We start from the raw sequence: 46,156 nt of genomic DNA on the forward strand, positions 1-46,156 counted from the left end.
AGAGCTGCCTCCTTGCCCATTCGAATCAGCGCCGTCGCAGAGCTATAGGCTTCCCAACAGCCCTTTCGCCCACAGGTACACGGCTCACCGTCCACGACAATCACCTGATGCCCTAACTCCGCGCCTCCGTAGAAAGCTCCTGAAAATATTTTGCCATCGATGATAACGCCGCCTCCCAGACCTGTCCCCAGGGTAAGGGCCACACAATTCCGGCACCCCTCGCCAGCGCCAAACATGCTCTCCCCCAGAGCCGCCACGTTGGCATCGTTGTCCACATAAACCGGCATCTCTAAAATCTCTTCCATGATGCTGCGCATGGGAACATTTCGGAAGTCTGCAAAATTCGCGGCAAAGATCACTTCGCCCTTCTCTGGGTCTATGGCGCCCGGTGAGCCGACCCCCACCGACGCCACCTCCTCCGGCGTCAAGCCTTCCTCCGTCATAAGGTCCAAGATCAGATTCGCCATGTCAGTCACAACCTCCCGATGACTCCGCTCCGCGCCAGCCGGAATGCTTTTCTTTCTGAGAATCTCTCCCTTGTCCGTTACCAGGGCGCCTTTAATGGATGTTCCGCCCAGATCAATCCCTGCATAAATCATTTTCCATACCCTCCAGTGATCGTTAAACTGTAACCGCACCCGATTTCGCCTCCCACGGCGAATCTCCTACATAAGTCCCTCTCGCTTTCTCTCCTGACGCCGGCGATTGATATTCCGAATCACACGGTTGTTTAATTCCTCTGCCGCATTGTACCCCATCTTCTTTTGACGGTGGTTGATGGCCGCCGTCTCCGCGATGATGGCCAAATTCCGTCCAGGGCGTATGGGAATGGAATAGCAAATCACCTTGTTTCCCAGGATGGTCATGGTCTCCTGTTGAAGCCCCAGCCTGTCATACTGTTTATTGGGATCCCATACCTCCAATTTAATCACCATGTCAATGTTTTGGGAAGATTTAATGGATTCCACGCCAAAGAGCTCCTTGACGTCCAAAATTCCAATTCCCCGAAGCTCAATAAAATATTGAATGACCTCAGGCCCAGAACCGACAAGCTCGGAATCCGATATCTTTTTGATCTCCACCACATCGTCCGCCACCAGGCGATGCCCCCGCTTGATCAATTCCAAGGCCGTTTCACTTTTCCCAATACCGCTCTCCCCTATGATCAGGACGCCTTCCCCAAAGATATCCACTAAAACCCCGTGGAGCGAAATCCGTGGAGCCAGCTCTGCGTTCAAATACCGCATGACTTCCGCCATAAAGGAGGTCGTGCTCATATCGGTGCTAAAAACCGGCACCCCATTTTCCACCGCGCTTTCCAGCAAGCCATCCTCCTCAAAATACGCCAGTCCACGACAGATAACCAGGGCTGGAATATTGGTCGAAAATAATTTTTTAAACACCTGGCGCCTCTGCTCTGGGTTCAGCGTCAGCATATAGGAGTACTCGACCTGGCCGATGATCTGCAGCCGGTCCGAATCAAAATACTCGTAAAAGCCTGTCAGCTGAAGGGCTGGACGGTTGACCTCGGCGTGGCTGACTCGCTTCCCATCCAGTTCAACCTCCGGCGTCAGATTCTTCAAATCAAATCGGTCCACCAGCTGCGATAACTCAACGGAATACATGGTCCTCTTCCTTTCTTCCGATTATTGTGCCTTTATATGGACATCCAACTGTGGATACGGGATCTCAATGTTCTCCCGGTCAAATGCCTTTTTGACCTTCTCTTTTATATCGTACGAAGCAGTCAGGAAGTCCTTAGACAAGACCCAGGCCCAAGCCATAAGCTCCACGCTGGAATCTCCGTATGCCTTGACGCCCACAAAGATGTCCTTATCTTGTAGAACAAAATCCTCCTGCTTCAGCACCTCCGTAATAACAGACCGAACATGGTCGAGATCCGCGCTGTAGGAGATGGTAAAAACAAGATCCACCCGTCTCTCAGGAAATGCAGAATAATTCATGACGCAGGAGCTGGACATGTTCCCGTTGGGTATGATAATTCTTTTGTTGTCAGGGGTCCGAAGAGAGGTGTTAAAGATTCCGATCTCTTCCACCGTCCCCTCCTGGTTCACCGTACTGACCTGAATGTAATCCCCCACCTTAAACGGCTTTACAAATAAAATCATGATACCCCCGGCAAAATTTGAAAGCCCTCCCTGCATGGCAAGCCCCACAGCCACCCCCGCGGCGCCTAGCAGCGCCACCAGTGAGGAGACGGGCAGCCCCAGCATGGAAATCACGATGATGGCCAGGAGAATCCGCAGGGTATAGGTGATAAGGGGAAGAAGGAAACGCTGTAACGTCAAATCCATATTGCGTTTCTGAAACCCCTTATCCACTGCCTTCGTAACGATACGGATCAGCTTCAATCCTACAAAGAACACCACAAGGGCCAACAACAGCCCCAAGGCGAAATCCAAAAATTTGGTCACAACGGTATTCTGGATGTTCAAAAGCTGAGATAAACTTTTGGAAACGCCATCTGACACCATATTTGTGGCTTCCTTGATCTCTTCACTGTAGACTTCCAGATCGCCGGACTCCTCAGCTGCGGTCAAAAGTCTTTCTATCTTCATCCTAACCCACGTCTCCAATTCTTATACGCCTTTATACGTATGCACATGTAAGCGGGTCAGCGCCCTCTGCATTGCGAGCTGGGCGCGTTTGATATCCAGCCCGTCCCCACTGTTGTCCAGACGCTTCTGTGCGCGCTCTTTCGCCCGCTCCGCCCGCTCCACATCGATTTCCTCAGGCCACTCCGCCGCCTCCGTCAGCAGCGTCACTTGATCCGGCAGGATCTCCACAAACCCTTCATGCACGGCAACCACAGCCGTCTTATTCTTATCCTCTGTCAGGATATGAAACGACGATGAGGAGATCAGCGTCGTCAGCGGGATATGCCCGGGCAACACCCCGAGTTCGCCTTCCACTCCCTGAAAGATGACCATATCCGCCATTCCCTCATAAAATACCCGTTCGGGCGTGAGAATCCGTAATCGAAACTGTTTGTCCGCCATCCTTACCTCCACGATCCGCCTTCGCGGCATAAATTGAGCAAAGATTGGGCCTCAGCACAAGACATTTATCCCTCTTGTTGTCTGTCCGCCGCTTTCTTCACCACGTCATCGATGGTTCCCGCCATCAGGAATGCACTCTCCGGCACTTCGTCGTACTTGCCATCCAAAATTTCCCGGAAGCCTCGAATCGTTTCTGTTAGCGGTACGTACGCTCCCTGTAAGCCTGTAAAGTTTTCCGCCACATGGAAAGGCTGAGACAAAAACCGCTGAACCTTTCGCGCGCGGTTCACCGTAATCTTATCCGCCTCGGACAGCTCATCCATACCCAAAATCGCGATGATATCCTGCAACTCATTGTATCGCTGCAAAATCGCCTGAACATTCCGGGCCACGGTATAATGTTCCTCGCCGATCACGCGGGGATCCAGAATCCTGGAGGATGACGCCAGTGGGTCCACCGCCGGGTAAATACCCAGTTCCGATATGGAACGGGAGAGAACCGTCGTGGCGTCCAGATGGGCAAAGGTCGTGGCCGGCGCTGGGTCCGTCAGGTCATCAGCCGGAACATACACGGCCTGGACCGATGTGATAGATCCCTTCTGCGTAGACGTGATCCGTTCCTGCAGCGAGCCGATCTCATTGGCCAGCGTGGGCTGATACCCCACCGCTGACGGCATACGGCCCAGCAGCGCTGAAACTTCCGATCCCGCCTGGATAAATCGAAAGATATTGTCGATGAACAGAAGGACATCCTGTCCACTCTCATCCCGGAAATATTCCGCCATGGTCAGACCTGTCAAACCAACCCTCATTCTGGCTCCAGGTGGCTCGTTCATCTGACCGAAGACGAGCGTCGTCTTATCAATGACGCCGGACTCCGTCATCTCATGGTACAGGTCATTGCCCTCCCGGGTCCGCTCGCCCACACCGGTAAATACCGAAAAACCGCCGTGCTCCGTGGCAATATTGCGGATGAGTTCCATGATCAGCACGGTCTTGCCTACGCCGGCGCCTCCAAAAAGGCCAATCTTACCGCCTTTCGAGTAGGGGCACAGCAGATCCACCACTTTGATTCCCGTCTCCAGTATTTCAAGGTCCGTGGACTGCTCCACAAAGGCTGGCGGTTTTCGGTGAATGGACCATTTCGGCGTATCCGCCGGGACCTCCTCGCCGTCGATGGGATCACCGGTGACATTGAAGAGCCGTCCCAGGGTATTGACGCCTACAGGGACCGTGATGGGGCCGCCGGTATCGTATGCGTCCATTCCCCGCGTCAGCCCGTCGGTGGACCCCATGGAAATGCACCGGACAACATCATCCCCCGGATGCTGGGCAACCTCCACCACAAGAGTCTCTCCATTTTCTCTCGGAATTTCAATGGCGTTATTTAAAGCAGGCAGATCGTCTGAACTAAATTTAATATCCAGTACAGCCCCGATAACCTGCTGAATGATGCCATGCTTTTTTTCTCTAGCTTCTGAATCGGCCATCTTAACCTCCGTTCTGGCGCTTCAGCGCCGTTTGATTGGTTTTTAGCCTTCCAACGCGGAAGCGCCATTGACGATCTCCGTTATCTCCTGCGTAATGTGGCCCTGCCGGGCTCGATTATACTGCAGTGTGAGTTTATCGCAGATATCCTGTGCGTTTTCCGTTGCAGAATCCATCGCCGTCATCCTGGCGCCCTGCTCGCTGGCGGACGACTCCACCAAAACTCCATACAGTATGCCGCCCATATACCGCGGTATGATATTGGCCAAAACCGCTTCCGGTCCAGGCTCAAAATTCATGAGAACATGGGGCATGGTTCCATGCTTGCTCTCCTGCTCATCCTCTCCGCCCATGAAATCTTCCCTTTGCAGCGGAAATAATTTCATGAGCGTTGCCGTCTGACTCAGGGTATTCTGAAAGGACGTATAGGCAACATAGATCTCCTTGACGGTTCCGCTTCTATACAGGTCCATCACCGCGTCCTGAATCTGTCTCACGCCGGAGTACTCCGGCACCTCCGCCGGCGTCTCAAAATGCTGGCCCAACGTAAATCCCCGCCTGGAAAAATACTCGCGTCCCCGCCGTCCCACGGTCAAGATCAGCGCATCCTCCTTGGAACCCATAGACCTCTCCAGGAGCTTACACACATTGGCGTTGTATCCGCCCGCCAGCCCGCGGTCCGACGTGATCACCAGATAGGCACTTTTTCCCGACTGGAGCATAGGGCCATTCAAAACGTCGTCCCCTGTCAGAGCCAGAATGGAACACATTGTCTGGTAAACCGCCTGAAAATATGGCGTATTGGACTGGGCAATGGCTCTGATCTTTTGCAGTTTTGCAGTTGATACCAGCTTCATGGCTCTTGTGATCTGCTGCGTTCCCTTAATACTTCGAATCCGAAGCTGGATTTCCCGCGTCGTTGCCATCTATTCCACCACCCCGGTAAAATCCTGCTTAAAACGCTTGATCGCTTCCTTCAGCCGGGTCTCCATCTCCGGAGTCAAAACCTGATCCTGATCAATGGAGGCAGGAACTTCTGGGTGATGCTCTTCCATATACTGCAGGAAGGCATCCTCAAATTCCAGGATTCGTTCAAGGGGAATATCCATCAGATACCGGTTGGTCACCACATACAGAATGAGAACCTGATGTGCTACCGGCATGGGCTTGTACTGCGGCTGCTTGAGAATCTCCACGATTCGCTTTCCGTGCTCCAGCCTGGCCAGCGTATCCTTATCCAATTCTGAACCAAACTGGGAAAAGGATTCCAACTCCCGATACTGGGCCAATTCCACCCGCAGAGGGCCTGCTGTCTTTTTCATCGCCTTGATCTGGGCAGCCCCGCCGACGCGGGAAACCGACAGCCCTGGATTGATGGCCGGACGGACGCCCTGATTGAACAGCTGTGTTTCCAGATAGATCTGTCCATCGGTAATGGAAATCACGTTGGTGGGAATATAGGCGGAAACATCGCCGGCTTGGGTCTCGATGATCGGCAGAGCCGTCAAGGAACCACCACCCAATTCATCCGACAGCTTGGATGCCCGCTCCAGCAGTCGAGAGTGCAGATAAAATACATCCCCAGGATACGCTTCACGGCCCGGTGGACGGCGAAGAAGCAGGGACATGGCGCGGTATGCCACCGCGTGCTTCGACAGATCATCGTACACGATGAGTACGTCCTTGCCGTTCTCCATCCACTCCTCTCCCATGGCGCAGCCAGCGTAGGGTGCGATATACTGCAAGGGCGCCAGTTCGCTGGCCGTGGCGGAAACCACCGTCGTATAATCCATGGCCCCATGTTCATCCAGGTTCTTCACCAGCTGCGCGACGGTAGAAGCCTTCTGCCCGATGGCCACATAGATGCACAGTACATCCTTGCCCCGCTGGTTGATGATCGTGTCCACGGCGATCGCTGTCTTTCCCGTCTGCCGGTCTCCAATGATCAATTCCCGCTGTCCTCTTCCGATGGGCACCATGGAGTCAATGGCCTTTAGCCCCGTCTGCAGTGGCGTGTCCACCGATTTTCTTTCCAATACTCCGTGGGCGACCCGCTCCACAGGCCGTGTCCGATCTGTCCGAATCGGTCCCTTCCCGTCGATGGGCTGCCCTAGCGCGTTGACTACACGGCCAATCATGGCGTCACCCACGGGGACTTCCGCCACGCGGCCCGTGCGCTTCACCGTGTCCCCCTCTTTAATATGGCTATCATCGCCTAAGAGCACGGCTCCCACATTGTCTTCCTCTAAATTTAAAACCATTCCCATAACGGATCCGGGAAATTCCAAAAGTTCACCGGCCATGGCATGTTCCAGCCCATAAATGCGGGCAATTCCATCACCGACCTCCAGAATCGTACCGACCTCATCCATGGAAACGGCGTTCTCGTACCCTTCGATCTCCTGCCGAATGATGGCGCTGATCTCTTCCGGTCGCAAACTCATACGTTGATTACACCGCCTTCTCTTCACCGCGAAGCTGCAAGTCCATAAGCTCACGAGTAAGCCTATCGAGCCTCGTGCGGATAGAATTGTCAAATACTGTATCCCCAACCCGAATGACCAACCCGCCGATCAAGGCGCCGTCAACCTCCACGCTGAGAGATACCTTTTTATGAAGCGATTGGCAAAGGGCCTCCTGAATTCTTTGCTCCTCGTCCTCCGAGAGCGCCGCCGCTGTACGGACATGCGCCTGCACTTCCCTGCGGAACTCCATCACCAGCCGGCCATACTCCTCCAAGACTGGCATTAAAGCGCTGATCCGCCCTTTTCGAATCAAGATGGCCAGCAGTCCCCGCATTCCCACGGAGAGGCTGGCCTCCCTCTGATCTCTGGGGCCGAAGATGGTCTCGATGCTCTCCACCTTTGCCTCAGCCGTGATCTCAGGGAGCTCCAGATACCTTGCAAACCCGGGATTTTGCTGAAATACATCCCGCAGATACGCCGCATCCACCTGTATTTCATCTATCACACCGTGGGAGGAGGCATACTCGAACAGCGCCTTGCCATATCGCTTTGCAACTAATTCTGCCAATTTGCATCCTCCATTTCCGCAATGGCGTCCTCTACCAACTGTTTTTGATCGGAATCGCTGATGCTTTCGCGGACAAATTTCTCCGCAATGGCTGCCGCCAGGCTGACCGTCTCCCTCTTTAAAAGATCCCTTGCCTTATCCTGCTCCAGCGCCACTTCCCGCGAAGCCCGCTCCCGGATCCTCGCAGCCTCCTGCCTGGCATCCTCTAAGATGGCCCGTTCTTTTTCCTGCGCTGTCTTATATGCGTCTTGTATAATCTGATCCCTCTCCGTCATGGCGGCGGCTAGCTTTTGATCATACTCAGCCTTAAGCTCCTGCGCCTGCTGCTGCTTCTGCTGCGCGTCGTCAATGGAGGACTGAACCATCTCCTTGCGCTTGTCAAGAATCTTCTGCACCGGTTTGAACAGAAGCTTCCCCAGAATAAAAAACAGCACCAAAACCAAAAGCGCGTGAAAGACCAACTGTAGCGGCATGCTTGAAAAATCAATGACATAGCTCTCTTCTGAAAGGAGCATCATATGGAACATAGAGATATCCTCCCTGTGACCTACAAAGAGGCCTTATTGTCCAATAATCCGCAGATACCGGCTGATAAGCGGGTTTGCGAAGATCAACATGATGGCGATAAACAGACCGTAGATACCCGTGGTCTCCGCAACGGCACAGCCCATCAACATCGTTCTCACAATGTCGGACTGCGCTCCTGGCTGGCGTCCAACGGCCTCTGCTCCCTTGCCAGCTGCAAATCCCTGTCCAATACCAGGCCCAATACCAGCGATCATGGCCAAACCGGCACCGATGGCCGAACATGCTAAGATTAACGCGCTTCCCTGTTCCATACTATAATTTGACATTGCAATATCCTCCTTTAGGTTTGTCTTTTGATCCTTATTCCATCGCGCCGCTCACATAGATCATACTGAGCATGACGAAGATGAAGCTCTGTAAAACTCCGGCAAACACATCGAAATAGAAGTGCAGGGCCGGTGATATAATATAGGCCAGCATGGGAAGCATCCCATAGTAGAGCGCCATAATTATGGTTCCCGCCAGGACGTTCCCCATAAGCCGGAAACTCAGCGAGATGGGATTGGCAACCTCCCCGATAAGGTTGATGGGCGTCAAAAGAGTGACCGGCTCAGTAAAGCCCTTCAGCCACCCCTTCAACCCCTTGGCCTTCAGCCCGAAGCCCTGTGTCATAAAGAACGTAATTAAAGCTAGGCTCAATGTAACCGCTAGATCCGCTGTTGGCGGGCGCATAAATTCGATCCAGACCTTCGATTCCGCCGGGCTGATCCGAAACCAGACGAACAGGCCGGATAAGTTGCACAGCAGAATGTAGAGAAACATACTTCCGTAGAAAGCAGAAAATTTATGTCCCACGGGCCCCATGGTTCCCACGGCAAAATTGTCCAACGCACTGACCGCATACTCCAAAAGATTTTGTATCCCCTTCGGTTTTGCCATAGGGTCAACTCTGCGGAGCTTTCGATTGAGGATCACCGCTGCGATGATGAGAAAGGCGGCAATCCAGCAGGCATACCACAGAGAGTCTGTAAATCGAAACTCCAGGCCGAAGATCCGCATCGTCTTTATGACATGAATATTAAAATCCACCTCTTCCGAAGACAATAGCAAGTAATTCATCGTGATCTCACCTCCTCATCCTCCTGGGGCTTATCTTTCTCCGCTCCAGACAGTATCTCTTGATACTCTTCATCAAAAAAAGAAAGTTGTTGTCCCTCATCCTGGCGCTGGTCCTGTGCGCTTGCCTCAACCGGCAAAGGCGTCCTGTCCAGCTTCTTGCGCTTTTTCTCTCTCTTGCGCGCCTTTAAATTGTACGTCTGCCAGCGATCCCACTGTTCAACGGTTTCATCCTCTTCATCCACCCACTCGTTAAACTCCACGCTTCCATCCCTCGGCGTTCGCTTATCCAACAGCGTTTGCGCATAGGTCGCCACCTTCAGGGAAAGCATGGCCAGCGCCGTGGCAAGGACATCGATGGACGGTTCCAGCGCCGCCACAATCAGTACGGCTGCACTCATAAGATATCGGATGAAATATTGGGCTGACATATATCCCGACGCCCTTCCCGACGGTTTGCTCACCGCCTTTTTCACCGCGATCTCCATCATCTTAAGGCGGAGGATTGTAAAGAGGCCGCCAAAAAGCACCCCTTTCCCCCATGCCAACGGATCCGCAAAGATGCAACCCACGCCAAACAGGAGCAAACAGAAGGCCGCGATTTTCCAGCTGAGCTGTAAAAAAAGTGATGGTGTTTTTGTGTCATTCATTGTGACCTGAGTCCTTTCCGGTCTCCTTCTTCGGCCCCCCATCCGACACTCGACGCTTCGATGATGAGGCCGCCTGCTTCATGGCCCAAACGTATAGATTTCGAAATGCCGCCGCAACTCCCACCACTGCACCAACAATGATCCAAAGCGGCTGCGTTTGAAACCGCTGGTCCAGCCATGCGCCTCCCAGCATTCCAATCAGAATCGGAATCAGCATGACAAGGCCCAGATGTCCGATCTGTGATAATCCCTTCAGCACCCGATGATCCAGCTCGAATCCCTCCCGACAGTCTCCATGATTCCGAGTCAAATGCCATATCTTTTATTAAACCATAAAAGGAGTCGTTTGACAAGCTATTGCTCATCATTTTTATCAAAAATCTTCCAGTACCGTATGCTGTAAGGCGCTAGCTCACTGCCTCCGCCGAAGTCATGTACCGCATCGGTCAAAATATCCACCGCCCTTCCCGCCCTCGCGTCAAAATGGGCCTGGTAGGCTGTCGGCGCAGCGTTGACGGCGACTATGATTCGTTCTCGGTCGAACTCGCGCTGAAAGATCAGCTGCTCATTGGTCAGAAGCAACTTGGTGAAATCCCCGTAGCACAAGGCCCGACTGCCCCGGTGCGCTTTGGCATAGGCGCCAATGCGCTCCGTGAGATCCGTTTCAAGTGCCTCCTCAAAAGATGGCCGAAGCGCTGCGTCGGAGTGGCCTTGCTTCTCCCCTACCGCTCCCCACTCACTGCCATAATACACGCAAGGGATTCCCGGCATGGAGAAAAGAAGCCCATAAATCAGCGGAAGATGCTCTTTTTGCCTTAATATGGACGCAATCCTCGACACATCATGATTGTCCACAAAATTGAAAAGATGCTTTCCTTTATATAGTGTCCAATTCTCAGGGCCGAACTGTCGAAGCAATGAATGTGCAATCTCAAACAGATTCATACTGTTAAAGCTGGAATATAGGCCTTTATAGCACTCATAGTTGGTTACACTGTGGAGCATCTCATCATTGACCAGCTGATTATAGTCCCCGTGCAGCATCTCCCCGACGAGAAAGAAGTCCCCTTTTTGCTCATCACAAAACTTCCGAAGCCGCTTGATAAAGTCTCGATCCAGACTGTATGCCACGTCCAGCCGAAGGCCGTCAATGTGGAATTCCTGAATCCACCGCCCCACTGCCTCCAGGATGTGATGGATGACCGCCTCATTGCGCAGGTTCAACTTAACCAGCTCAAAATGGCCTTCCCAGCCCTCATACCAGAGTCCATCATTGTATCCGTTGTTGCCATGAAAATCGATACAAAACCAGTCTCTATACGCGGACTTCTCTCGGTTGCGCAGGACATCCTGAAATGCCCAAAATCCACGGCCCACATGGTTGAACACACCGTCCAGCACAATCCGAATGCCGCTCTCGTGAAGCTTCTGACAAACGACTGCAAAATCTTCATTGGTCCCCAGCCTGACATCAAGCCGGCCATAATCCCTTGTATCGTACCCATGGGAATCCGATTCCCATACCGGCGAAAAATAAATGGCGTTGGCCCCTAGCCGCTGGATATGAGGAATCCAATCCAGCACCTTGAGAATCCTTGGCGAGAGAGTCGAATCGTTTACAGGCGGTGCGCCGCAAAATCCCAGGGGATAGATCTGATAAAAAACACTTTCAAAAGCCCACAATCTTGATGCCCTCCATTTCGTAAAACCAAATCGCTAACACGACACGATCAGTATACCACAATTGCGTTCCCATGTCTCTAGACAAATACTGGTCTGTGTTGAAAACCATGCTAGTAGTATGGCAGTCCATACCTCTCTATATGCCTATTTGCGCAAAAAACCGCAAGCCTTTGCCTGTGGCCGCGGTTTTGTACCATTGGTCTGCCCTAAAATTGTACCGGTGCGTATCACGCCCCTTGCTGTTGACCTTGCTTCAAGCGGATCTTCACATCAGAACCCTCGCCACGAAAAAGACCAAAACAGCGACTCCGTAGGCGGCGGCCGTTTGATACAGCGCCGTCAAGAGCGCTTCCTTCCACGAGCCCATCTCTCGCTTTGTAGCTGCAAACGCCGCTACGCAGGGCATATACAGAATCGTAAAAGTCAAAAAAGCCAGGGCGCTGGCGGGAGTCGGAAAGATCGCGCCAAGTGCGGTTGAAAGCTGTAGGTCGTTGGCCGCACCGGTCAAGACCGTTAAGGTGCTGACAACCGTTTCCTTCGCTGTAAGTCCTGTGATTAAAGCGGTGGACGCTCTCCAGTCTGAAAATCCCAGAGGGGTAAAAATTGGTGCGATCAGCGAGCCGATGGATGCAAGAATGCTATCTGCGCTGTCTGTCACCATGTTTAGAGACCAATCCATGCTCTGTAAAAACCAGATCGCGATAGACGCAATAAATATGATGGTAAAGGCCCGGTGAATAAAGTCTTTCGCCTTTTCCCACATATGCAGGAGAACGCTTTTGACCGTTGGCAGGCGATAGGCCGGCAATTCCATAACGAATGGCACCGGGTTGCCTTTGAACGCCGTACTCTTGAGAAGGAAGCCGGACCCGATGGCGACTAAGATTCCCAGGACATAGAGCCCAATCATGACAAGGGCGCCATGTCTGGGGAAGAAAGCCGCTGTGATCATCCCATAGATGGGAAGCTTAGCGCTGCAAGACATAAAGGGTGTCAAAATAATCGTCATCTTCCGGTCCCGCTCGCTGGAGAGAGTGCGCGTAGCCATGATTGCTGGCACGCTGCACCCAAAGCCTATGAGCATCGGGACAAAGGAGCGCCCCGACAAACCGATCTTTCGCAGCAGCTTATCCATGACGAAGGCGACACGCGCCATATACCCGCTGTCCTCCAGCAAAGACAGAAAGAAAAACAAAAGGACGATAATGGGCAAAAAGGACAGCACACTGCCTACGCCGGCGCAAACGCCGTTAATCAACAGCGATTGTAGCCACTCACTGACATGGGCCTGAGACAGCGAAGACGATAGCCAGCCAGAAAACCAGCTAATTCCGCTCTCCAACAATTTCTGGAGGGGAGCGCCCAAGACACTGAATGTCAGCCAAAAGATGAGAAGCATAACCAGCAAAAAGATGGGAATGCCAGCATATTTATGGGTCAAAACACGGTCAATCTGTTCCGAGCGGATCTGTTCCTTTGTCTCCTGGTGCTTAACGACACAGTCCTGACACACCGCCTCGATGTACGTATATCGCATATCCGCCAAAGCGGCCTCCCGGTCTGTCTGGAGATTCGCCTCCATCTCCTGGACTACATGTTCGATGATATGGCATTGATTGTCCGTCAGCCTCAGAGCCTTTTCCATGGGTTCATCCCCTTCAACCAGCTTGGTTGCGGCAAACCGCGTAGGATATCCGGCTTCTTTCGCCTGGTCTTCAATTATATGGGCGATGGAGTGGATCGCCTTATGTACCTCGCCGGAGCAAAAGTCCATTTTGGCTGGCATCTTCCCCCCCTGTGCTGTCTTCATGAGCTGATCTATCAGATCCGCGATTCCTTCGTTTTTCCCCGCGGAAATGGGAATAACCGGAATTCCCAGATGCTCCGATAGCACATCCACATGGATCACATTGCCGCTTGCTCGCACTTCGTCCATCATATTGAGGGCCATCACCATGGGAATGCCCAGTTCCATCAGCTGCAGCGATAGGTATAGATTGCGCTCGATGTTGGTGGCATCCACGATATTGAGAATCACATCGGGATGCTCCTTCAGCACAAAATCTCTCGTCACCACCTCTTCTGAGGTATAGGGCGATAAGGAATAAATGCCAGGCAGATCCACGACCACCGCGTCTTTATGTGCTCGGATGCGCCCTTCCTTTTTCTCCACTGTAACTCCTGGAAAATTTCCAACGTGCTGATTGCTCCCCGTCAAACAATTGAACAAAGTGGTCTTTCCACTATTTTGGTTGCCTGCAAGGGCAATCAAATACCCCTCTCTCATTTCCCAAGCTCCTCTCGAATTTCAATCTTCGCCGCATCCTCCCGGCGGATTGTCAGAACGTAGCTTCTGAGGTATAGTTCGATGGGATCGCCCATGGGCGCTACTTTTCGGACAAACACTCTGGTCTTCGGTGTGAGCCCCATATCCAAGAGCCTGCGGCGAAGAGCGCCTTCTCCCCCCACGGAGACAATAATGCCGCCCTGTCCAGGCTTAAGAGAGTCTAGTGTCATGCTGCTTCCCCCCGCTGTGTTAATTAGCACTCTCATCTTACGACACTCTCGATTCTTTGTCAAGAAGGTTCATGAAAAGTCCTGCCTACCTTCCGCTTACTGCTACATATTCAATCGAGCAGGGGACCGTAAGCATGTGATTTGACGACGCAAGGCAAAAGGGAGCATATGATCGATTTTGCATATTTCTTGCTCTTTTTTAGCTTGAACTAGGCAAGATTATGCTATATACTGGAGGTAATTCAAATCTAAAGGAGGAATTGACATGGCAGGTTGGACATCTTTAGAAAAATTATTGCGTTTTGAGATCACGCAAAGGACAGAAGAAGGCTGCAAGACAGAAGGATACAAAGAAATGCTGGAGGCTTCCCCGAAGGACGAGGCTTCTCTGAATCAGCTGTATGACTCCCTCATGGCGCTCCCCATCGACGAATCTTTTCCGTATCAGGAGCCTTCCGATCTAGATGGAATCCGGCGCGAGCGGCCTGAACAGCAGCCTGCACCGGCAAGCGCATCCCCGTCCTATGACTTCTTCTTGGGCGCGTGGTTAGGGCGAAGCGCCGGCTGCGCCCTAGGAAAACCTGTGGAGGCGGGACCCTTTATGGGTGGTCAGAATGGCATTCCCGGCTGGAAAATGGTCTACGAGTGGTTTGCCGGCGCTGGAGCGTATCCCATCCACACCTATACCCCCGGCTCCTCCTCAGCGGAGCAGGTATATGGACTACGCGTCAATCCGAATCACAGCCTGCGGGAGACGATTCAGTACATGGAGACGGATGACGATATCCGCTATACCGTTTTAGGTCTGATTTTGATGGAACAAAAGGGACTGCAATGGGATACCTGGGATGTAGGGAATCTGTGGCTTACCCATCTCCCATACCACCTGGTCTGCACTGCGGAGCGCCAGGCCTATTTGAACCTCCCCTTTGCACATGACCGGTTGGCTACCTCAACCACCCCACAGGAACGGCAGGCTGTCTTGGACTGGGTTCGCACTTACCGCAATCCCTACCGCGAGTGGATCGGCGCCCAGATCCGCGTTGACGGATATGCCTATGCCGCCGCCGGAAACCCAGAATTAGCGGCAGAACTTGCCTGGCGGGACGCTTCCCTGTCCCACGTCAAAAACGGAATCTACGGCGCTATGTATTGCTCTGCCATGATTGCCGCCGCCTTTGTCGAAAAGGACACAGAATCCATCATTCAGGCCGGTCTCCGGCAGATTCCCCGCAATTGCCGTCTGGCTCACGATATTCAAAAGGCTATGGAGATCACGGCCTCCGCTAAGGACGAGCTGGATCTCGTCTCCAAAATCTGGGATGCCTTCTGTCACTATGATCCTGTGCATACAAACAATAACGCGGCTCTCTGCACCGCCGCTCTTCTGTATGCCGGTGACGACTTTGAAAAAGCCATCACAACCGCAGTGCTGGGCGGCTGGGACACGGACTGTAACGGTGCGACGGTGGGATCCATCATGGGAGCCAAATTAGGCGCCTCCAATCTGCCCAAGAACTGGACAGAGCCTCTCCACGATACGCTCTATTCCGCCATCCCCGGTTTCCACCCTATCGCCATCAGCGAATGCGCGAAGCGCAGCTATGAGACATACCAAAAGATCAAGGGATAGCGCATCGCCGTGACCTAAATGACTGACAGCATGCCGTGGACATAAACGAAAGATACATATCGTTTATATCAGCGGCATGCTGCATTTTATTCTTCCAAAGTCCACCTGAGGGCAGCCATTTCCAATAAATGCAAAAGAGCTTCCTGGTACAGGAAGCTCTCAAGAGGCGCCACCCAGATTTGAACTGGGGGTGAAGGTGTTGCAGACCTCTGCCTTACCACTTGGCTATGGCGCCATATGACCCGTGAGAGAATCGAACTCTCGTTACCGCCGTGAAAGGGCGATGTCTTGACCGCTTGACCAACGGGCCTTCCTTATGTTGTGCTCAAAACTGGATTACAGTATACCATAGTGGACAAATCTCTGTCAATACCTAATTTTATATTTTTTGCCGCAAAATATTTGGCTGTAAATTGAACAGTATCCCCCCTGTCTACCTCTTATTTTGCAATCTGACTGGAGCGGGCAGCCTCTTCCGCTGTTATCATGGCTGAAGCACACCTCGCCACAGACCTTTGCTCAAATGCAAACGATTTTGTTTTGTAAGGACCTTCTCAGATGGTTTATGTCCGGAGTTGCCGTCACGGAGGAGACAGACGCGTCTGCCGCGGGACTGCTGAACTGGCAGACAGGGAGATCCGACCACGACTTGCTCCGAATATACGATCTGGAGGATGCCTCGCCTAAATTACCCAAAATCGTAAAGAGCGACCAGATAGCCGGATATGTTACCGAATCCTTTGCAAGAAAGACAGGGCTGCCCGCCGGGATTCCTATTTTGGGCGGCTTATTTGACGTTAACAGTTGTATGCTTGGCTCAGGTATAACAAAGGAAGGACAATACTGAACGGAATCTCGTATTCCGAAGCCGATCAGTTGGTTTCCGCACAATCCATGGATGAAGACCTGCTCTATCTACCCTATCTATATACGCCAATGGACTTACCATCTGCTCAGGGTGGTTTTGCCGGACTCCGCTCCTATCACGATTCCGCCGCCATGTTGCGCGCCGTGTTTGAGGGTATCGTCTTTGAACATCGCTATCGCTTAGAGAAATTACAACAGTCCGGTATTCAAGCAAATTGTGCCGTGCTATCGGGCGGAGCCGCCAACAGCGCAGTGTTTGGACAAATGTTTGCCGATGCCTGCGGACTGAAGATATTCATCCCCGCTCAGTCGCAGTCCGGCGCTTTGGGTGGTGCAATCCTTGGAATGGTAGCCGCTGGGATTTATCCTGACATTCACACCGCCATCGATGCTGTGGTTCAGTATACGCGCTGTTTCTCCCCGGATCCTGCTGCCCATACTTACTATGAACGAAAATATAGTCGCTTTCGCGGTGTGCAGCAAAATCTTAGAAATGTGATGTGAGACTTTGCAGATCCGGTCATATTACATGCCGAAATCCTTTTCCCGACTCCTTGCTCGCCTGGGTCACAACCACCAGTGCATTGCTGTCAATCTCTTTGATCTGCTCTTGCAGCAGCTCACAATCCTTTTTGAACACAGCGCTCATAATAACCTGCCGCGCCTCTTTGCTGTAACCGCCCTCGCCTCTTAGCAGCGTAACGCCGTTTCGCTTTGAGACCAATATCTCTCTGATCTGCCTGGAATACTCGGAAATCACAATCATCAGACGCTTCTCCCCCAGGCCGCCAATCCCATTGTTCATAACAATTCCCGAAATGTATACGCAGATCACAGCATACAGAAGGCTGTTGATGTCCCGGTATCCAAATGCTGATGTGATCACCACTCCTATGTTCAGAACTGTCAGCAGGCCTCCCATTTGAAAGTTAGGAAATACCTTCTGCAAAATCAGACCTAAAAGGGGCATCCCGCCTGTGCTGACCCCGCCCGCATACATCACTGCCAATCCGATCCCCATGAGAGCCCCACCAAACATGGACGCCAACAGCGGATCCCCTTCATAGACGGGAATCCAGACGACCACATAATCCATCACTACAAACAGCAGGACCGCAGAGAACAGCGTCTTTAACACCAAGCTCTTCCCTAAATAGCGCCCACCTATGAGCAGCAGAGGCACCGTAAAAAGAAATAGGAACAATCCAATTGGAAAACCCGTAAAATAATGTACCAGCGCAGCGATTCCACCGGCTCCTCCTGGAGCAATGTGGTGCGGTGTCGTAAAACATAGAATTCCCACTCCATATAAAACGCTTCCCACAAGGTTGGCGCCTAGATAAAATCCGACTTCTTTCCACTTCCGAGGCTTCATGTCTACACCTTCCACTACTCTTTGAATTTTGCAGTTGCCTTACAGTATATTATACCATGCCCCCGCTAGATTACAACCATATTTTAACAGTTGTATTTCCATGGGACGGACTTTTCCATTGGAAAATAAGCCGCCGTTGTTTAAAAATTCAACGGCGGCATTTTCTCATCCTTTCCCGTAGCGCTTGCTCGGATCCGCTCAAACGTAGCCGATCATTCCATTGCCGTTGGCCAATTCCTCCCAACCCTATGGGAAGGCTATCATCATTGAGTAAGCTTTCCATGACCTTACCTCCATCTTCGTGATGGAAGTAGTATGTCCCCTTGGCCTATGCTTCATTCACCCTTACAACCCCATCCGCAACGGTCACGGTATACTGTCCCCCCTGCGTCGTCAAGGACATGGAAAGAGACTTTAACTGCTTGGGCAGGTGGGGATTGATCTGGACTGTCTTCCAGCCATCATCTGAAGAAAGTCCCAGCAGATCCTCTATCAGGATGATGATCGGCGCGCTGGCCCATGGATGGCACAGGCTCATATTATTCTTCTGGTCCTTGCCCCAGACTTCAAAACAGCTAGTTGCGCCTTCCCGCAGCATGTTAACCCAGGAATGGTCTGATGTATTGAGGATCAGATCGTACGCCGCCTGATACTGACCAGATTGGCATAGGCTTTTCAGTATAAAATACGAGACGAATACACCGCAGCACAGCCCCTTTTCCACAATGAAATCCACAATCGCCTGTGTTTCATCGGCCATTCCATAAAAGAGCGCAATGCCGTTGGCGTGCAGGGAGCAATGGTTGGACTGTTCACTGTCGGCAAACAGATGCTTCTCTGGGCGGTAAAAGACCTTTTGGAAGCTCTGTCTCACTGGTTCTGGATCCACGGTTATTGGCAGTTCTAATATTGCCTCAATGGCGGCAAGAGTTTTTAGCGCACCGTAGTAATAGGCGTTAATCACATTATGGCATCCCTCTCCAACGGGAATATCCAATGGAAAATCATAGTCATCCCGCAGATTGCTCGGCCAATCCACCAGATTCCATTTATCCTTGACATTGCGTAGAAGTCTGTCTTCCCTCTCATATCGGGCAAAGTACTCGACAACGCCCTTAGCCGTGGGATACAGGTCCGCCAGAGTCTCTCGATCCCTTGTATACTCATAGTAATGGAGCAGTTCTAGGGGATACAATAAAGAAAAGTCCGCGATCTCCTGCATCAAGCTCGCCGGAGCGACGATCATCATCCCCGGGCAAATCGCCGTTGACCCCCGAAAATCATAGAGCGCCTTTTTATAAAGCCGGCTATCGCCGGTGAGGTATAGATGGGACATGGCAGTTACCGCCATATCTCCTAGATACTGCCCCTTTTCTCTTCCAGGACAGTCCACAAATACTTCCTGGCTTCCGATCTGAACGCCTCTGGCACAGAGATCCCAGATTTCTTTTAGGAGAGGTTCCGAGCATTGGTCTATCACAGAGGGATTTCGGTACGGGTAGTGCTGCGCCATGAGGGTTATGGACGCTGGAGTTATGGCAGATGAGGAGGTCTCGATTTCCACATACCGCAATGCCTTATAGTCGAAATTCTCCAGCTCATCCTCTTGACCTGAAAGTGTCCAGATCTCCTCATAGCGGCAGCCACTTCGCATATCGAATCGAACGTGTCCGTCACTCTGGAGTTCCTCTCCACATAGAACGCGCACCTGTTCTCCCCGCTCTCCTTTTGCCTGTAACCGCAGACACCCCGCCTGCTCTTTTCCATAGTCTAAGAGGAAGTGGCCTGGTCCGAAGTTCGTAATCGCCACCGGTTCAACGGGATACACCTCTAAGACCGGCGTGATCTGCTGGACGAGCCGATGGTCATCCTTCTCCTTGATCGCCATAAAATTCCAGGTATGATCCTCAAAGTCCAACGTCTTCCACCCGTGAATCTGGAGCCGGGCGTCAATATTTTCCAAATACTGGGTATCATATCCGACCTTACCAGATTCCACATACTCCTGTGTGTCTGCATATTTCCAGGAATCGTCGGTGACAATATAACGATCGCCCAAGTCAAGGGACGCTATCATTCCCTGCCGGTAATCGCCGCTAGTCCAGACGCGGTTGATGAGCCCCTGGTAGTAGATGTGAACGGCCAGAACATTCTTTCCCTTTTGCAGATATTTCGCGATATCCATCTGGTTGTACTTGTAATCGGTGTAATAAGAGGGTGCCGGCCCCTGCGCTACATAGCAGCCGTTGATATACAGTTTATAATAGTCATCCGCCGAGATACTCAGAATTGCCGTTTCTGGCACCGTGTCCAAGATAAAGGTCTTGCGGACGAGCGTGTGCCGGTTCTTTAGGCTTTCCTCATGAACTGGCAGTTCCGTAGGGTCTAACTGCTTTTTAAACACTTTGATAGGCGTTAATTTTTGATACTCTGGATGGCAGATCCAGCGAGCTTTTTGATCCATCACAACCTCCATCTTTTGCGCAAATGTACTGATTTCCATTGTATCACAAAATAGGAAAAACGCAATGCAAAAGTTTGCGGGATGCAAAACTTTAGAACAACCTTCGTTTCTTCTCAAATCCTCTCCTTACTGGGTGCATTTCAAATGACACCCGAATCCTATAGCATGAAAAAGACTGTCCCTCGATCAAAATCGGGGACAGTCTTTTCTACTTCCATTCTGGAGTACCGCCACGGCAGAAGGAATCCACAAATTGTTCCAAATCCTTCTTGTTGCGGATCTCTAGATCACTTTGCATGATATCCTCCTGCACAAATTTCGGCAGGCTGTCAAAAAATTCTCTTGTATCCGCATCAAAATTGCGTATATCCGGCATGGCCGCCACCTCCGTTTTTTATCCATATCCATAGTCTGGACAGAATAAAATCGGATTATACTGCGGCAGGTCTTATTTTTAGTCTATGACCGCTCACCTCTATACGGATTCAAGACTTTATTGAGGACAATGCCTAGGTAGGAGGCCACGACGCATTTGATGATGTCTCCAAGGAGAAACGGCAAGACGGCCGCGATTACCGCTTCCAAAATGCCCATCTTCTGAAACCAGCACATAAAGGCAGTTCCAAAAAAATCGATGATGGGGATCCCCACTGCGATGGTGACAAGGCAATACCGAAGCCATTGGATGCGCTTTCCTTTGATTGCGCTAATAACAGGGGCGGCTACCAAAAATCCAACGATGAAGCCACCTGTCGGCCCAATGATCCTGCCAATACCGGATGTTGCGCCTGCAAAAACCGGGAGACCAAAAATGCCAAGCAGAATATATAGCCCAACTGCGCAGGCGGATTGAACCGGTGTCAAAATCAGTGCTACAACATTTACAACTAAGGTCTGCGCCGTCAACACCACCGATGTGAATGGCAAGGGAATGGCAATGTAGGATGAGACACAAAGTAGGGCAATACAAAGGGCAATCTTAGTAAGCTGAACAACATGGGTCGATTGACGTGCGGTATCCATGACAGAGCTCCTTTTCCAAATTCCTATTTTTCTTTAGTATAACAAGCCCTCCTCCAAATGTCAACCAAAAATGCATTTACGGTTTACATTTTGTCCTGCTCTCCGCATTGGCCCTTGCATTTTCGATTGATTTATTTATAATATAAAGTATTGCTGTACTCGCTATGTTTCCGCGGGCCAGGCGATAATTTAGTGAAAATCTTTAAAAACTTCATATATTTGTAAGATCTATATGGTATACTATTGGTATAGCTGTCATGACTTTTCTATACAACAAATGAGGGACTGAACATGAAATTGCTGAAAGAACACCGCGTCTACCTCTATGCCTTTCTTCTCTCCGCCTTTCTCCTCACATTCTGTTCCCAGGCATCCTTTGTATTTCCCTGTCACAGCCGGGTGGATCAAAATTGTTTTTTGACAGTGGGGAGGGGAATTGTTGAAGGCCTTGTTCCATATCGGGATCTGTTTGAACAAAAAGGTCCATTGCTATATTTTCTACATGCCCTTGCTTGGCTGATCACCCCTGATTCCTTTACTGGCGTCTATCTTCTCGAGATTCTATTTTTCTCCGTCGCCCTTCTATACGTACATAAAATTTCAAATCTATATCTTCCTAGCAGAGCCTCCATCCTTATTTTACCTGCTACGGCGCTCTTGATCACGACCAGCAATTGTTTCCTCCGCGGCGACAATGCAGAGGAATTTTGTATTCCCCTACTGCTGGCCAGCCTATATTCCATCCTGCGATTCTATCACACCGTTTCCGGGACATCCTTTAGGTCCTGTCAACATGCTGCCATGCCCGCTTCTTCCTTCTTTATCCATGGGATCGTAGCCGGGTGCGTTCTCTGGATCAAATTTACCATGCTTGGATTCTGGGCCGCCTGGGCCGTCCTGGCCCTGCTGCCAGATCTTTTCGCAAAACGCGTAAAGAGTCTATTCTCCAATTGTCTCCTCTTCCTCAGTGGTATGGCAGTCAGCACTGTCCCCTGGATCGTATATTTCGGCTTTCACGGTGCAATCTCTGATTGGCTGTATGCGTATCTGTACTCCAATATCTTTCTCTATTCCAAGTCCCTGGGCCTATTCGGACGGATTTGGCATTTGGCGGGCTCCATAGGCGTAGCCGCCATCTGGAACCCATTGCTCGTTGGCTCTATCGCCATAGGTATCCTGTGGTTTCGCCCTCCCCTTGCCCAGGCTCTCGACCGCAAGGTCATGCTGATCACACTGATAGCCCTGACAATTCCCCTTTATATCGGGGGTACGAACTATGATTATTATTTTCTCATTGTTTCTCCCTTTGCTCTCTTCGGCGTTATAGGCGCTGTCCAGCGGTATTCGGCCAAGATAACCGCCTATAAACTTCGGTATGGCCGACAAGCCTACTGTATCCTCTGTCTGTCCACCCTGGCCCTGACTCTTGTGCTGAGCAACTGTCTGCCCTACTACGGTATGAAGAAGGAGGACTATCCACAATATCAATTTGCGGAGATCATTACCCACAAGCCTGATTCCACCATGCTCAATTATGGATTCCTTGACGGTGGCTTTTATAAGGCAGCGGATAAAGATCCCTTGACGAAATATTTCTGCCGGCTAAACATTCCACAGGACAAGCTTCCAGAGATGGAGGCGTCGCATCGCCGATTGCTCCGGGAAGGAATCCCCGACTTTGTTGTCACCCGCTCCCGCTATAACGACTCCTGGAAGGATTCCGGCTGTCCTGAGCTCTTTCAAAATTACGTGTTAATTGCGGAAGGTGAAAATCTTCCTGATTTTTATAAATATTATCTCTTTCAACGAAAGGAAACGAATCTACAATGAAGCGCTCTTCCCTCCTCGCCACCTGCCTCTCCATCCTCTTTGCAGGCGCTTTTCTGTTTCTTGTCGCCTATGTATTCTGGGGCTTTCTGGCCGCCATTTTGTTTTCTCTCCTCGGCATGCTCCTTGTGGGGTTGGCACTGTATCGCACTCGACGCCATGCAGAGACGTGTGCGGATGAACTGCGCGCGCGATTTCCCGGGGAAGCCCTCCTTTACGTGGCCTCCGCCTCCTACCTGACGGATCGCGGTACCTTTCCCGGAACCCTTGCTGTCACGCCCGCTCGAATCTGCTTTTTCGGAGGACGAAAAACATCCATCACGGTGATGATGGATGTTCCACTCTCTGATCTTCAAGACTGTATGTTTAACATGTTTTTTTATGCCATCGAGACGTCGGGGGATGTGCATCAATTTCGAGTCAAACAGCATGAGAAGCTGATGCGCATCTTGCAGGATCAGGGTATATCGACGCAGGGATGATGCTGGCCGCACCTCAAATCCAACAGACCTTACTTTTTTAATACATCCCTCCGGTAGATTGGCAGATACACGTCCTTGTCCCGGATGACACAGCCAGCAACTGTTCCCGCCCTCATCAGTTCAGAGCACTTGCCGCATGTAATGCAGCACTTAGCAGGGTCCATGGCACCGCTATTCACGATATCCCGATAAAAATCCGGGTAGGCAAAGGCCTCTCTCCCAAATCCAGCAATGGCGCACAAGCCTTCTTCCAGCATTCCCGCCGCCAGCATCGGCGCGAACTGTCTAAGATAACTATTTCCTGAAGACACGATGGCAAGCTTGGGACAGGCCTTCTGGATCTCACCTACGCATCGGACCATCCGCGCCACTCCTTCTAGAGGATGTTCCTGGGGAACATAGGGGCCTCCGTCGAAGGGACGATTGACATGGGGGTTGACATACGGATTTCCGATGGTGATATCCAATAGGCTCAGCCCCGCTTCCTCCTGAAGCAGCTTGGCCAGACGTATTCCCTCTGTCAAATCCGGTTCCACTCCCCCGTCTGGGGAGACACCAAATCCATATGGATACGGGAACCCATCGTAGACGTTTAAGCGAGAGGTCACCATAAAGGCATCGCGAGTTGCCGCCTGGGCGTTTTGAATTCCATTTCGCAGAAGGCGGGTGCGATTTTCAAAAGAGCCTCCGAAGGCGCCAGGCCTGTTGAAGGCGGACAACAGCTCATTATTCAGATACCGGTGGCAACATTTGATATCGATGCCGTCGAATCCCGCCATCTCCGCCTCTTTTGCCGCTGAGCCAAACCGCTCTTCCAACCGCATAAGCGCATCGTCTGTAATGATGCGCTCCGGGGATATGGGCGTATCTTTCTCGAAGATCGGATTTTGATATGCGATGATCGGCTCCGGCTTTCCATTGGGTTTTGAATATCGCCCCGAATGGGTTGCCTGCATGATCACCACCGGTTCAAAGCCATGCTCCTGGAGGCAGGTCTCTTTGATCATCTGGACCAATCTCTTGAAACTGTCCAGAGTCTTCTCATTCATAAAAAGCTGTCTCGGGTTGGCCCGCCCTTCCTGCACTACCGCCACCGCTTCAACCCAAATCAGCCCGACCCCACTTTTGGCAAAGCGCTCGTAGCGGCGCTCTGTCAGCGTATCCGGACGACCATCCCGAGTGCCGTCACACCCTTCCATAGGCTGAATTGCCATGGAATTGGCAAATCGCTTTCCCTGAACCGTGAGTGGCTTTTGAAGCCTCTCCAGCTCGGTCGATAGGGGGAGAGAGACGCCTACCGTGTTCATCTCCTGCTGCAGCGCGTCTAGCGTGTTATAATGAAATGTCTGATGCTCCATCGGTCAAAACCCTTTCTATCTTAGAATCTTCAGTGAGACAGCCTCTTGCACATAGACTGTAGCGTCGCCGCGTCCCGTGAAAACTGGTCCGGATCGTCGTCCTTCACAAACTCCAACAGGGCATAGTGCATGGCCGTATCCCTCGCCGCCGGCCGCAAAAATGTCTCCCATCGGGCCTCCCCTTGCTCCAGGGGAAACCGCTCATACTTTTGCCATTGGTAGACGTGGAGATTGGTAAGCTTACCTAACTGTAAAAGTTCTATCACCTGTCCCTCGTGTTCGCCCCATGGTCTGTCGCCCAAAGGCTGCCAATAGGTGTACAGGTTTGGCTCTTCCGCTTCTTTCAACAGAGCGACAGCTGAATCCTGCATCACCGTCAAGGTTCCTCCGTGGTATTCCGTGGAGACTGTGATATTCTCCCTAGCCGCCATGCGGGCCGCGTCTCGGATGCGCTGGACAGTCCGTGCCCTCTGCTCTCTGTCACAGTCCTGCGGTTCCCTCTCCCCGGCCCAGATTCGAATGTTGGGCGCTCCCAACGCTTTCGCTGTGGCCAGTATATCCTCAAACGTCTCGTCCTCCAGAGCTCGGTAGTAGGACCCGTAGGAGGCAATCTCCAGACCGTTTTCCCTCATCTTATCGGCTGTATAGCGCGCTTTGTCCAAATCTCCGTGGGGAACATGAACGTCCCCACCCCATTCGATGGCCATGAGCCCCGCTTCCTTGGTTCTCCGGATAACCTCGTCCACATCGAATTGACGGAAGGTCACGGAAACCATCCCTGTCTTGATCATCTCCAACTCCTCCTATGCCATGGTCTTAAGCATATCCAATGTGACTTCATCGGGTGAAGGTTCTCCCCTGAGGACTCGCTGGTAATCTTCCACCATGAATTCTGCCATACGCCGCACTTCATCCTCAACGCTCCCCGCTCGATGTGGCGTTAAGAACACATTGTCCATGGTATAGAATGGGCTGTCCGGAAGTGCCGGTTCCGGGTCTGTGACATCGAGAAGTGCTGTGCGGTTGGGATGCTCCTGGAGCGCTCGAATGAGATCCGCTTCCACCACCTGGGCCCCTCTTCCAGTATTGATGAACGTCGCATTGTCCGCCATGAGATCAAAGAGCCGCCCGTTCAGCATCCCTTTCGTCTGTTCATTGTTCGCCAGATGATTGCTGATTACGCTGCATGTGGAAAAGATTTCTTCCAGGGAGCATTTCTTGACCCCCAGGGACGTGGCATCCTCGTCGCTTAAGAAGGGGTCGAACACCACTGTCTCCAGACAAAAATTCCTAAGCAATCCGATGAGATACCGGCCGATGACGCCCACACCGATAATCCCCACACGTTTGCCATAGTTGCCGCCAAAGGTGTCACAGTACTGGGCCGCCTCATCAAAACGTCCAGGGTGATCTTTCATCTTCTTCAGCGATTGAAAATATCCTTTGTTCGCCAGCAAGATCTGCGCCAGCGTAAATTCCGCCACCGGGATTCCGTTGGCCCTCCACGCTGAAAACACCCGGACCCCACAGTTCAGGAAGGGCCGGGCAAAGTACTGAACAGAACCGGCCGCATAAAAAACGCACTCCAATTTAGGAAAATAGTCTCGAATCTGTTCTTCTGTGAGGACGGTCATCCCCCATGTCGAAAATCCATATTTCACGTCCTTCAGGAATTCCCGATTTTCTTCAAGAGTATCTTCCCGTATCACCACCGGGCAAAATTCCAATTCCGGCTTCACTATTGCCTCCGGCGGCTCCCCATACACCTTGCAAAGGGTTTGTTCCATCGTGGAAAAAAAGACTGCCTTATCCATACCTTTACCTCCTATGCTTTCTGCCATACAAATATGAACCGATTCTTTCCATACTGATGATTCTATGGTATAATAAATTTGCTTTGCTGTGTCATCTTCAATTGTCACAAAATAGGCGAAATTTGCTTTTCCGGGAGGGATACCGAGCATGGACGGCACTTCACTATTTCGCTGTGAATACTCAAATCAGCCAACTCCAATCCATAAGCATTCCCATATGGATTATGAAATTCTATATGTAAAAAAAGGCGAGATCGGTCTTTCCATCTCGTCTCACCTCTACACCATCCATGAGGGGGAACTTGTATTCATCAGCAATCTCGAAGAGCATTGCGTCGAGATTCAGTCCTCCCGCTATGAGCGGTATTATGTCATCTTTTCATCCCTCTCCCTGGACCGTCTAATCAACAATCCAAAGCTCATGTCGCTGTTCAAAAATCGCCCCCAAAATTTCTGCCATGTGTTTCCCGCTGTGGAAGAAGCGGGGCCAATCTTTACCGCCCTTTTGGAGGAATCGAGGGTGAATGATCCTCTGAGCGCTGAGCGCGCCGCCTGCTTGATCAAAGAGTTGCTGATCCTCCTGTACCGCCGGCACAGCCATCGGTTTCCGATTCCCGATAAGCCTGTTCAGGAGAGCATTTACCAAGTTCAGAAGTATATCGACCAAAACTTTGCCCAGGACATTAAGATAAAAGAGTTAGCAGAAAAGTTTTATATTAATTTTTATTATTTGAGTCATACCTTCAAGGAGCTGACCGGCTACAGTCCAAAGCAGTACCTGCTTCTCAATCGGCTGACGTACTCAAAAGAGCTGCTGGCGCAGACATCCCTCTCCGTTGGCGAGATCGCCATGCGCTGCGGTTTTTCCGATGCCAACAGCTTTATCCGGACCTTCCGGCGGCACTACGGGACGACGCCGAGTCAATACCGCCGGCCGTAATACGTTACTTTTTAGTAAATCAGAATGCTGTGCGATTAACTAATACGATATATTGACGAAATAATAGCATTAGGATATAACGAAAAGTTATCTTAGATAACCTTGATTTAATTAAACCTGCCTAGCCAATATTGGTTCGGCAGGTTTTATGTTACCCATTTTTCTAAAGACTACTTAATTAGTCTATTCTATAGCCTTGCTCTGAAGGTCCTGTATTTTCAAGACTTTTCGTCAGTTTGTATATATGTAGGTTTGTCAAACATGAGTGAAAGCGAATAAGGAAAAGTACCGAAAACGAGATGCCCTTACAGCGTATGCTACTTGTGCTTTCTATAATGGTAATGTATAATTATACTCAAACAAACCGACAAGTCTGTAATGATGGAGGTGTTCTTTATGAGTTATCAGAATTATAAAGAAGCGATGAAAATTGCGCCAAAATGCAGATTTTATACTACTGCGGGCGGTAAAACCCAGGAAGAAATAAGCAAATCCGAGGAATTGTTAAACGTTAAATTCTCCAAACAGTGCAGAGAATTTTATGAACAATACGGGTATCTGTCTTTCTTTGGGAATGAGATTTTTGGTATTGACCCGAATGATACTTCCGGCGAATTGGAAGGCAATTCCGTTGCATATGCCCTAAATGATCGTGAAGAATATGGATTGCCCACTCACTGGATCCCTATCTATACCTTTGATGATGGATCGATGGCATATTTGGATTATTCATCCTTAAATGACGACGGCGAGCCTTGCGTTATTACGGCACGATTTAATGGTTCAGCGTATCAGGCAGAGGAAACGATTGCCGAAGATTTCGGCAATTTTGTTCTACAGCTTGTTAAAGAGCAGCTTGAGGGATAGCTTTTCGTCCTAGGCTGACTGTCGGCAGGAATAAAAAGCATCGGAATGGAGTTTTTTAATGGATAATGAGAAAGAGACCTTAAGGAAACAAAGTATGCAGGCGACAACAAAATTATCATTGTTTCTGACTTTACTATTACTATGTTTTGAAATTGCCTTTTGCTTTTTGAGTATAAGGTTTATTCTTTTTTCATGGATACCCTTACTGCCATTGATACACATACTAAAAAGAAAAGTTTTTTTTAAGAATGCCCAATTTTGTTATGGGGAAATTATAGAGGCTGCGGCAGGCGATTCTGATGATGTATGTATGTCAACGAAAATTCGATTTATAGATAGCAATTCAAACAAAGTATATGAAACATGGGTATATGAGCATTGGGGAGATTTTGACGAAGAACGGAAAAAGGCTATCGATGCGTTTTATAAGAATGGGGCAGAGAGAATCGGGAAAAAAGTTCCCGTATTTTATAAAATAAAAAATCCGAATAAAAATATAGTATTGATTGATGCTGTTTGAAACGATGCAGCAAATCAGCCATGTCGCCGCTTTATAATTGACTTTTCCATAATGGTGATGTATAATATTGCCCGAGCGTATGAAAATTATAGATTTTGAAATAAGGAGTTAGTATGTATGTCAGAACGAAAAAACAAATGGATACTTGTACCTCTGCTTGCGCTGATGATTGTTTTATTAACGGCGTGTAGCGAAAAGAATGCTGATGTAGACAATACGGTTTCAGGTTCCTCTGATAGCCATACGGAAACGGAAAGAAACGATATACAGGATTCGGAGGAAAGCGATGGCTATGCTAAATTCAGTCAGTTAGAGATTGGTATGACCGAAAGTGATGTGAGAGAGATTTTAGGCGAGCCTACAGAGGTTGATAAAGCTTATCATTATTACAACATTACAGTAAACGGACAGGAACTAGAAATACAAGTATGGATCAATACAGTGAGTGGTCTGGTTACATATTTCGGCGGCAATTTCGAGAAAGATGAATATAGAGCTGAATTTGTTGACAGTAAAACCGATCTTTCGGCTGCTGATCAGCTAGATAGCGGCGAGTTGAGTACATATGACGAATGTGTGAGTGCATTTAAAACATCTGGATATTTGATTAGTCTTAATGAGGACGGCGAAGCAAGGTATCTCTGGGTTGATTCCAACGACGGTCATTTGTGTATCACATTTGGTTCTGATGGAAATGTAAAGTCATATGTGGGGTACTGTTAAGGGCGTTTCCATACAACATTTCTCTGCAATTGGAAAGTAGAATAAAATACAAAAATATATCTCTACTGTAAACTATGTACGACACCGCCAGCGATCACAGGCTGGGCGGTGTTTTTCTCTTCCTATCGGCTGTCCCTGTCTGTTCCACAGCGCTTTCCATTTTTCGGAACGTCTGCACATCGGAACAGATTCTTGCCTATCTTCTTGGTGGGAAGATAGACGCTGTAGAGGAAGATATTTCCCCTGTGCCTACCATTTACCCACGGGGAATATTTAATCAAATCAACAAACAATAATACGCGCCGAGCCCTAAAATACCAGCCCCCGCCATGACATAAATCGGATTGGGCTTCCATTTTCGCAGAACAAAAAGACAGAAAGCGAACAGAACTACAGCGATCCAGTCTATGTCCGGCAGAGAGAAGGAAACCGGGTTTCCATTCCAGAAAGCCAGGATCAAAATCGATAGACCGGCTGAAGCAATCAAACCCACCACTGCGGGGCGCAGTCCATCCAAAATCCCCTGGATCACCGTAAGCTTTCGATACCGATAGTAGATAAAGGCCAGCAGCAAAACAATGACCAGCGAGGGCAACACACAGCCCACGGTTGCGACAATCGCGCCCCCTATGCCTGCAATGCGGATTCCAACGAAGGACGCGGAGTTGATGGCGATGGGGCCTGGCGTCATCTGGGAGATGGTGAGCACATCTGCGAATTCCGTCATGGTGAGCCATGGATGCACTTCAACCACTTGGCGCTGTATAATCGGCAACGCCGCGTAGCCTCCGCCGATGCTAAACAGCCCGATCTGAACGAAACTCCAGAATAATTCCAGGTAGATCATGGGGTCTCCTCCTTTTTCTTTTTTCCTCTCCACAGAACCTCCAGCGCCCCAAAAGCCCCGCATACCAGGATGATCCAGACGACATTGATTTTGAGCACACAGGCGCAGAAAAATGCTCCTATCATAATCCCTATGGGAATCCATCGCTTCCCTTTGCAGATGGTCTTTGCCATGGTGATGACCACATCCACAATGACAGCCGCCACGCCTGCCTGCATGCCGCGCAGGACAAGGCTGACGGCCACGCTATCCCGGAAAGCTGTATAGCCGATGGAGATGATGGATAGAATGATCAGGGGGGGCAATATGGTGCCAAGCACTGTAACCAGGGTTCCCGGAATCCCTGCCAGACGGTATCCCACAAGGATGGATGCGTTGACCGCCATGGCCCCTGGGGACGATTGCGCGATAGCGGTCAGATCCATCATTTCCTCTTCCTCGATCCAGTGATACTGCTCCACAAATTTTTTCCGCATCAGCGGGATAATAATGTAGCCTCCGCCAAAGGTGAAAGCGCTTAAGCTGAAAGTAGCGGAAAATAACTTCCAGTAAAAAGAGAGCCCCTTTTTCATACCTACCTCCACTGCATAGTCTTCAACTATGTTTTGATTCTTCATCGCCTGCTTTACATAGGATTTCAGTTGAACGATAAAAATATGCGGTTGCGATCAGAAAGGGATCTGTTTTCGGATTGCTGGGCAGATCCCCCCTACACTCTTTGATGGCATAACTCCAACTGGCGCTGTCAATCCAGCGCCTGCGTCCTCCTTGTCACACCCGCACGTAGTTCTATTATCTTGCAGAACCTTTTTGCTGTCAAGCATTCCTTGTCAAAAATGTCTTCGGTCCTTCCCATGTGCAGCGATCTTGACACTTTTCACCGATTGGGAGTATAATAAGCAGCATATCAATCTTAACCAGAAGGAGATTTTACCATGGCAAAACTTTACTATCAAGGACATGGAAGCTATCGACTCACCACGAACAATAAAACCGTGATCTATGTGGACCCCTATGCTGGAGATGGCTATGATATTCCAGCTGACATTATTCTTGTCACGCATGATCACTACGACCATAACAATGTCTCGCTGGTTCGGACTTTGGCGGACACGAAGATGATTACCGCCAAAGAGGCATTACAAAATGGTCAATACCAGCGGTTTTCCATCAAAGATGTACAGATCGATGCGGTTCCTGCGTACAACCACAATCATAAGCGTGAAGAGTGTGTCGGCTACGTCCTGTATGTGGATGAAGTCTCCATCTATGCTGCTGGCGACACGTCCCGCACCGATGCCATGACGTCTCTGCTGCCAAAGTATCACTTAGATTACGCCCTGTTGCCCATCGATGGCATCTATAATATGGATGCGGCGGAGGCCACCGCCTGTGCTCAGAGTATCGGCGCAAAACACTCAATCCCGATTCATATGAAACCAGGAGCCCTTTTTGATCAGAAAATGGCGGAACGGTTCATGGGGCCAGGGCGCATTATCGTCGAACCTGGCCGGGAAATCGACCTTTAAGGCGGCTGCCATGTCCGACAAGGCACGACGCCGAAGAGGTTGGAAGCTCTGGTTGAGTCTCGTTGTGGCTGTCCTTCTGTTCTGGTTTTATGAAAATTTTACCCTCTCTGTGGATCAAGTCTCCATCCCAAATGGCAAGATCCAATCCCCCGTCACCATCGTGCAACTCTCCGACCTGCACGGCACACAGTTTGGCCCAGGCCAGGCCGCTTTACTCTCCAAAGTGGAACGGCAGCGGCCTGATGTGATCGTTGTGACGGGCGATATGTATACTTATGGCGATGAAAAGGGAGCCGCCCGGGCGATTGCCCTCCTGACCCAACTGACCGCCGTGGCGCCGGTGTACTTTGTCCCTGGCGAGCATGATGCAGATACGGGTTACCTGCAATCCCTGCGCGAAGGGGGCGTTCATACCCTGCTGTACACCTACGAAGACATAACCATCCGCGAGAATGCCCTTCGGCTCTACGGTATCACCAACGCCTATTTTTCACCAACCTTTGACCTCCACAAGGCATTCGATCCCCCGCCGGACTCTCGCTTCTCCATCCTCCTGGCGCATATTCCAAACTATGCCGCCTATAAAAACTGGGGCGCCGATCTAATCGTATGCGGCGACACTCACGGCGGGATGGTTCGTCTTCCTTTTCTGGGACCATTGCAGTATAATGGCATATGGTTTCCCAGACTCACGTCGTCACAGCCTGTCTATGATAAGGGCTTCTATGAAATGGACGGCCATGCTCTCTACGTCTCCAGTGGCCTTGGTAATTATCCCTTCCCAGTACGTCTCTTCAATCGACCTGAAGTGTCGGTCCTAACGCTCGTCCCCTCCTCCAATTCCTGATTGAAAGGAAGTTTGCTATGAAAATTGTTGTATTGGCCGGTGGCCATAGCCCTGAACACGACGTCTCCCTCTCGTCAGGGAGCTTGATCGCCAACGCACTTTTAGAAAATGGCCATGAGGTTGTACTGTTGGATCTCTATGAGGGCTTGCGCCTAACGGCCCCTCTTGCATCCTATTTTCACGCGCCAGGGTCCGGCGCTCCCTTCTCCTATAGAGTTCCCGAGGTAGCCGCTGAACTTCAACCGCTTTCCGCGGATGCCTCTCTCATTGGCCCCGGCGTAATGGAACTCTGCCGCTTCGCGGATCTCGTTTTTCTCTCCCTGCACGGCTCTATGGGAGAAAATGGTCAAATTCAGGCAATTTTTGATGCCTATGGGATTTCCTATACAGGAACCGGATATATTGGCAGTCTGCTGGCAATGGATAAAGATCTGTCAAAGCAGCTTATGGCCTCCCACGGCGTTTTAACGCCCCGCTGGTCCATCTATGACCCTGCCGTGCCATCCGACATCCCATTTCCCTGCGTCGTTAAGCCCTGTAGCTGTGGCTCCAGCGTAGGTGTGGCGCTGGCAGAGGACGCTCCCTCCTTAGCTCTCGCCCTGGGCAAGGCCGGCGACTATGATGATCGCCTGCTCATCGAAGAGCGCATTGTCGGACGGGAATTTTCCGTGGGCATCTTGGACGGCCGTGCCCTACCGCCCATTGAAATCGTGGTCACAGAAGGATTTTATGACTACCGCAATAAGTACCAGCCCGGGCTTACGAAAGAGCTCTGCCCAGCGCCCATATCCGAGGCGCTGTGTCAAAAGCTACAAACGCTGGCGTTAACGGTGCACTCGGCACTCCGCCTCGGATATTACTCTCGGATCGACTTCATCGTGGACGCAGGTGAGCAACCTTACTGTCTGGAAGCCAATACATTGCCCGGTATGACTCCCACAAGCCTACTGCCGCAGGAGGCTGCCGCCGCTGGCATCTCCTACACGGATCTGTGCGAAAAAATCGCTCAAGCAGGGGTGAAGGAGCGCCGGCGCTAGCCTCTTCCCTGAACTATGGAAGAACCTTCAGTTCCCATAGAATCATAAACCGGATATGATTTCTCTTGCCTTGGCAGCCCCGAAACCATATCCGGTTTTCCTTTCCAATACATTTATAAATCGCCTAATTTCCCCACTGCTGTGACTGTGACGCGAGTCCCCAGGTACACATGCATATCCCTCGCTTCCGCCACATCCTCCTCCACACCTTGGCGAATGGTTAGCTCTCCTGTAGCGCCACGCCGGCGCGCCTCCTGCTTTGCCGCCTCCGTAGCCTGCGCCGCGGCGAAGCTTCGCGCCTCTTCCGCCTCTTGAAAATATACATTCTGGTCTGTTCCGTACACACAGAAACCCTCAACGCCATCTTCGTTGCATTCCGGGCGGATTTCAATGGTGCAGCTGGCTACGATATTGCCCACCACCGCACCGACCGCGTTGGCCACCTCTGCGTGGGGCGGAATGACGGCTCGAGTCCCCAATAACTCCGCCACCTTTGGTAGAAAGATATGCGTTGGCGCTCCAACCCCGATCAAGGCAGCCGGCGTTGTCAAAATAGAGTTTAACAGCGTCCCTTCGCGCCCTTCAAAACAATCCCGAAGGAATACTTCCATCCCCGCATCCAGGCCATGCTTTTTGTAATAAGGATTTCGGTCTTCCAATAAAATGCGGGCGATATTCCGATACAATTGCCAGTGGATTTCCTCATACACCCGATCACACAGCGTATCCAAATCCATCCCAACACAAAGTGCTACCTGGCGGGCGCCGAGCTTGGATGCCTCTGCATCATAGCGCTGAAAATCCCCTTTAATATGCATGATATCCGTAGGCGTTAGGCCACTGCGGATGACGACACCTTCCTTTTCCAATCGCATTACGTTGAGCGTATACACATCCTTTCCCATAGCGGTGGCAGCTTCCTCCAGGGTGAGCGGACCATTCTCCAGCGCTTGGCAGAAGTCTTTTTCTCGATCCGAATACCGGTCACTGTGGGATATATCCTTGAGACGCAGATAGAACTCATGGATATATTTCGTATGAATTCGCTCTTGTTCTACTATATCCCGCAATTTCTCCGTGACGTTGGGATACTGCGCCGCCAACATGCACAACGGTACAACCCGAACTGAATCTAAAAGTAGCTGGCGGTCATTATACCGCACCGCTGTATCTCCCCCAAGCGAAAATGTATCGACGTACAATCCCTTGACAAAGGTCCTCCACTTTCCTACCCGAATTCCATCTTCTGCGCGAACGGGAATCTTGTCTTTCACAAACGCGATGTCCGTAGTGGTCCCACCCATGTCGACAATTAAGCTATTGGGTTCGCTTGTCAACTCCACGCCTCCCATCACACTGGCGGCCGGACCACAGAGCAGCGTTTCCACCGGGCGAACGGCGGTGAACTCCTCATTCATCAGGCTGCCGTCGCTGCGCACGATGACAATCGGGACCGCAATTCCCTTTTGCTTCAGAACTCGCTTTACCGCCTCCAAAAAATCTGCAATCACCGGAATCAGCCTGGCGTTGAGCAGCGTACTGGCGCCGCGCTGGATGCTGTTGAGATCGGAAAATAGCTCATGGCCGCAGACCACTGGAATCTCCAGCGCCGCCTCCACCAATTGTTTTGCCTTTTTTTCAATGGCGGCGTTATCCTTCATCGCATTGATCTCTACGATGGCCGCCGCGTCATAGCCGTCAAACCATTCATGGAGATTTTCGCCAAAGGCTTTCCAGTCCGGCTCCTCATCCAGCTGCCCATCAAAATGTGCACCCTGTTCCTGAAATACGATCGTCTCCATATCCGGCAGGCCATAGCGCGCCCCAGTGGATGCCGCCACCTTGCGGTCCACCCCCCAAAACATAAGCCGCGCACGGCCACCTTTATTCTCAACACAGGCGTTGGTGGCCAGCGTTGTCGATAGCCCTACGATCTCCGCCTTGACAAGCTGCCCCTGAGGCAGGCTGCTCATGGCCGCTTCGATGCCAACAGCCAGATTTTCCCGTGTCGTCAGCGCTTTCGCCTTCGCCACCACCGTCCTACTATGAAAATCATAGAGCACCGCGTCTGTGTATGTACCGCCTGTGTCGATTCCAATTCCAATCTTCATCGCATTTCCTCCTAACTAGGCTTCCGAACATGTATTTCCATTGTACCTTTGTTTTTAAGGGCTGTCAATTGCTAGAACCAGCGATTTTTGGAAGATATTCGTGATCTCAAAAAAAGGGCTGTCGCGAAAAGGATCGTCCTGCCCCTACATATATTGGAAGACTGCCCGCCGGCGGGGATTTTTCATTTTGTTTCTTCGTCGGCATGATCGTTTCAACTGTGACGGCAAGGAATTTTCCACCTTTTGCACGCCGGCCTCTGCCTTTCTTCATCATTCCGGCGGGGATTTTGCCTCCCTTTGCACGCTGGCGGCGGGGACTTTGTCTCCGTTTGCACGCTGGTCGCTGCCTTTCCTCACCTCGCCGGCGTGCATTTTTCTTCCCATTTCTCCGCCGCCTTGGCCGTTTCGACTCTGCCGGCGGAGAATTTGTCTTCGTTTGCACGCTGGCCGCTGCCTTTTTTCACCTCGCCGGCGTGCATTTTTCATTCTGTTTCTCCGCCGGATTGATCCTCTCGACGATGCCGGCGGGGATTTTGTCTCCCTTTGCACGCTGGGCCCCTGCCTTTCTTCGCCTCACCGGCGTGCATTTTTCTTTCCATTTCTCCGCCGCCTTGATCCTCTCGACGATGCCGGCGGGGATTTTGTCTTCGTTTGCACGCCGGTCTCTGCCTTTGCTCGCCTCACCGGCGTGCATTTTTCTTTCCATTTCTCCGCCGCCTTGATCCTCTCGACGATGCCGGCGGGGATTTTGCCTTCCTTTGCACGCTGGGCCCCTGCCTTTCTTCACCTCGACGACGTGCATTTTTCATTCTGTTTCTCCGCCGCCTTGGGCGTTTCGACGATGCCGGCGGGGATTTTTCTTCCCGTAGAATCAATTCCAGTAGATTGTCCGTCCAAAAGTCCGTGTTGATGTGCTTGTTTTCAGTAATCCGCTGATAGACGGACACTTCTGCACATTCGTTCTGTTCCGCAGATACCGTTTGCAGATAGTCTTCCATATGAAATTGTCTGTCCTTAAACCCATCTTTGGTTACATTCATTTACTCACATCTCCTAAAGTTCAGTCCTTCCCTTGACGTTTGCAAGCGCCATAGTACTATGACCTCTGCTGCCTTCTCGTGATAAATCTTATTTCAACCGCTTCCGCAAATGTTCTATTGCATTGGAGGCGTCCACGAGACCTCCCCGGGTACTCACACGCTCTTTCCCTCCTATACCTGCTCCATAAATACTAAATGCAATTCCGTGCAGTTATCGGACTTTGATTTGTTGCGCAATCTCATGCTTACATTTAGCCTCAAATGTAGCAGGCCAGAGTTTTGCCTAATCCTTTCTTCAGATTCCACCTCACGGTGGACACCCTTGCTTCGGCTGTATTCTTCCCACTGCCGGGCGGATTGGGGACTTTCACCCGTTAGAACGTGTGCCCACCGGGCACACACACAGGCAGGTGTGACCCACAAGGATCACACCTGCCTCTGCATTTTATCCTTTAAAAAAGAAGGGACATTACCTTCCCGAGGTTCAACTATCAGTCGGCACAAAAGGTCTATCATGTGTTTATGCTGTATGCATTCAGCTGGAACCTCATGATAGACCATCGGTTTCGACATCATGAAATCCAAAACTAGGAGCGCTTTTCAAAATCCAAACAAGGGGATTTTCCGCCCTGATACAGAGACTTCTAAAAGAAGGAGACTGTCCGGTAAATATCCTGCGCCTCAAGAAAGCCTGATTTTCTAAGGGGCTTTCTCCTTCTTACCTATCTGGGGCCATATTCGCTATTTCACGACAGCCCCTTCGCTTCACCTATAGGAAAAGTCCGCCGTGAGGCGGACCTAGATCTGAGTTCGCGGAAGCGAACTTTTTCTTTCCTCAATCCCGCGCAACTTCCTTCCCTCCGTGAAGCTGTGGAATATAGCTGGCGAAAGTGTACTTCGGTGTTTCCTCAAAGGTCAATTCAATCATGCCGACGTTGGCGATGGGATCGGGAGACGTCAGGGGTAAATTCTTCAGGAAAATCCGATGCCCCTTCTGTTCAAACTCGATCTCCTCATTCGTTCCGAGAATCCGGGCTTTCAACAGTGGCGTCTCAAATCCGCCGAGGGTCATAGTTCCATCCGTAGGCCAGATCCAATTCCACAGATATACCTTTTCCCCCTTATTGCTCATACTGCAACGCCCCATGGAGCCAAGTTTCACTGTCTTTTCCTTTGGGATACTGCCGTACACGGCCTCCCCATATACCGCCAGCCATTTTCCGACGGTCTCCAGGGGCTCAACGGCTTCCTCTGGCACCGATCCATCCGGCGTGGGGCCGATGTTCAGAAGCAGATTGCCTCCATGCGCCGTCACCTGCCATAGCATGCGGAGAATTCTCTGGGCGTTGTAGCTGTAGGGAATCGCTTGTTCCGAATCGATATATCCCCAGCTCAAATCATTGAAGGTCATGCACGCTTCCCAGTCTCGATCCTGTGCCTGTATATGCCCTTCTGGCGTTCCAAAATCCTCGGCGAGCTTAGAGCGGTCATCAATGATAATATGGGGCTGCAATTCTCGAACCATCTGATTGAGGGTCAGAGAATCCCATCCCTCCCAGCTTTCCATGGGGGCCGATACATCATACCAGAGAATATCGATCTTTCCATAATTGCTCATCAGTTCGCGGTTTAATCCCAGGATATAGTCGTTAAAGCGCTTGCGGGCCTCCATATCGTAGGCGCAGCGGCCGCCATCGGGATGATGCCAATCCATCAGCGAGGAGTAAAACCCGATCCCCATATCAAATTCACGGCAGGCGTCCACGAATTCCCGAACTAAATCCCTCTTGGGTCCATAATTCACTGCGTTAAATGGATTAACTTTGGAGTCCCACAGACTGAAACCCTCGTGATGTCGCGTCACCATCACACAGTATTTCATACCGGCGCGCTTGGCAAGCTGCACCCATTCTCTTGGCGCTCCCGGCTTCGTCAAAAATTGATCCTTTAGCGCCTCATATTCTTCCGCACAGCTATTTTCCATAGCCCATGCCCACTCGTGAGCACCACGGATCGAAAACAACCCATAGTGAATGAACATACCATAACGAGCCTCACGCCACCACTTCATCCTCTCATCCCGGCTGGCCGCAATCTTCGCCTCATACTCTGATTTACATAACAATGTACTCAATGCTGTCATCCTCCTCTCCATATTTCCATTCTGTAGTGATAGTATCAAATCCTGTTGTCAAAAGCCATAGGATAAGCTAATCTAAATTTATAAAAAATTAACCTTGGTTAACATTACCCATAATTTACCATTCAACAGAAACTTGAAATTTTCTAAAGTTGATATATACTTTTTATATAGTCGCAGCAAAACATTTGATAGGGCTTCTTTTTCCTCTGATCACATCATTATTTTTTGTCACTGTGGACCATTCATGGTACAACAACGGCATTGACCATTTCCTTTGTTGACCTATAATCAAATTTGAGGATTTGATTAGACAATCTATACTGATGAACAAATTCCCACCCGAGATCATCTTTAGGTATAGGGGGCGTCTAGTGATAGAAAGGATTGATCCTATGGATACATTGTACAAGGAATTGTCAGATAAGCTGCATTTGCCAATTTTAATTGATTATTTGCTGTACTCCAGCGCCAGCTACAACACAGACCGGCCTACTGAGGAGGAGGCTTGGACGGCTTTGCAAACCTATCTAGAACAGCATGGATATGCAGAAAATGAATTACTCGATCAGATAATTGCCTTTACCAGTCTTATCCAGGAAAGTTATCTCATGACGGGTATCAAATTAGGTGCTCAGATTGCCAACGAATTCGTCTTAAATCCACAGGATGTAGAACGGGTGGAAAAAATTATGGTGACTAACTCAGATAAAGAAACTGTAATGAAAGAAATTGCGGAAAAGCTTCGCTCTCATTATTTACATTCTTCTGATGAGGAAACCCGCCGTTTATTAGCGGATATCGACGTGCTATTCCAGACAATCTTGCTATAAAGAAGGATCTGACTGTCACCGTCAGATCCTTATGAAGCGTTCTTTTATTCCTCCTCGTCCTCCTCCACATCATCCTCCGCGCCGCTAATGTTCCTCGTATCCAACCACTCGCTGTTGGGGCGGCAAAGCAGGCGGCCATCTAAATATGCCTGCTGCAATGTGAGGATCGTCTGCCCCTGATAATTGCCAGAACGTGTTCGCTCTACGACCAATGCGGCATCTGCCCTGCTGTCATCCTGCAGAGATAGCGGAAGCATAAGACTCATTACATTCCGCGTCGGAAAGAAACACGGGATTGCCGTTTTATAATTCCAGCGCACCTGTTTTCTCGCCATCTCAATGGCATCCTCCAGCCGATTCCGCAAGCGATTAAACAACCGCGGCGTTTCCGCGATTCGATCGCTCAGTTCCTGATAGCGAAGCTTTTTTTCCCGCCAATCGCCCGCTTCCTCGATTCGGTCGACAACCTCAAGCGCAGCCCGCATCCCATGGCATTCTTCCCGAAGGAATTCCAGCGGTAGACGCGCCACATTATCCAGTAAAATGTGCTCATAATCGGTGTGGAGCTCCTTTTCCAGATCAAAGAGCAGATCCTCCTTGCACTCAAAATACGACGGGGGCTGCGGCAGGGGATTAAAATAATCCACAAGCCGTTTTCCCACCCCACGGCCGGCAGCGGTACAAAACTCTAAAAAGCGCCACTTCGTCTTGTGACTCTCATCACTTGGCTCAAAACAAGCGTATAGATCATCATAGTGCTGTGTTACCAGACCTGTGTTAAACGCTGCAAAGCTGCCATCCTCTGCGACACAGACTTTATCTTCAAGCTGTAGCCGGTAAAATGTATATTGAATGTATTTTTGTAGAATAAAATACTTTTTATTCTGGCTGTCTTCAAAATCCCACGGCTCAGGAAGCGCTTTTCTCTCCAACTCTTCCAGGAAATTAGACCAAGAGCCTAAAAAGGCAAAGCGCTCCAGTTCTTTTCCTGGATTCCGCATTGGATTCGACCGACTCACACCTGCGAAATTCAAGTACCATGGATAGACCCCATAATCGGATCGCTTGATGGATGCGTAGATCGGCTCTCCATTTTTATCCCGCAAATCGACGGAGAAAAGATATGCGTTATTTCGCTCCCGCAGTGTTCCTGTCGCCCTGGCTTTATCATAACCCGCACAGACCGCCTGCACAACCTGCTGAGTCGGCGGCGCCTCAACGCCGGTCAGCGCCAAATTCAGCTTGGCCAATGTCTTGGGCAGCAATTGGACAGATCCCATCATCTTATGTGGGAGCGAGGGCTCCCCATTCAACCGCACTGATTCCGCGCCTGGTTCGACCGTCCTTCCTCCCTCCTGATCCCAGTCCGGAACCGCATGCAAAGTGACTAGCGTCTGGGGTACGCCTCCCATAACGGCTTCCTCCAGTGACAGAAACTCACCTAGCTCCTGCAAGAGCAGCTTCATTTTATAAAATCCATATTGTTCCTTTGAATGGCCCGCGTCATTCATCACCTTACTGACCACGGCCATGTGCAGTGTCTCTTCCTTCGGCAGCACTTCCGATAGCGCAAAATAGATATCCTTTTTATTCTCCTGTGTCAGCGATGCCACTGATTGCCCCTGCAGCCCCTGGCTTTCCGCAATCTGACCTGTCTTCGCCGTAAAGGATAGATGCCAGGGCTTGGAGTCGGTCACCACATAGCGATTGGGCGTCAGCAGGATCCTCGCCTGGTCTGTCTCAAAGATTTGCTGATCCTCCGTCTGCGTGAGACGCCCCTCCGCCTTAGCTCTCGCATAGGCATCAGATAGTGCGCTCAGTGCCTCATCTTTAGACTTTCCAATTAACAGTCCATACCCTTCCAACGTCTTATTGGGTATGTTCACCATAGACGCAAATGCACTATCCTTTGCCTCCTTCCACCGCCGGAGGGTAATCTCCTGCTGTGGGTTTTGTCCCAGAAGGATCTCTCGAATCAATAAAAACTCAGGCATCTCCGACAAAAACGGTTTCATTTTCGCATAACCGTAATCGGAGCTTTTAATCCCCTGTTTTGTCAAATATAGGGCCACCTTTGCAAAGGGCTGTGGCTCGTCAAAAGGAAATGATTCGGTCAACAATTTGTATACTCGCTGTTTCACTTCTGGTGTGATCATCGGTGGAAGGCCTCTCTATCTTCTCTATTTTTATATATTACTACATGGATACTTTTATTATATCATCCATCTGTTTTTCCTGCAAGACCTGTTCTCAAGCGATCAATGATAGAATTCTATTGCCTTCTTGTGAAAAGCCTCCAGCGCCTCATATTCTAAGGCATATTGGGCTTGCAAATAATCGATAATCCTAAGGTAAATGGCCGTATCCCCTGTCTGCGAATATTTCAGGGAAAGCGAATGGATTTTTTTCATTTGAGAGACACACTCCTCATATTGAGCATAGCAGGTGCGCATAGGGACCGCTGTCTCCTCTGCATTCAGAAAGCCCGTGTGATGGAGAAACCATGCCATAGACCGCAACAAAATGGAGCGATGCTCACAGAATTTTAAGAGTATCAGCGAATACGTATGATGTTCCTCAGCCTCAGGGCTTAGGGTTGCCATCTGGATCAATTTATCTCGCAGCGCGAGAAGGGTATAGATGCCACAATGATATACAATCGGGTCTCCCCTTTCCCCCTGTTTGGAATACCCGTTTTTGATTACCGTTCCCACTTTCCATTCCCTCTCGATCTTTCTCAAGAAATCATAGCAGGCATTATCATTGCGATAGTCTATATTTAAAGATATGCGGGTGACGAGAAAATACCACATTCTCCGAGAATACCGCAACTCTGGGCTCTCCCTGAATAATTCCCAGACCGACGTATAATTCTCCAAAAGAAGATCATACACAATTTCGTATTCCTTTCCCCCATTTGCACAGTAGAATATCCTTTTCGTCTCATCATACCCATAGATCAGCACCTCATGGATATAGGGAGCCTCGTGCTCCGTGTCATTAAGTAGCGTTGTAAAATTCAGGTATATGATAATATATCGCCCTTCGTCTATCTCCCGCTCAATCCGATCCAGGATATCGCCGGGCTTCGGTTCTTGGACCTCCGATATCTGTAGGATGTCACCAAAATAGGACAACGGATACATTTCACCGTTTTCTCCAAAACAGGAGTGAACTCCATTCTCCGACAGAAATACATCCAACCTCTTCGAGGCAAACCACTCCTCAATCCTCGGATGTGTTTGAATCACCACCATTTTGTAAAATGTCCAGCACTCCGATACAATCTCTGGCTGCAAAACAACCGGCAGCTTATACATCTGACCACCTCCATATGGAAAATGCTTTGTCACACCTCCAGTATAGAAGGATGTAATTCGATGATCAATTTACTACTGTTCACCATAAATAAAGCCTTCGCGTTCGGGATGGAAACGAGTGTTTCCCAGAGACGCATCGTCACCGCTTACCTCACCTCAACGCCATGCTCGGCAAACCATGGCACTACAAAAGGCGTTTCATACTCGATTCTTCCGATCCGGTCAAACTTATTCCTTTGTCAAGGTACATCAACGGAAGCTGTTATTAAAATTCTGCGTCTAAAAATTAAAAATTGCCCCGCCCTGAGAACTGGGAAATCCAGCATCCACAGGGCAAGGCATTAGGCAGTCTCCATATGAAAAAAGGATCTTTTAAAACTGTAGCTTTTCTCCGTCTGAACCGGCATGAAAAAACATAACATAATAGATTGGGATATAGGTGATCTTTCCCTTACTGGAAATCTCACGCTCGTTAGATACTACAAACGCTTTCTTGATATGGTAATCTTCGTTCTGGACAAAAGTATTGAGCGCACTGTGTACCGTGTAATCTTTTCCTGATTTTACTTCAATGGGTACAGCGGAAAGACTGCCGTAGTCGTCAATCAGATAGTCCACCTCTCCCTTGCTGCGGTTATCGTAATAAAACAGCTTGTAACCATGAGCAATCAGTTCGCTGGCAACCACTGTTTCATAGACCGAACCAAGATTGATACTTTTTTCATCGTCCAATATTGCCCGGATATTGTTGCCGTAAAGAATGCCGGTAAGAATCCCCACATCGTTGAGATATAGCTTGAGCAAATTTTTGCCGGATGATTCAATCAGTGGGAAAACAGGATTAGATATCGCCTGTACATTGAGAGCGATTCCGGCGCTGATTAGATACTCAAACTCGTCGCTGTAATTTTGGAAGGTCTTTCCCTTTTTATTCTCAATGTTCTGCGCTACAACACGCTTCTTCTTATTCTCCATATTGGAAGGAATAAGGTCGTAAATCCTGCGGATTTTTAGTTTGTTTTCTTCATCGTACTTGGAAGCGTCGGCAGCATAATAGTCGTGGATCTCGCTTTGGATTTCCCGTACAGACTGGATATTTTTTTCACTGAGGTAAGAATTGATGGCATCCGGCAGTCCACCCACCAGCAAATACTTGCGGAACAAATCCATCATCTTATTGTGCATTGATTCGTCCAGTGCTTCCAGCCGCTCAAACTTTTTGCGCATGGAGGAAATGGCAATCTCATTCATTCCGTTTGCATACAGGAACTCTTCAAAATCGAGAGGGAACATCCGCACCTTGCGGATGCTGCCCATCGGGATCGAGGTGGTTTGCGATAGTGTGACGCCGAGCAGGGAGCCACTGGCGATATAGGTAAAGCGGTTATCCTGCGACAAAAATTTTAGCAGTGTAAGCAGATGCGGATAGGCTTGGATTTCGTCAAGAAAAATCAGGGTATTTTCCTTATCTTTCATCTTGCTGCCGGCAAGCATACTCACCTGCAAATAGAAGTCCTCCACCGTTTTGGTATTGGCAAAGAGCCGGTCGCCTAAAGAATCCTCCACCATATTGATTTCAATAAAGTTTTCAAAAAGCCTTTCGCCTACATAACGGATAATATACGTCTTACCAACCTGACGGGCTCCGTCAATCAAAAGAATTTTTTTCGAGCCGGATTGTAAATGCGCTTCAATCAGCGATTCGATTTTGCGGTATAACATAAGAGCCCTCCTTTTAAACTTTTCAAATATATTATATCGCACATCAATATACTTTTCAATATAAAATATCTGACAAATTTATGACTTTTCAAAAACCCTTCATCTAAATTGTAGCCGTCAATATAAGTAGACACAGTGCTGGATTTATTTTGGTAGAGATGTCAAACATGTATTGTATTACAACAAGCCAAAGAGGTGATGCTTAAGAACGCAGGTACACTACAGAACACATGAAGTAAGTAAGGTCAGCCTTATGTCGCACACTATCCATAGTATATCAGCACTCTATGGAAAATGTAAGCACTTTGACTTCAGGTCTGCCATAGGGGACGGTCACTCAAGTTTTATTCCAGAAATAAAAAAAGCGGCAACCACCTACTCTCCCAGGCAGTCACCCACCAAGTACCATCGGCCGTCTATGGCTTAACTTTCGTGTTCGGGATGGAAACGAGTGTTTCCCATAGACGCATCGTCACCGCTTACCTCCCCGAGTTGGGCTCGAACCAACAACCCTCCGGTTAACAGCCGGATGCTCTACCATTGAGCTATCGAGGATCATCTATTCTCTTGTCTTTCCCAGTCTACTTCCCTAGGAACTCTCAAAATTGCACATTGAAGGGAAAAAAGAAACAACCAAAGGTCTTCTCCACTTTCTTGACCTGTCTCGTCCTCCGAGTCACGCTTTCACGTTTCACTCGTCCTCTCTCCTGATCAAGCTCCTCGACCTATTAGTACCGGTCAGCTCCATCCCTCTCGGAACTTCCACCTCCGGCCTATCTCCTCGTCGTCTTCAAGGGGTCTT

Annotated in this window: 46 protein-coding genes, 3 tRNA genes and 2 rRNA genes (1 of these 51 only partly in view); 13 read left to right on the plus strand and 38 right to left on the minus strand. The window is 50.1% G+C overall.

Annotated features, from left to right (window positions below; all coding sequences use genetic code 11):
• The 16 genes from H8730_RS03685 to H8730_RS03760 form a co-directional block, all read right to left on the minus strand.
• Positions 1-599 carry the 5' portion of an ROK family protein gene (locus H8730_RS03685; protein ID WP_177717339.1) on the minus strand. The gene continues 352 nt to the left of window position 1, outside the view, so 599 of the gene's 951 nt are visible here — the first part of the coding sequence; its start codon is at positions 597-599; its stop codon lies off the left edge, out of view.
• Positions 600-665: 66 nt separating this feature from the next.
• A complete protein-coding gene (gene hprK / locus H8730_RS03690) occupies positions 666-1,625 on the minus strand; it encodes an HPr(Ser) kinase/phosphatase (protein ID WP_177717342.1) in 960 nt (319 codons plus the stop codon).
• A 21-nt stretch (positions 1,626-1,646) separates the two neighbouring features.
• The gene (locus tag H8730_RS03695) at positions 1,647-2,579 is read right to left on the minus strand and encodes a mechanosensitive ion channel family protein (protein WP_177717345.1); all 933 of its coding nucleotides are present in this window, start codon (positions 2,577-2,579) and stop codon (positions 1,647-1,649) included.
• 21 nt (positions 2,580-2,600) lie between these two features.
• Positions 2,601-3,020 carry an ATP synthase F1 subunit epsilon gene (gene atpC, locus H8730_RS03700; RefSeq protein ID WP_177717349.1) on the minus strand — a complete coding sequence of 140 codons (420 nt, stop codon included), beginning with the start codon at positions 3,018-3,020 and terminating at the stop codon, positions 2,601-2,603.
• A gap of 65 nt (positions 3,021-3,085) precedes the next feature.
• Positions 3,086-4,510, minus strand: a complete 1,425-nt coding sequence (atpD, locus tag H8730_RS03705; RefSeq protein WP_177717352.1) for a F0F1 ATP synthase subunit beta — start codon at positions 4,508-4,510, stop codon at positions 3,086-3,088.
• A 42-nt stretch (positions 4,511-4,552) separates the two neighbouring features.
• The gene (gene atpG / locus H8730_RS03710) at positions 4,553-5,434 is read right to left on the minus strand and encodes an ATP synthase F1 subunit gamma (RefSeq protein ID WP_177717355.1); all 882 of its coding nucleotides are present in this window, start codon (positions 5,432-5,434) and stop codon (positions 4,553-4,555) included.
• Positions 5,435-6,952 carry a F0F1 ATP synthase subunit alpha gene (atpA, locus tag H8730_RS03715; protein ID WP_177717358.1) on the minus strand — a complete coding sequence of 506 codons (1,518 nt, stop codon included), beginning with the start codon at positions 6,950-6,952 and terminating at the stop codon, positions 5,435-5,437.
• Between the two features lie 7 nt (positions 6,953-6,959).
• Entirely contained in the window at positions 6,960-7,541 is a 582-nt protein-coding gene (atpH, locus tag H8730_RS03720) for an ATP synthase F1 subunit delta (protein ID WP_177717360.1), read from the minus strand.
• Positions 7,529-8,068 (minus strand): F0F1 ATP synthase subunit B, encoded by a 540-nt coding sequence (gene atpF, locus H8730_RS03725; protein WP_177717362.1) that lies wholly within the window; start codon positions 8,066-8,068, stop codon positions 7,529-7,531. Before atpF ends, atpH begins: the two co-directional genes overlap by 13 nt.
• Positions 8,069-8,101: 33 nt before the next feature.
• Positions 8,102-8,395 (minus strand): ATP synthase F0 subunit C, encoded by a 294-nt coding sequence (gene atpE / locus H8730_RS03730; RefSeq protein ID WP_249289390.1) that lies wholly within the window; start codon positions 8,393-8,395, stop codon positions 8,102-8,104.
• Between the two features lie 34 nt (positions 8,396-8,429).
• Complete coding sequence (gene atpB, locus H8730_RS03735; protein ID WP_249289392.1) at positions 8,430-9,188, minus strand: F0F1 ATP synthase subunit A; 759 nt, start codon at positions 9,186-9,188, stop codon at positions 8,430-8,432.
• Positions 9,185-9,835 carry an ATP synthase subunit I gene (locus H8730_RS03740; RefSeq protein ID WP_177717364.1) on the minus strand — a complete coding sequence of 217 codons (651 nt, stop codon included), beginning with the start codon at positions 9,833-9,835 and terminating at the stop codon, positions 9,185-9,187. Before H8730_RS03740 ends, atpB begins: the two co-directional genes overlap by 4 nt.
• On the minus strand, positions 9,828-10,145 hold the full coding sequence (locus H8730_RS03745; RefSeq protein WP_177717366.1) for an AtpZ/AtpI family protein: 318 nt from the start codon (positions 10,143-10,145) through the stop codon (positions 9,828-9,830). The genes H8730_RS03740 and H8730_RS03745 overlap by 8 nt, the downstream gene beginning before the upstream one ends.
• Positions 10,146-10,189: 44 nt before the next feature.
• The gene (locus H8730_RS03750; RefSeq protein WP_177717368.1) at positions 10,190-11,518 is read right to left on the minus strand and encodes an alpha-amylase family glycosyl hydrolase; all 1,329 of its coding nucleotides are present in this window, start codon (positions 11,516-11,518) and stop codon (positions 10,190-10,192) included.
• Positions 11,519-11,783: 265 nt separating this feature from the next.
• Entirely contained in the window at positions 11,784-13,805 is a 2,022-nt protein-coding gene (gene feoB / locus H8730_RS03755; protein ID WP_177717370.1) for a ferrous iron transport protein B, read from the minus strand.
• On the minus strand, positions 13,802-14,071 hold the full coding sequence (locus H8730_RS03760) for a FeoA family protein (RefSeq protein ID WP_488153845.1): 270 nt from the start codon (positions 14,069-14,071) through the stop codon (positions 13,802-13,804). The genes feoB and H8730_RS03760 overlap by 4 nt, the downstream gene beginning before the upstream one ends.
• Positions 14,072-14,300: 229 nt before the next feature.
• Here H8730_RS03760 and H8730_RS03765 point away from each other — a divergent pair, with 229 nt between their 5' ends.
• The gene (locus H8730_RS03765) at positions 14,301-15,668 is read left to right on the plus strand and encodes an ADP-ribosylglycohydrolase family protein (RefSeq protein WP_177717372.1); all 1,368 of its coding nucleotides are present in this window, start codon (positions 14,301-14,303) and stop codon (positions 15,666-15,668) included.
• A 164-nt stretch (positions 15,669-15,832) separates the two neighbouring features.
• Here the strand turns inward: H8730_RS03765 and H8730_RS03770 are convergent.
• A tRNA-Cys gene (locus H8730_RS03770) sits at positions 15,833-15,903 on the minus strand.
• 3 nt (positions 15,904-15,906) lie between these two features.
• Positions 15,907-15,978, minus strand: a tRNA-Glu gene (locus H8730_RS03775).
• A 135-nt stretch (positions 15,979-16,113) separates the two neighbouring features.
• Between H8730_RS03775 and H8730_RS18005 the strand changes: the two genes are divergently transcribed.
• Together H8730_RS18005 and H8730_RS03780 are read left to right on the plus strand one after the other, a co-directional pair.
• Positions 16,114-16,515, plus strand: a complete 402-nt coding sequence (locus tag H8730_RS18005; RefSeq protein ID WP_177717375.1) for an FGGY family carbohydrate kinase — start codon at positions 16,114-16,116, stop codon at positions 16,513-16,515.
• A 47-nt stretch (positions 16,516-16,562) separates the two neighbouring features.
• A complete protein-coding gene (locus H8730_RS03780; RefSeq protein ID WP_249289394.1) occupies positions 16,563-17,039 on the plus strand; it encodes an FGGY-family carbohydrate kinase in 477 nt (158 codons plus the stop codon).
• Between the two features lie 16 nt (positions 17,040-17,055).
• Here the strand turns inward: H8730_RS03780 and H8730_RS03785 are convergent, their stop codons facing one another.
• From H8730_RS03785 to H8730_RS03800, 4 genes are all read right to left on the minus strand, one after another.
• A complete protein-coding gene (locus tag H8730_RS03785; RefSeq protein ID WP_177717378.1) occupies positions 17,056-17,910 on the minus strand; it encodes a YitT family protein in 855 nt (284 codons plus the stop codon).
• A gap of 328 nt (positions 17,911-18,238) precedes the next feature.
• Positions 18,239-20,374, minus strand: coding sequence for a family 78 glycoside hydrolase catalytic domain (locus tag H8730_RS03790; protein WP_177717380.1), 2,136 nt, complete (start codon positions 20,372-20,374; stop codon positions 18,239-18,241).
• Positions 20,375-20,582: 208 nt separating this feature from the next.
• A complete protein-coding gene (locus H8730_RS03795) occupies positions 20,583-20,750 on the minus strand; it encodes a hypothetical protein (protein ID WP_177717382.1) in 168 nt (55 codons plus the stop codon).
• An 83-nt stretch (positions 20,751-20,833) separates the two neighbouring features.
• Positions 20,834-21,397: a biotin transporter BioY gene (locus tag H8730_RS03800; protein ID WP_177717384.1), complete on the minus strand. Its 564-nt coding sequence runs from the start codon at positions 21,395-21,397 to the stop codon at positions 20,834-20,836.
• A gap of 291 nt (positions 21,398-21,688) precedes the next feature.
• Between H8730_RS03800 and H8730_RS03805 the strand changes: the two genes are divergently transcribed.
• Positions 21,689-23,227 (plus strand): hypothetical protein, encoded by a 1,539-nt coding sequence (locus H8730_RS03805; RefSeq protein WP_177717386.1) that lies wholly within the window; start codon positions 21,689-21,691, stop codon positions 23,225-23,227.
• Positions 23,224-23,706 carry a PH domain-containing protein gene (locus H8730_RS03810; protein ID WP_177717388.1) on the plus strand — a complete coding sequence of 161 codons (483 nt, stop codon included), beginning with the start codon at positions 23,224-23,226 and terminating at the stop codon, positions 23,704-23,706. The genes H8730_RS03805 and H8730_RS03810 overlap by 4 nt, the downstream gene beginning before the upstream one ends.
• A gap of 29 nt (positions 23,707-23,735) precedes the next feature.
• On the opposite strand, the gene H8730_RS03815 is transcribed toward H8730_RS03810, so the two are convergent.
• Genes H8730_RS03815 through H8730_RS03825 form a run of 3 tightly spaced genes read right to left on the minus strand, consistent with a single transcriptional unit; the run spans position 23,736 to position 26,878 of the window.
• Positions 23,736-25,064, minus strand: a complete 1,329-nt coding sequence (locus tag H8730_RS03815; protein ID WP_177717390.1) for an oxidoreductase — start codon at positions 25,062-25,064, stop codon at positions 23,736-23,738.
• A 29-nt stretch (positions 25,065-25,093) separates the two neighbouring features.
• The gene (locus H8730_RS03820; RefSeq protein WP_177717392.1) at positions 25,094-25,855 is read right to left on the minus strand and encodes a sugar phosphate isomerase/epimerase family protein; all 762 of its coding nucleotides are present in this window, start codon (positions 25,853-25,855) and stop codon (positions 25,094-25,096) included.
• A 12-nt stretch (positions 25,856-25,867) separates the two neighbouring features.
• Entirely contained in the window at positions 25,868-26,878 is a 1,011-nt protein-coding gene (locus H8730_RS03825; RefSeq protein ID WP_177717394.1) for a hydroxyacid dehydrogenase, read from the minus strand.
• 148 nt (positions 26,879-27,026) lie between these two features.
• Between H8730_RS03825 and H8730_RS03830 the strand changes: the two genes are divergently transcribed.
• The 4 genes from H8730_RS03830 (at position 27,027) to H8730_RS03845 (ending at position 29,928) form a co-directional block, all read left to right on the plus strand.
• Positions 27,027-27,818, plus strand: a complete 792-nt coding sequence (locus H8730_RS03830) for an AraC family transcriptional regulator (RefSeq protein WP_177717396.1) — start codon at positions 27,027-27,029, stop codon at positions 27,816-27,818.
• Between the two features lie 396 nt (positions 27,819-28,214).
• Positions 28,215-28,685, plus strand: coding sequence for an SMI1/KNR4 family protein (locus H8730_RS03835; RefSeq protein WP_177717398.1), 471 nt, complete (start codon positions 28,215-28,217; stop codon positions 28,683-28,685).
• 58 nt (positions 28,686-28,743) lie between these two features.
• A complete protein-coding gene (locus H8730_RS03840; RefSeq protein WP_177717400.1) occupies positions 28,744-29,205 on the plus strand; it encodes a hypothetical protein in 462 nt (153 codons plus the stop codon).
• Between the two features lie 117 nt (positions 29,206-29,322).
• Positions 29,323-29,928 carry a hypothetical protein gene (locus H8730_RS03845; protein ID WP_177717402.1) on the plus strand — a complete coding sequence of 202 codons (606 nt, stop codon included), beginning with the start codon at positions 29,323-29,325 and terminating at the stop codon, positions 29,926-29,928.
• A 277-nt stretch (positions 29,929-30,205) separates the two neighbouring features.
• Here H8730_RS03845 and H8730_RS03850 read toward each other — a convergent pair whose 3' ends face one another.
• Together H8730_RS03850 and H8730_RS03855 are read right to left on the minus strand one after the other, a co-directional pair.
• Positions 30,206-30,775: a chromate transporter gene (locus H8730_RS03850; protein WP_177717404.1), complete on the minus strand. Its 570-nt coding sequence runs from the start codon at positions 30,773-30,775 to the stop codon at positions 30,206-30,208.
• Positions 30,772-31,347, minus strand: a complete 576-nt coding sequence (locus tag H8730_RS03855; RefSeq protein ID WP_177717406.1) for a chromate transporter — start codon at positions 31,345-31,347, stop codon at positions 30,772-30,774. Before H8730_RS03855 ends, H8730_RS03850 begins: the two co-directional genes overlap by 4 nt.
• A 363-nt stretch (positions 31,348-31,710) precedes the next feature.
• On the opposite strand from H8730_RS03855, the gene H8730_RS03860 reads away from it, so the two are divergent.
• The 3 genes from H8730_RS03860 to H8730_RS03870 are packed head-to-tail and all read left to right on the plus strand — an operon-like array spanning position 31,711 to position 34,188.
• Positions 31,711-32,304 carry an MBL fold metallo-hydrolase gene (locus tag H8730_RS03860; RefSeq protein ID WP_177717409.1) on the plus strand — a complete coding sequence of 198 codons (594 nt, stop codon included), beginning with the start codon at positions 31,711-31,713 and terminating at the stop codon, positions 32,302-32,304.
• Positions 32,228-33,151: a metallophosphoesterase gene (locus H8730_RS03865; RefSeq protein WP_249289397.1), complete on the plus strand. Its 924-nt coding sequence runs from the start codon at positions 32,228-32,230 to the stop codon at positions 33,149-33,151. The genes H8730_RS03860 and H8730_RS03865 overlap by 77 nt, the downstream gene beginning before the upstream one ends.
• Positions 33,152-33,168: 17 nt before the next feature.
• The gene (locus tag H8730_RS03870) at positions 33,169-34,188 is read left to right on the plus strand and encodes a D-alanine--D-alanine ligase family protein (RefSeq protein WP_177717413.1); all 1,020 of its coding nucleotides are present in this window, start codon (positions 33,169-33,171) and stop codon (positions 34,186-34,188) included.
• Positions 34,189-34,301: 113 nt separating this feature from the next.
• Here the strand turns inward: H8730_RS03870 and H8730_RS03875 are convergent, their stop codons facing one another.
• The 5 genes from H8730_RS03875 to H8730_RS03890 form a co-directional block, all read right to left on the minus strand.
• Positions 34,302-36,299 (minus strand): hydantoinase/oxoprolinase family protein, encoded by a 1,998-nt coding sequence (locus tag H8730_RS03875; RefSeq protein ID WP_177717415.1) that lies wholly within the window; start codon positions 36,297-36,299, stop codon positions 34,302-34,304.
• A 353-nt stretch (positions 36,300-36,652) separates the two neighbouring features.
• The gene (locus H8730_RS17530; protein ID WP_283243841.1) at positions 36,653-36,778 is read right to left on the minus strand and encodes a hypothetical protein; all 126 of its coding nucleotides are present in this window, start codon (positions 36,776-36,778) and stop codon (positions 36,653-36,655) included.
• Positions 36,760-36,993 carry a hypothetical protein gene (locus tag H8730_RS03880; protein ID WP_249289399.1) on the minus strand — a complete coding sequence of 78 codons (234 nt, stop codon included), beginning with the start codon at positions 36,991-36,993 and terminating at the stop codon, positions 36,760-36,762. The genes H8730_RS17530 and H8730_RS03880 overlap by 19 nt, the downstream gene beginning before the upstream one ends.
• On the minus strand, positions 36,980-37,339 hold the full coding sequence (locus H8730_RS03885; protein ID WP_249289401.1) for a hypothetical protein: 360 nt from the start codon (positions 37,337-37,339) through the stop codon (positions 36,980-36,982). The genes H8730_RS03880 and H8730_RS03885 overlap by 14 nt, the downstream gene beginning before the upstream one ends.
• An 835-nt stretch (positions 37,340-38,174) precedes the next feature.
• Complete coding sequence (locus H8730_RS03890; protein WP_177715657.1) at positions 38,175-39,473, minus strand: alpha-L-fucosidase; 1,299 nt, start codon at positions 39,471-39,473, stop codon at positions 38,175-38,177.
• 380 nt (positions 39,474-39,853) lie between these two features.
• Here H8730_RS03890 and H8730_RS03895 point away from each other — a divergent pair, with 380 nt between their 5' ends.
• A complete protein-coding gene (locus tag H8730_RS03895) occupies positions 39,854-40,312 on the plus strand; it encodes a hypothetical protein (RefSeq protein WP_177715655.1) in 459 nt (152 codons plus the stop codon).
• Between the two features lie 44 nt (positions 40,313-40,356).
• On the opposite strand, the gene H8730_RS03900 is transcribed toward H8730_RS03895, so the two are convergent.
• The 6 genes from H8730_RS03900 to H8730_RS03925 form a co-directional block, all read right to left on the minus strand.
• Entirely contained in the window at positions 40,357-42,468 is a 2,112-nt protein-coding gene (locus tag H8730_RS03900; RefSeq protein ID WP_177715653.1) for a DUF3825 domain-containing protein, read from the minus strand.
• 102 nt (positions 42,469-42,570) lie between these two features.
• Positions 42,571-43,632: a hypothetical protein gene (locus tag H8730_RS03905; protein ID WP_177715651.1), complete on the minus strand. Its 1,062-nt coding sequence runs from the start codon at positions 43,630-43,632 to the stop codon at positions 42,571-42,573.
• A gap of 372 nt (positions 43,633-44,004) precedes the next feature.
• Positions 44,005-45,354, minus strand: coding sequence for an ATP-binding protein (locus H8730_RS03910; RefSeq protein WP_177715649.1), 1,350 nt, complete (start codon positions 45,352-45,354; stop codon positions 44,005-44,007).
• Between the two features lie 362 nt (positions 45,355-45,716).
• Positions 45,717-45,834: ribosomal RNA gene (gene rrf, locus H8730_RS03915) — 5S ribosomal RNA — on the minus strand.
• Positions 45,835-45,837: 3 nt separating this feature from the next.
• Positions 45,838-45,909: transfer RNA gene (locus tag H8730_RS03920), tRNA-Asn, on the minus strand.
• 152 nt (positions 45,910-46,061) lie between these two features.
• A 23S ribosomal RNA gene (locus H8730_RS03925) occupies positions 46,062-46,156 on the minus strand; the annotation flags it as partial.

Source organism: Bianquea renquensis (genome assembly GCF_014384895.1).
GTDB lineage: Bacteria > Bacillota > Clostridia > Lachnospirales > Bianqueaceae > Bianquea > Bianquea renquensis.

What these genes read in the sequence shown, in the direction of transcription:
- hprK (WP_177717342.1), bottom strand. Translation starts at nt 1,625, where the DNA reads ATGTATTCCGTTGAGTTATCGCAGCTGGTGGACCGATTTGATTTGAAG.
- H8730_RS03695 (WP_177717345.1), bottom strand. Translation starts at nt 2,579, where the DNA reads ATGAAGATAGAAAGACTTTTGACCGCAGCTGAGGAGTCCGGCGATCTG.
- atpC (WP_177717349.1), bottom strand. Translation starts at nt 3,020, where the DNA reads ATGGCGGACAAACAGTTTCGATTACGGATTCTCACGCCCGAACGGGTA.
- atpD (WP_177717352.1), bottom strand. Translation starts at nt 4,510, where the DNA reads ATGGCCGATTCAGAAGCTAGAGAAAAAAAGCATGGCATCATTCAGCAG.
- atpG (WP_177717355.1), bottom strand. Translation starts at nt 5,434, where the DNA reads ATGGCAACGACGCGGGAAATCCAGCTTCGGATTCGAAGTATTAAGGGA.
- atpA (WP_177717358.1), bottom strand. Translation starts at nt 6,952, where the DNA reads ATGAGTTTGCGACCGGAAGAGATCAGCGCCATCATTCGGCAGGAGATC.
- atpF (WP_177717362.1), bottom strand. Translation starts at nt 8,068, where the DNA reads ATGTTCCATATGATGCTCCTTTCAGAAGAGAGCTATGTCATTGATTTT.
- atpE (WP_249289390.1), bottom strand. Translation starts at nt 8,395, where the DNA reads ATGTCAAATTATAGTATGGAACAGGGAAGCGCGTTAATCTTAGCATGT.
- atpB (WP_249289392.1), bottom strand. Translation starts at nt 9,188, where the DNA reads ATGAATTACTTGCTATTGTCTTCGGAAGAGGTGGATTTTAATATTCAT.
- H8730_RS03740 (WP_177717364.1), bottom strand. Translation starts at nt 9,835, where the DNA reads ATGAATGACACAAAAACACCATCACTTTTTTTACAGCTCAGCTGGAAA.
- feoB (WP_177717370.1), bottom strand. Translation starts at nt 13,805, where the DNA reads ATGAGAGAGGGGTATTTGATTGCCCTTGCAGGCAACCAAAATAGTGGA.
- H8730_RS03760 (WP_488153845.1), bottom strand. Translation starts at nt 14,071, where the DNA reads ATGAGAGTGCTAATTAACACAGCGGGGGGAAGCAGCATGACACTAGAC.
- H8730_RS03765 (WP_177717372.1), top strand. Translation starts at nt 14,301, where the DNA reads ATGGCAGGTTGGACATCTTTAGAAAAATTATTGCGTTTTGAGATCACG.
- H8730_RS03780 (WP_249289394.1), top strand. Translation starts at nt 16,563, where the DNA reads ATGGATGAAGACCTGCTCTATCTACCCTATCTATATACGCCAATGGAC.
- H8730_RS03785 (WP_177717378.1), bottom strand. Translation starts at nt 17,910, where the DNA reads ATGAAGCCTCGGAAGTGGAAAGAAGTCGGATTTTATCTAGGCGCCAAC.
- H8730_RS03790 (WP_177717380.1), bottom strand. Translation starts at nt 20,374, where the DNA reads ATGGATCAAAAAGCTCGCTGGATCTGCCATCCAGAGTATCAAAAATTA.
- H8730_RS03795 (WP_177717382.1), bottom strand. Translation starts at nt 20,750, where the DNA reads ATGCCGGATATACGCAATTTTGATGCGGATACAAGAGAATTTTTTGAC.
- H8730_RS03800 (WP_177717384.1), bottom strand. Translation starts at nt 21,397, where the DNA reads ATGGATACCGCACGTCAATCGACCCATGTTGTTCAGCTTACTAAGATT.
- H8730_RS03805 (WP_177717386.1), top strand. Translation starts at nt 21,689, where the DNA reads ATGAAATTGCTGAAAGAACACCGCGTCTACCTCTATGCCTTTCTTCTC.
- H8730_RS03810 (WP_177717388.1), top strand. Translation starts at nt 23,224, where the DNA reads ATGAAGCGCTCTTCCCTCCTCGCCACCTGCCTCTCCATCCTCTTTGCA.
- H8730_RS03815 (WP_177717390.1), bottom strand. Translation starts at nt 25,064, where the DNA reads ATGGAGCATCAGACATTTCATTATAACACGCTAGACGCGCTGCAGCAG.
- H8730_RS03820 (WP_177717392.1), bottom strand. Translation starts at nt 25,855, where the DNA reads ATGATCAAGACAGGGATGGTTTCCGTGACCTTCCGTCAATTCGATGTG.
- H8730_RS03825 (WP_177717394.1), bottom strand. Translation starts at nt 26,878, where the DNA reads ATGGATAAGGCAGTCTTTTTTTCCACGATGGAACAAACCCTTTGCAAG.
- H8730_RS03830 (WP_177717396.1), top strand. Translation starts at nt 27,027, where the DNA reads ATGGACGGCACTTCACTATTTCGCTGTGAATACTCAAATCAGCCAACT.
- H8730_RS03835 (WP_177717398.1), top strand. Translation starts at nt 28,215, where the DNA reads ATGAGTTATCAGAATTATAAAGAAGCGATGAAAATTGCGCCAAAATGC.
- H8730_RS03840 (WP_177717400.1), top strand. Translation starts at nt 28,744, where the DNA reads ATGGATAATGAGAAAGAGACCTTAAGGAAACAAAGTATGCAGGCGACA.
- H8730_RS03845 (WP_177717402.1), top strand. Translation starts at nt 29,323, where the DNA reads ATGTCAGAACGAAAAAACAAATGGATACTTGTACCTCTGCTTGCGCTG.
- H8730_RS03850 (WP_177717404.1), bottom strand. Translation starts at nt 30,775, where the DNA reads ATGATCTACCTGGAATTATTCTGGAGTTTCGTTCAGATCGGGCTGTTT.
- H8730_RS03855 (WP_177717406.1), bottom strand. Translation starts at nt 31,347, where the DNA reads ATGAAAAAGGGGCTCTCTTTTTACTGGAAGTTATTTTCCGCTACTTTC.
- H8730_RS03860 (WP_177717409.1), top strand. Translation starts at nt 31,711, where the DNA reads ATGGCAAAACTTTACTATCAAGGACATGGAAGCTATCGACTCACCACG.
- H8730_RS03870 (WP_177717413.1), top strand. Translation starts at nt 33,169, where the DNA reads ATGAAAATTGTTGTATTGGCCGGTGGCCATAGCCCTGAACACGACGTC.
- H8730_RS03875 (WP_177717415.1), bottom strand. Translation starts at nt 36,299, where the DNA reads ATGAAGATTGGAATTGGAATCGACACAGGCGGTACATACACAGACGCG.
- H8730_RS17530 (WP_283243841.1), bottom strand. Translation starts at nt 36,778, where the DNA reads ATGCACGCCGGCGAGGTGAAAAAAGGCAGCGGCCAGCGTGCAAACGAA.
- H8730_RS03880 (WP_249289399.1), bottom strand. Translation starts at nt 36,993, where the DNA reads ATGCACGCCGGTGAGGCGAGCAAAGGCAGAGACCGGCGTGCAAACGAA.
- H8730_RS03885 (WP_249289401.1), bottom strand. Translation starts at nt 37,339, where the DNA reads ATGAATGTAACCAAAGATGGGTTTAAGGACAGACAATTTCATATGGAA.
- H8730_RS03900 (WP_177715653.1), bottom strand. Translation starts at nt 42,468, where the DNA reads ATGATCACACCAGAAGTGAAACAGCGAGTATACAAATTGTTGACCGAA.
- H8730_RS03905 (WP_177715651.1), bottom strand. Translation starts at nt 43,632, where the DNA reads ATGTATAAGCTGCCGGTTGTTTTGCAGCCAGAGATTGTATCGGAGTGC.
- H8730_RS03910 (WP_177715649.1), bottom strand. Translation starts at nt 45,354, where the DNA reads ATGTTATACCGCAAAATCGAATCGCTGATTGAAGCGCATTTACAATCC.